Origin of the sequence: Glycomyces arizonensis DSM 44726, assembly GCF_000482705.1 — a bacterium.
GTDB lineage: Bacteria > Actinomycetota > Actinomycetes > Mycobacteriales > Micromonosporaceae > Glycomyces > Glycomyces arizonensis.
Genome location: NZ_AXWO01000001.1, coordinates 1 through 57671, shown reverse-complemented (window position 1 = coordinate 57671; position 57671 = coordinate 1). Strand labels below are relative to the sequence as shown.

Below are 57671 nucleotides of genomic sequence, written 5' to 3'. Positions count from 1 at the left end.
CGGAACCATCCGCACCACGCTCAACACGGCCACCTCCCTCGCCGACCTCGGGCACGAGGTCGCCATCGTGTCGTGCTCGCGGCACAAGGAGACCGCCGACTTCGCGATCGACCCCAGGATCACCCTCGTCGACCTCCTCGACGTCCGGAAACCCGAGGACGGCGGCGAGACCCTCGGCGGCAAGGACCAGGCCCTGCGCGGGCGCCCCTCCTTCCTGAAGAAGGCCGACATCAACGCCCCCCGCGGCAGCTCCGCGCTCATGGACAGGCGCGTCAAGGACTACCTGCGCACCACGGACGCGGACGTCGTGGTCGGCACCAGCGCCGCCGCCAACTCCTACATGGCCGAGTTCGGCACCCGCCGGACGGTCCGCGTCGCCCAGGAGCACCTGTACTTCAACCTCTACCGGAAGGACCGGCGCGACTGGATCCGCTCGAAGTACCGCGGCCTCGACGCCATCGTCACCACCACCGAACGCGACGCCGAGGACTACCGGGAGGCCATGCCCCGCTACCGCGGCGCCATCCAGTGCATCCCCAACTCCGTCCCCGCCTGCCCGGTCGAGCGGCCCGCCCACGTCGAGAAGGTCATCATGGCCGGCGGGCGCCTCCACCAGAGCAAGGGCTTCGACCTCCTCATGCGCGCCTTCGCGCGCGTCGCCGACCACCACCCCGACTGGAAGCTGCGGGTCTACGGGCACGGGCCGTACGAGAAGCGGCTGCGGCAGCTCGCCGAGGACCTCCGCGAGACCGAGCGCATCGAGTTCATGGGCACCGTGACGCCGCTCGGCCCCGAATGGGCCAAGGCCGCGATCGCCGTCGTCGCCTCCAACTTCGAGTCGTTCGGGCTCACCATCGTCGAGGCTATGGGCGCCGGTGCGCCGCTCATCTGCACCAAGGTGCCCAACGGCCCCCTCGAACTCGTCGAGGACGAGGTCAACGGCCTGTTCGTCCCGAAAGGCGACCGCCGGGCCCTCGAAGCGGCCCTCACCAGGCTCATCGAGGACCCCTCGCTGCGCGCCAAGCTCAGCGCCGGCGGCCGCGAGACCGCCCGCCGCTACGAGCCCGACCAGGTGGCCCCCCGCCACATCGAGCTGTTCGAGCGGCTCTTGGCGAACCGCTCCAGATAACGTCCACCGCTTCGAGAAACGACGGGAACCGCCGCAATGCGCATCACCTTCATCGTCAGGGACGCCGGTGTCCTGGGCGGTGCCACCAAGGCCACACTCGACAGCGCCGCGGCCCTGGCCGACCGCGGCCACGACGTCACCGTCGCCGCGTGCGTGCGCTCCAAGCAGGCCCCGACGTTCGCACCCGATCCCCGGATCACCGTCGTGAACCTGTGGGACCTCCGCAAACCGGCCAAGGGCGGCGAGCAGCTGTCCCCGCTCGACCGGTGGCGCGCCAAGCGGCCCTCGGTCCTCGACGAGCGGGAGGCCAACAACCTCGGCGCCTCCTCGGCCCTGCTCGACCGCCGCGTCGCCCGCTACCTGCGCAGAGTGGACACCGACGTCCTGATCGGCACCCACCTCAGCGTCAACCTCTACCTGGCCAGGTACGGCCGCGCCGACGTCGTCAAGATCGCCCAGGAGCACTCCTCGTTCGGCCGCCACAAGGACCCGCTCAAGGAGTGGATCAAGGCCGACTTCCCGCGCCTGGACGCCGTCATCACCGCCACCGAGGCCGACGCCGCGGACTACCGGGAGGCGCTGCCCGGCTTCAAGGGCCTGATCGCGGACGTCCCGAACCCCATACCGCCGGTCGAGGCCGACCGCGCCGGCGCGCCGGTCGTCATGGCCGCCGGGCGCCTGGCCCCCGGCAAGGGCTTCGCGACGCTCATCCGCGGCTTCTCCCGCACCGTCGACCGCTTCCCCGAGTGGCGGCTGCGGATCTACGGCCGAGGCAAAGAGGACAAGGCGCTGGCGCAGCTCATCGAGGACACACGCTCGGAGGGCCGCACCGAGCTCATGGGACCGGTGGTCCCGCTCGATGCCGAGTGGTCGGACGCCTCGATCGCCGTGGTCCCCTCGCACCACGAGTCGTTCTCCCTCATCATGGGCGAGGCGATGTCGGCGGGCGTCCCGGTCGTCGCCAGCGCCGCCCCGCACGGCCCGCTCGAGGTGATCGAGGACGGGCACAACGGGCTCCTGGTGCCACCCAAGGACGTCGGTGCACTCACCGAGGCGCTGGAGCGGCTGATGGGCGACCCGGGGCTGCGCGCCAAGCTCGCCGACGGCGGCCGCGAGACCGCCCGCCGCTTCGCCCCCGAGACCGTCGCCGAGCGCTACGAGACGCTCTTCGAGCGCCTGCTCGCCGCCCGCCGGTAGGCGCGCAGCGCTCCGCGACGACATCGCCGCCGGTCGGCTTACTCACCCCGCACGCGCAGGCGACAATACACAACAGAGGTTATATCTTATAACATATAACCTTATGCTCTGACGGCAGCGCCAATCCCGTCTGCTGGCCACCCATGAGCGAACGGCAATACAAGGCAAAGGTTATATCTTATACTCTATAACTTATATCTATAACCTCTGCCTGATTTCGCCCGTACGGGCAAGCGGCTCAGACCTTCTTCGCGATGCCCGCCATCTGCGTCAACTGGTACGGCTCAAGGTCCTCGACGGCCGGGACCGCCCTGTCCGGCTCCTCGGGGAACCACCTGGCTATGTACTCCAGGCCCGGCGGCACCATCTCGAGCCCCGCGAAGTGCCCCCGCAGCCGCTCGACCGGCCTGATCCAGCCGGTGCCGAGCGTCTCCATACACGCGCGCGACAGCTCCCGCTGCATCGGCTCGCCCGTGTCGGGCCACACGGTGAGGAACAGGTGGCTGCCCGGCGGCAGCGGCGCCATCAGCGCCGCGAGGAGGTCGTCGGGGTGCTCGTGGTCGCTGATCTGCACGATCGTCGCCACGACCACCGCGGCCACCGGGCGGTCGAAGTCCACGAACGCCTTGACGTCGGGATGCTCGAGGATCCCTTCGGGATCGCGCAGGTCGGCGGTGACGATCCTCGTGGTGTCGTCGTCGGCCAGCAGGGCCCGGCCGTGCGAGAGCACCATCGGATCGTTATCCACATAGACCACTCGGGCGTCCCGGTCGACCTCCTGGGCGATCTGGTGCGTGTTCGGCTCGGTGGGCAGGCCGCATCCGATGTCGAGGATCTGGTCGATGCCGGCCTCGCGCACCAGGTACCGCACGCCGCGGTGCAGTGCCCGCCGGTTCTCCCGCGCGCACTCCTTGACCTGCGGGACGTGCCGGAGGAAGAAATCGGCGGCCTCGCGGTCGGCCTTGAAATTGTCGCGGCCGCCGAGGATCGCGTCGTACACCCGCGCCGAGGAGGGCGTCGAGCCGTCGATGCCGGGGGGTGGCCAGTCTGCGGTTGCTTCAGTCAACGTCGAAGTTCCTATCGGGACATGCGGGGTGCCGATGGGTAACCCCCGCCATGCCTGCGAGGCATCGCTTCAGGTTACTCCACGTCTCACACTGGTACGCCTGAGTGTTCGCGCCGGGTGCCGGAGTTCACCCGCCTGTCCGTCGAACGCCTGCGCGCCAACGACTTCAACGCGGAACGGAGCGCACCCACGCCAGGATCCGGTCCGCGACGCCGTGCGGATCCGCGTCATCGGTGCGGACCACCGCGTCGAACAGGCGACGGTACTGCCGCGCGTTCCCCATGGCATCGGCGATCGCCGCATCGTCCCAACCGCGATCGCGCAACCGCCGGTCCCTGACCTCGTCCGCGCAGTCCAGCAAGAGGTGAGCCGCGGCCCCTTCGACGTCCGAAGGAATGTCGGGGCTCAAGAGCGCGACGGGGTGCCCGGCGCCCGGCGGCGTCAGACGGCGGCGGCCATGTGGGCCTCCAGGAGCAGGGTCAGGCCGGGGACGCTGGCGAGGTCGGGATCGGCGGTGAAGCGGGCCGGGTCGCGGCGCAGGTGCGCCCACATGGCCGTCCTGGGGCCGTCGAACCGGTCGATCGCCTCCTCGAAGTCCACCTCCTCGATGGCGTAGGGCGCCTCGAGCGCCTCCCCGGCGAGGAGGAACTTGCGGAAGCTGTCCCAGCCGATGGCGGGGATCGCGCCGATCTTGGTGATCGAGCCGTCGCCGCGGAAGTCGCGGTGGACGATGAAGCCGTGGGCGGCGCCCGCCCGCTGGAACTCGAAGGCCATGACCGAGTGCGGGGCGCCCCCGGATTCGAGGACGGGGGAGCAGGTCCAGGCGGTGACCGGCTCGACCGGCGCCTCCAAAGGCGACTCCCAGCGCGGGCAGGGGACCCCGGCCTGTTCGAGGCGTTCGATCTCGGCGCCGACGTAGCGCCGGACAGGCCCGCTCACCACCACTTCGACGGCGTGGAGCAGCGCCGAGGCGGCGGCGTCGCCCTCGCGTCCGATGAGGACTGAGAACATGGCGGTGCCGATCGCGTCCTGACCGCGCGGCACGCACAGCAGCCCGGAGACGGCCACGGCGCCCTGCGTCTCGGCTTCGAACGGGTCGGCCAGGTTCAGCAGCTGAGGAGCGGCACTGAGCGCCCGCTCGGCGACGGGCCGCACCGCCTGGAACGCCGCTTCGGCGTCCGCCTCGGTGAGGCGGTCGGACGCCATGGCGTGCTCGATGCACAGGTGCGCGCGCAGATTCGGTTCCATCGCACCATTATCGGCGGGCGCCGCACCGATCGCTCGGTGCGGCGCCCTGTCTTGACCGAGTTCAGTCTTCGATGTCGCCGTAGATCAGGCCGCGGCCGTTGGTGGTGAGGTAGACGCGCCCGTAGACCTCGGGGTCGCCGGTGATGGCGCCGCCGGTCCACGCCCACTGGTGCTCGTCGTCGTTGACGCGGCTCCAGTGGTTCCCGCCGTCCTCGGAGCGCCAGATGCCGCGCTCGCCGTCCGACTTCGCGGAGGTGTAGACCACCGGGTAGTGGGACCGCTTGCGCGGCTTGCCGAAGCCGACCGAGTCGGCCTCCTCGAACTCGCGGATGCGCTTCCAGGAGCGGCCCTCGTTCTTCGAGCGCCACATGCCGTAGTCGCCTCCGGCGGCGCCGCCGACGAGCCAGATGTGGCCGCCGCGGCCGGGCACCGGGCGGATGTCGACGCTGCCCTCGGCAGGCAGACCGGTCGACCCGGTGTCGGCGAAGCTCGCGCCGCCGTCGCCGCTGACGTAGAAGGCTCCGGCGGCGAAGGCGTAGACCCGGTTCGGCCGGGCGCGGTCGGCGCGGATCTTGGCGCCCGCGGGCAGTCCCGCCACCGGCGTCCACGTCTGCCCGAGGTCGGTCGAGCGCACCGGCGTGACGTCGGTGTCGCTGGGGGACCACAGGATCGCCGCGGCGTCGGCGGTGACGGCGACGGTCCCGCCGTGGCCGCCGCCGGGGACGCCGTCGAGCCGCGCGGTGGTCTGCCAGGTCCGCCCCCGGTCGGTCGAGAAGCCGACGTGGCCGTCCACGTCCCCTTCGACGTCGCCGGAGCCGACGACGAAGTCGGGGTCGAGGGCGGCGAAGTCGACGCTGCGGCCCGACGTCCAGTTCGGGTGGCGGATCATCATCACGGCCTTGTCGAGATCATTGTGGACGAACCCGCCGAGGTCGCCCACGGCCGAGACGAGGGTCCCGCCGAGCGCGGCGAGGTCCTGGATCGACGTCTCCTCCAGGCCCTCGGCGCGGACGCCGACGGTGAACTTCTCGACCGGGAGCGCGATCTGGTGCCCGGCCTCGTTGTCCCAGCCCACCAGGGCGCCTTGGGAGTCCCACTGCGTCAGGTTCTCGGTGCCCCAGATCGTCGCGCCGGTGCCCCACATGATCCGGTCGGAGTCGTGCGGGTCGATCGCGAGCGCGTCGATCATCCAGCCGTGCTTGACCGCGTAGGCCGGGCCGTCGTCGGCGTTGCCGAAGGACAGCCACGGGCTGGTGCCGGGGTCCATGTCGAACCGGTCGGCGCGCTGGGGCGGCCACGACCAGTCCGCGTCCCACGCGTAGTCCCAACTGGTCTGCCAGGTCTGTCCGGAGTCGATGGAGCGGAAGACGACCTCGTCGGGCCACCAGTTGTTCTCCGTGGCGGCCATCAGAGTGCCGGGGTTCTGGCGGTCGACGGTGATCCCGCCGAAGCCGGGGATGGCGCCGATCGGGTTGTACGGCGGGGTGACGTCGGCCCACTCGCCGGTCTGGGTCGCCAGGCGCATGATCTTGCCGCCGTTGCCCTCGGCGGGGCCGCCGTTGTAGGGGCCGGGGTCCCAGGAGGTGACGATGTAGAGGTGGCCGTGCTCGTGGTCCACGGCCGACTGCTTCGGGATGGTCGGCGTGGTGCCCGCGGTCCCGAGCGCCTCGGCGGCGCCCGGGACGGGCGCCCAGGTGGCGCCGCGGTCGGTGGAGACGTAGAGCGGATCGGCCGGGTCGGCGACGCCGACGTAGATTGCGCCGCCGAGCTGGTCGAAGTCGATCCAGACGACGCCCTGGTTGTCGCCGGAGTACGGGTCGCCCGGCGTGACGGTGAAGTTCCCCGCGTTCGGGAAAGCCTCCACTTCGGCCCAGGTGCGGCCGTGGTCGGTCGAGCGCCACAGCCCGTTGCCGCTCGGCGTGCCGAGGTAGAGGACGGCGTTGTCGGCCGGGTCCACCACCAGCCGTTCGCCCATGCCGCGGCCGGGCATGTTGCCGCCCTGTTTGAACGGGAGCTCGGCGATGCCCCACGTCTCGCCGTAGTCCTCGGAGTAGAGGACGGCGCCGTTGTTGGGGTCCCAGTCGTTGGTGTAGGTGCCGACGGCGGCGTAGACGCGATTCGGTTCGACCGGGTCGGTGGCGACGGAGACGACGCCGGTGTAGCCCCAGTCGTCCCAGCCGACCCAGTCGAGCAGGGGCTTCCAGGTCTGCGAGTCCTCCTGCCAGCGGTAGAGGCCGCCGATGTCGGTGCGGGCGTAGATCAGGTCCGCCTCGGTCTCGTTGAACACGATTCCGGGCACGAAGCCGCCGCCGTTGATGGCGGCGTTGCGCCAGGTGTAAGTGTCGCCGCAGTGCCTGTCGTGCTTGGCGAAGGCCGCGTCGGGGACGGCGGTGGCCGCTACGGCGGCCGCGCCGATCGATGCTGCGAAGGTGCGTCGTCGCACGGGGGTCTCCTTGAGGGAAGTCGCAGGGGTTAGTTGGGACACCCAACATAACAAGTTCGCCGCCGCATTGCAACGGGCGTTCGGGTCGCTTCCGCCGATTCCGTGTTCGGTAGGCTGGGAAGCAGGTTGGGCCGTTCCGGTTCGTTCGTCATAAGGAGACCCGCAATGGGCTCACCCCTCGCACGCGTCCGCCGCCCCTGGCTCTGGATCGCATCGGTCGCCGTGCTCGCCGCGGCACTCGTCGTCTGGCTCCTCGCCGTCCCCGGCGAGTCGGAGGAGGACGCCGCCTATCTCGACCCCTCCCTGCCCGTCGCCGACCGCGTCGCCGACCTGCTGGGCCGCATGACCATTGAAGAGAAGGTCGGCCAGATGACCCAGGCGGAGGTCCCCGCCGTCCAGGACTCGCCCGGCGACGTCGGCGACTTCGGCCTCGGTTCGCTCCTGTCGGGCGGCAGCGAGGCCTTCTACGACACCCCCGAGGCATGGGCCGCCATGATCGACGGCTACCAGCGCGAGGCCCTCGACACGCGCCTGGGCATCCCGATCATCTACGGCATCGACGCCGTCCACGGCAACGCCGCCGTCCCCGGCGCCACGATCTTCCCCCACAACATCGGCCTCGGCGCCGCCGGAGACGAGGAACTGGCCGGGCGGACCGCCGCGATCACCGCCGCCGAGACCCGCGCCGCGGGCATCCCGTGGACGTTCGCCCCGTGCCTGTGCGTCGCCCGCGACAGCCGCTGGGGCCGCACCTACGAGTCCTTCAGCGAGGACCCCGAACTCGTGACCGCGATGGCCGACGACGTCGTCCACGGCTACCAAGGCGAGGACCTCTCGGCGAACACCAGCGTCCTGGCCACCGCCAAGCACTACGTCGGCGACGGCGGCACCGCCTACGGCAGCTCCACGACGGACTCCTACACCCTCGACCAGGGCGTCACCGAGCTCAGCGAGGACGAGCTGCGCCGCCTCCACCTCGCCCCCTTCCGGGCCGCCGTCGAGGCCGGCGTCGGCTCGGTCATGGCCTCGTTCTCCTCCACTGACCTCGGCGAGGGCCCGCTCAAGGTCCACGCCGACGGGTACCTGCTCACCACCGTCCTCAAAGGCGAACTCGGCTTCGAGGGCTTCGTCGTCTCCGACTGGGCCGGTGTCTCGCAGATCAGCGACGACTACGCCGAGGCCGTCCGCGAGGCGATCAACGCCGGGATCGACATGGTCATGGTGCCCGACCAGTACGAGGCGTTCACCGCCACGCTCCTGGCCGAAGTGGACGCCGGACGCGTCTCGGAGAACCGGATCGACGACGCCGTGGCCCGCATCCTCACCCAGAAGTTCGCCCTCGGCCTGTTCGAGCACCCCTTCGCCGACACGAGCCTCGCCGCCGAGGTCGGCTCCGAGGAGCACCGGGCCGTCGCCCGCGAGGCCGCCGCGGCCTCGCAGGTGCTGCTGCGCAACGAGGGCGACCTGCTGCCGCTCTCAGGCGACGAGTCGGTCTACGTCGCCGGATCGGGCGCCGACTCGCTCGGCCGCCAGCTCGGCGGCTGGTCGGGCACCTGGCAGGGCTCGGTCAACGCCGTCGACGAAGGGACGACGATCCTCGACGGCATCGGCGAGGTGGCACCCGACGCCACCGTCCAATACAGCCAGAGGGCGAGCGAGCCGCTCGACGGCTACGACGTCGGCATCGTCGTGGTGGCCGAGAACCCCTACGCCGAAGGCGTCGGCGACGTCGGCCCCGGCAACGACCACGACATGAAATTGTCCGATCAGGACGCCGAAGCGGTCGAGACCGTCTGCGGCGCCATGGACTGCGTCGTCATCACCGTCTCCGGCCGCCCCATGGAGCTCGAAGGCCACCTCGACGGCGTGGACGCGCTCGTGGCCGCCTGGCTGCCCGGCAGCGAAGGCGAGGGCGTCGCCGACCCGCTGTTCGGCCTGGCGCCCTACACCGGAACCCTGCCGGTGAGCTGGCCCAGGACCGTCGACGACGAGCCGGTCAACGTCGGCGACGCCGACTACGACCCGCTGTTCGCCTACGGCTTCGGCCTGGAAACGGCCCCTTAGCGCAGTTCGCGAGCGGTCATCGCGACCAGCGCCTCGGCGGCCGGGCACGCGTTCCTCGGCATGCCGAGACTCGTGCCGCAGGCCAAGGCCGCGCGGCCCCCGAGCACCGAGTTCCTCCGCGAGCGGCTCACCGAACGACCGGCCGCGTCATGCGCGCGGCCGGTGGGGCTCCGGCAGCGGTCAGAGCGGCCGCCTCACACGCGCCCTCCAGCTCAAGGGCGGCGGCCCGCCAGGACGCAGAACTCGTTCCCCTCCGGGTCGGCGAGCACGACCCAGTCCACCTCGCCTTGACCGACGTCGATGCGCCTGGCGCCCAAGTCGAGCAGGCGGCGGACCTCCTCGCCCTGATCCCTGTCGGTCGGATTGAGGTCCATGTGGAACCGGTTCTTGACCGTCTTGCCCTCGGGCACGCGCGCGAACGTCAGCACCGGCGGCACCGGCCCGGCCTGGCCCTTCCCCTCGTGCACCCCCCGGGAGCCGATGGTGACGACACCCTCGTCCTCGTCCTCCTCCTGCACCTCGTAGTCGAGGACCGAGCACCAGAACCGGGCGAGACCGGCCGGATCGGCGCAGTCGATCGCGAGCTCGGTGAACTTGCTGGCCATATCAGAGTCTCCCGTCAAATAACGTGCGCTGAGCAGTGTGCGTCAAATAATGTGCTCAGCCGAGCAGTGCGCCCGCCGAGGGACCGCACGCCCTGCAACGTACCGAAGCCCCGCCCGGCCGCGCCGCCGATTTACGCACCCGCCGCGGACGGCCCTACGCGAAGGCACTGCAAGGCACCGTGTCGGGCAGCGCCACATCGTGCTCGGTCCCGGCCTGGAACGCCGCGTCGGCCGACTCGCCGGGGTCGAGCGCGCCGTTCCAGTGCTCGCTCTCGTACCGGTCGCCGTCGCCGTGGTCCATGCCCCAATGCTCGTAGAGGTCGACGCCGTCGATCGCGATCGTGACCTCCCAGCGCTCGAACGACACGGTGCCGGTGTTGGCGACCTGGACCCACACCTGCACAGCGCCCCGCCAGTCGCTGACGAGCTCCAGCGACGCCGTGCAGGCCGGCCCCTCCGGCTCCGGCTCGGCCTCGGTCGCATCGTCCCGGCCGGACTCGTCGTCCTCGACGACCGGTTCGCTTGAGGGAGCAGGACTCTCCGGCTCGGCCGCCGCGCTCCCGGCCTCCGGCGACGGCTCGACGCTCGCGCTGCTCGCCTCCGCCGAGTCCACGGCGGCCTCGCTCGACGGCTCGGCGCCGAAGTCGACCGTCACCGGGTCCTCCCACGGCCACGTCGCCGCCACCTCCTCCTCGCTCCCCAGCAGCATCGGGCTGAACTGCCAGACGGCCGCCAGTGCCGCGAGCACCGAGACCAGCGCCAGGATCTGGAGCAGGCGGCCGTGCAGCCGCCCGGTCCGCGACGGCGACCCGTCCGTCTGATCGTCCATGCCACCGCTTCCCAAGCCGACGAATTGCTGCCGGATTCCGCTGTGAACCATGCTCCGGTGAAATCCGGGAAAAGCCTACCCGGGCGCATCGCCGCTGCGTATGGCGCTGATTCGCCCAGGATTAGGGGTGCCGTGCACGGGTACGCCTGAATTGTGAAGGCGACATTGCGGCTCGGGACCGCGGTCGGCGCCTCCGTCTGTCTCCATTGGAGCGTGCTCGGCGCCGTGGCGCTGCTCGTCGCCATCGTGTCCACCGGCATGTCCGCCGCCCACCCCGGGCACTCGCCGCTCGTCTACGCCGCCGCCGGGCCGCTCGTGAGCCGCCTCGCGGCCGCCGCGTTCGCCGTGCTCACCTGGCTCGCGGCCGCCGTCGGCCTCGGTGAGCCGTGGACGCCGGTCCTCGGCTACCTCGCAGGCGTCAACGTCCTCCTCGCCGTCTTCAACCTCATCCCCGCCGCCCCGCTCGACGGCGGCCGCGTCCTGCGCGCCGCCCTGTGGGCCTGGCGCGGCGGCCGCATCGCCGCCGCGGTCTGGTCCGCCCGCGTCGGCCGCGCCGTCGCACTGCGCGGGCTCGGCGTCGAACCCGGCCCCGAGGCGCGGCGCGTGCGGACCTGAGCGAGGTCGGCGCCGTCGGCGCGTCTCCGGCCCTACACTGAGCGGATGACCGAGGCCCCCATCGACGACCCCGGCCAGGACGCGCCCGAGGTCGGCCGCCCGAAGGACCGCGCCGCCGGGATCCCGGCCGTCGCCACCTCGCTGCGGTTCGTCGGCTCCCAGGCCGGCGTGCGGCGCGGACTGCCGCTGCTGCGCGCCCTCAACCAGGTCGGCGGCTTCGACTGCCCCGGCTGCGCCTGGCCCGAGCCCGGCCACCGCCACCCCGCCGAGTTCTGCGAGAACGGCGCGAAGGCCGTCGCCGAGGAGGCCACGAGGCTGACCGTCGGCCCCGAGTTCTTCGCCGCCCACCCGATGGACGACCTGGCGGACAAGTCCGGATACTGGCTCGGCCAGCAGGGCCGCCTGACGCACCCGATGCACCTCGCCGAGGGGGCGAGCCACTACACGCCCGTCACGTGGGACGAGGCGTTCGACCTCATCGCCGACGAGCTCGCCGCCCTGGACGACCCGAATGGGGCCGCGTTCTACACCTCCGGGCGCACCAGCAACGAGGCGGCGTTCCTCTACCAGCTGTTCGCCAGGAAGTTCGGGACGAACAACCTGCCGGACTGCTCCAACATGTGCCACGAGTCCTCGGGCGCGGCGCTGAGCGAGACCATCGGGATCGGCAAGGGCAGTGTGCTCCTCGAAGACCTGTGGGCCGCCGACCTCATCATCGTCGCGGGCCAGAACCCCGGCACCAACCACCCGCGGATGCTCACCGCCCTGGAGAAGGCCAAGCGCGCCGGGGCGAGGATCGTCACCGTCAACCCGCTGCCCGAGACCGGGATGCGGCGGTTCAAGAACCCGCAGACCGCGCGCGGCCTGGCCGGGCGCGGGACCGAGCTGACCGACCTGTTCCTCCAGATCCGCGTCGGCGGGGACCTCGCGCTGTTCAGCGCGCTCAACCGGATGCTGCTGCGCGCCGGCGCGATCGACCGCGACTTCATCGACCGGTACACGCACGGCTTCGACGCCTTCGCCGCGCACCACGAGGGCGGCGACGACGCGGCGGTCATGGCCGAGGCCGAGCGGCACACCGGCCTGACGGCGGCCGAGATCGAACGGCTCCTGGAGATGGTCACCGCCTCCGAGAAGACCGTCGTGTGCTGGGCGATGGGCCTGACCCAGCACCGGCACGCCGTGCCGACCATCCGCGAGATCGTGAACTTCCTGCTGCTGCGCGGCGACATCGGCAAGCCCGGGGCAGGGGTGTGCCCCGTGCGCGGCCACTCGAACGTCCAGGGGGACAGGACGATGGGCATCTGGGAGCGAATGCCCGACCGCTTCCTCGACGCGCTGGGCACCGAGTTCGACTTCGCGCCGCCGCGCGACCACGGATACGACACTGTGGACACGATCAGGGCGATGCGGGACGGCCTCGTGAAGGTCTTCTTCGCCATGGGCGGCAACTTCGTCGCGGCCACGCCCGACACCGAGGCCACGGAGGCGGCGATGCGCCGCTGCCGCCTGACGGTGCACGTCTCGACCAAGCTCAACCGCTCGCATGTGGTCACCGGTGCCCGCGCCCTCATCCTCCCGGCCTTGGGGCGCACCGACACCGACCTCCAGGCGGGAGGCGAGCAGTTCGTCACCGTCGAGGACTCGATGGGCGTCGTCCACGCCTCCAGCGGCAAGGTGCCGCCGCTCGGCGAGGGGATGCGCTCGGAGGTGGCGATCGTGTCCGGGCTGGCGCGCAGGGTCCTCGGCGAGGAGGACGGCGCCCCGTGGGAGGACTTCGCGGCCGACTACGACCGGATCCGCGACCGCATCGAGCGCGTCGTGCCCGGCTTCGAGGACTACAACGCGCGCGCCCGCGAGGCGGGCGGCTTCGCGCTGCCGCACGCCCCGCGCGATGAGCGCGCCTTCCCGACGGCCACAGGGAAGGCCAACTTCACCGTCAACGAGGTGGTCTCGCCGGAGGCGGGGGAGGGGCGGCTGCTGCTCCAGACGCTGCGCAGCCACGACCAGTTCAACACCACCATCTACGGGCTCGACGACCGTTACCGGGGCATCCGCCACGGCAGGCGCGTCGTGCTCATCCACCCCGAGGACGCCGCCGAACTCGGCTTCGCCGACGGCGCTTACTGCGACCTGGTGAGCGAATGGGACGGCACCGAACGGCGCGCCCCGCATTTCAAGGTGGTCCACTACGCGACCGCCCGCGGCTGCGCGGCGGCGTACTACCCGGAGACGAACGTGCTGGTCCCGCTCGACTCGGTGGCCGAGACCAGCAACACCCCGACGTCGAAGTCGGTCATCGTGCGCCTCGAACCCGACAGCGAGCCCGCACAGGCATGAACGCACGAGCCTATAGGTTATAACCAATAAGGGAAGTAGGTTATATCTTATAATCTACAGCGACGGGCGGACGGTGACGGCCGCAGTTTAATTATAGGATATAAGTTATATTCTATAACCGATATGAGGTTATAACCGGGAGTGTAAGGATATAGCCTATAACTTGCGTGAGGGTATAGGTTATAGATCGGAGCGTGCAGTTTATAAGCTATAACCTTAGAATCCTATAGGATATATAATATAGGGTTATGGCGTGCGAGAAGGAGGACGGCCTTTATGGGGCGTGTGACCGTTCGGCAGAAGATCGTGCGGGTGGTCGGTGGGCGGCGGTCGGAGCGGGTCGAGACGCTTGTGGCGGAGGAACCGCTCGAGTTGCGGGTCGGTGGCGAGTCGTTGATGGTGACCATGCGGACGCCCGGGGACGACTTCGATCTGGCCGCCGGGTTCCTCGTCTCCGAAGGCGTCATCACCAAGGCCGCGGATCTGGCGACGATGCGGTTCTGCGCCGGGACCGATGAGCGCGGCGAGCAGACCTACAACCTCCTCGACATCGCCCTGGCTCCCGGTGTCGCCGCGCCCGCCCCGGCGGCCAAGCGCGAGACCACCACGACCTCGGCGTGCGGCATCTGCGGCAAGACCGCGCTCGACGATGTCCGCACCGCCTCGGCGTGGGAGGTCGCGGACGACCCGGTGCGAATTGATGTCGAGTTGCTTGCGGCGCTTCCTGACAGGCTGCGGGCCGCCCAGCGGCTGTTCGACAAGACGGGCGGCCTCCACGCCGCCGGGCTCTTCACGGCGGAGGGCGAGCTCATCGTGTCGCGGGAGGACGTGGGGCGGCACAACGCGGTCGACAAGGTGATCGGCTGGGCGCTGCGCGCCGATCTTCTTCCCCTGCGCGGCACTGTGCTCATGGTGTCGGGCCGGGCCTCGTTCGAGCTGGCGCAGAAGGCGGTGATGGCGGGCGTCCCCGCGCTCGCGGCCGTCTCGGCGCCGTCGTCGCTGGCGGCGGAGCTGGCGGGGGAGGCGGGTCTGACCTTGGTGGGGTTCCTGCGGGGCGACACGATGAACGTCTACGCCCGGGCCGACCGCATCGACTGAGAGCCCGCGCCCGGGAATCGGGAGCCCGGCAAGCTCATGCAAAAGCCACTGCTGAGTGATGTCGGTACATCTGGAGTTTGATCACGGTCGGTAGTGTCCGGTCGGCCTTCCGAAGCGGGGGGCGGTAGCCGGTGGTGAGGATCTTCCAGGACCTGAGGTGCGCGATGCCCTGCTCGACGACCCATCGTCTCTGGTTGACCTGCCGGTTGAACAGGCCTTCTGTGGGAGTGGGGTCGCGGTACTCCGGCTTCCTGTACGGGGTCAACGGAACGACACCGAGGTAGCCCAGATCCCCGATGAGGCTCGGGCCCTCCCCGGTCAGGTGAATCTCGTAGGCCTTCGCCAGCCCGGAGGCCTTGAATGCCTTCGCATCATGGACCGATCCGGGAAGGACCTGCCCGCAGTCGATCACCCGGCCACGTAGATCGGTGATGACCTGCGCTTTCAATCCGGGCCGGTGGCGTTTCCCGGAGAACAATCCTGCGGGAGTGGTGAGGTCGCGGGTGGGGATGAGAAACCCGTCGACCACCAGGTCAGAGCGGACGGCCTGCTCACGCACGTCCAAGGCCAGGCAGTCGAGACAGCAGGAGATGACCGGTTCGAGGAAGTCGATGTAGCGCGAGACCGTCGCCTGCGAGATCCGCGATTGCTCGCCGAGCGCGGCCTGGATCGTGTTGTGCCGCCGATAGATCAGGCAGACCACGATCGCGTCGAACAGTTCCAGGGTCTTCCGTCGACCGGTGTCGGGCTGCCACGAGCCGATCCGGGCCTCGACCTCCCGCTCCAGTAGCAGCAGTTGCTCGGTGTCCAGGTCGGTTCTATGCTCGAAACGCGGCAGCGGTCGCTCTTTGATGCTTTGAGTGCTCACACTCTCAAGGAATCCACGAGTCCGCTGCCGCTCACTATGCGTAACCGGGACAAGGAAGGCGCGAACTCACCCGAACGAGACTTCTGCATCGGCTTGCGGGACTCGGCGATTACGGACCTTGCACCTGGTGCGAACTTCACCTGGTCGGTGTCTTGGGGCGATGATCGAGATTTGCGCAGGGCTGCGAACCAACTGCTGTCCGGCATGATCGCCGGAGCACGAGGGCGGTGATCCTTCTGGGAGTATACGACGATGGAAGAGTTTCAACGAGCCGACCGGATCGAGCTTTCGAAACGGCAGGGAATCGCTTCGAGGGTGTCCGGAGTCCTGAAAGATGCCGGCCTGCCTGTGCCCACCGACGTTGAACTCGAGAGAGGCCCGGGAGCCGTGATAGAGGTGGACCCTGGAGAGGATGCCGCAGGCGGGGTGTATATAACCTGGCATGTGGGTCCGGAGCTCGATGACCGTAATAATCGCCGCCTGCTCGCAGGCGAGCTGCTCCACGATGAGATCGGATTCGCGGGGCATGTATCGGAGTCGATGATGAATGCGATCGTCGAGATACTCTCCTTCAAGCGATTCGATGTCGAGGTGAGTGACGAAGAAATACGTCCATACTCGATAAAGGTTCATGGAGGCCCACAGGCTGATGATGGAATATGATGGTATAGCTGTGGATGTTCGTGGAATGGAACGCGATGATCTACTGAATGCCCTACGTGGGTCGTCCGATGTCGAAGATCTAGCCAGGGGAGCGGTTGAGGGCGGTGTTGATTTCAAGATTTGGCCGAGGACTGTGGCCAAATCAGAGATCTTGATCATCTACTCGCGGCGGTTGCGGCTGCTTTCCAGGAACGGGCAGCCGTCGATCGGGTTCGCCGAAGCGGTCGAGAGCATCAGGGATTGCCCAGAGGATCGGCTCCGGATAGGATACGTCGATGACCGGCCCCAGGGCGGATACTGGTTCCAGCTCTTCCTGAGCGCCGAGAATCCTGTGGTCGTCGCGTGTCTCGGAGTGCGGAAGATCGTTCCAGACGCCTAGCGCTTTGAGTCCTTCCGAGTGCGCGCGGGAGCCTTCGAGGAAGGTGGAGGAGCCGATAGGCGAGAAGGACGTGGTGTGGGAGCTTTCTGAGAGCCTCATGTTCGCGCTCTCGGAAACCTGGAGCGCTATTCAGAACTCGGCCGGTGGTCTCGTTTGAGTGAATATCCGCAGCTCAGTCGGGTGACGGACAGTAACGGCGGTCGTCCGGTGCGATGGCTGAAGCATGGCAACGCAACAACTTCCGCGAGGACGACCGCCTCGCTTCCAGCATTGCACCGGTCTCGACGACGAGCAACTATCAGATCTGGTCGCGGCGGTCGGCGCCGTGATCGGCCCCTGGCAGCAACCCAGAGGGCGCCGCAGAGCCCTGGGCCTGTATATGGCGGTCGTGGTCGTCCTGTTCTACCTGCGGCGCAACAACTCCCAAGCGGTTGAAGCCGAGCTGTTCGGCTGCTCTCAGCCCACCGTCTCTCGCTACCTCACCATCCTGGAGCCGGTGATCGGCCGCTGCCTGGAATCGCTCGAGGCCGAAGCCGCCGCCGACCGGGCGCACTCGACCCTGATCGTGGACGGTTTCCTCGTCCCCACCGGCGAACGCGCCCACACGAAAGGCCTGTTCTCGGGGAAGCGGCACGCGTGCGGGGTGAACGTCCAGGCCGTCGCCGACCTGCGCGGCCACCTGGTCGACTTCGGCGAGCCGATGCTCGGCTCGATGCATGACGCCCGTGCCTTCACCGAGTCGGGGATCGCCAAACGCTATGCGGCCCATGCCGAGCCGGGTGGTCCCGGCTTGATCGGCGACAAGGGCTATGTCGGGTGCGGCATCATCACCCCGGTCAAGAAGCCCGACTACCGGCCGCTCACTGCCGCCGAGGGTTGGTTCAACCGGCAGATCAACCGCCGCCGGTCGGCCGGCGAGCGGGCCATCGCCCACGCGGTGAACTGGAAGATCCTCGATACCGGCTATCGCAGGCCGCTGCGCCTGCTCGGCCTGGAGATCTACCGACGACAAGGCTTCAACCCTTTTGAATAATGCTCCGGGAGTCGGGAAGTCGGGGGCCGAGAGGGTATCGCCCGTGGCGGGCGGGGCGTTGGGTGGTGCTTCGGGCCGGGCGCGCGGGCGGGCGCGTGGGTCGGGCGAGCGGGAGCGTCGTGGAGTGCGGAGGTCCGTGCGGTGCCCGCGAAGCGCGGAATGATCGCGCGAAGGGGTGGGTGCGCCGCGCGGGGGTGTCGTGGGCGGTGTCGTTCGGCCGGGCGCGCGGCCCGAGTGGGCGGTGTTCGCACTGCGGCGGCCGGTCTCATACGGGCGAGCGGGAGCTCCGCGGAGCGGGCCGGTCTGCGCGGTGCTTGTGCAGTGCGGGGCGGTCGCGCGAAGTCGGATGGCGCGCTGAGCGGGGAGGTGCTGGATGATGTTGTCCGGGCTTGGTGCGGGGCTGCGTTGCGCGGTGCCTCGCGCTGTGTGGGGCGGTCGTGTGAGGGTGGGTGCGCCGTGAGGCAGGCGGATTCGCGAGGCGTTCGCGCGGCCGGGGCAGCTGTGTGGGTGCGGGCGGGCCGTCGATTGGGCTCGGGCAGTTGGCCAGTGGGCCTGTTGCTAATAGATGTGAATCGATATATCCTGGTTGGACCCTCATGACAGTTCCTTCTAAACCCCGGATCGCGCGGCGCGATCGGTAAGGCGTCTGGTGGTTGGGAGCGCTACTACGACCGTTGTCGCCGACCAGAACAGGAATACCCCATGACACCAACGATCCGACTCCGGTCGCGGCGCGCCCTCGTCGCCGTGGCCACGGCCGTGTTCGTCGTCGCGGGCGCGCTGGTCGCCCTCGCGATGCCGAACCAGGCGGAGGCCCAGCAGGGCCCCCTGCCCACCGGCCGGCTGACCCAGGTGACGAACTTCGGCGGCAACCCCGGCAACCTCGAGATGTACGTCTACGTCCCGAACAACGTCGACCCGAATCCCGCGCTCCTGGTGGGCATCCACTGGTGCACCGGCTCGGCCCAGGCCTTCTACAGCGGCACCGAGTACGCCAGGCTCGCCGAGCAGTACGGCTACATCGTCGTCTACCCCTCGGTCACCCGCAGCAGCAAGTGCTTCGACGTCTCCTCGCCGCAGGCGCTCACCCGCAATGGCGGCAGCGACCCCGTGAGCATCAAGTCCATGATCGACTGGGTGGAGTCCAACTACGCCATCGACTCCGACCGCGTCTTCGCCACCGGCGTCTCCTCCGGCGCGATGATGACCAACGTCCTCCTCGGCGACTACCCCGACGTCTTCGCCGCGGGCTCGGCCTTCGCCGGTGTCCCCTTCGCCTGCTTCGCCACCACCAACGGCTCGGAGTGGAACTCCCAGTGCTCCAGCGGCCAGCTCATCCACACCCCGCAGGAGTGGGGCGACCTGGTCCGAGGCGCCTACCCCGGCTACAGCGGCGAGCGTCCGCGCATGCAGACCTGGCACGGCACCCTCGACGACACCCTGGACTACCAGAACTTCGAGGAGCAGATCAAGCAGTGGACGAACGTCCAAGGCGTGAGCCAGACGCCCGTCTACACCGACCACCCGCAGTCGAGCTGGACGCGCACCCGCTACGGCGACAGCGGCCCCCACGCCCCCGTCGAGGCCATCAGCGTGGCCGGGGCGGGCCACAACGTGATCACCAGCGCCATGGCGCCCTACGTCATGGAGTTCTTCGGCCTCAACGAGGACACCGACCCCACCGACCCGCCGGACGACGACACCACCCCGCCCGATGACGACGACACCACGCCGCCGCCCACCGACGACGAGGGCTGCACGGCCGTGATCGACGTGGTCAACGACTGGGGCTCGGGCTGGCAGGGCAACGTCCTCATCACCGCGGGCGACAGCGCGGTCAGCGGCTGGACGCTCAACTGGACGTGGCCCAGCGGCCAGAGCATCACGAGTTCGTGGAACGCCGACGTCAGTTCCAGCGGCTCGTCGGTGACGGCAGGCGACGTCGGCTGGAACGCCGACATCGCGGCCGGGCAGACGATGAACGCCTGGGGCTTCGTCGGCTCCGGCTCCAGCGCCTCCCCCCAAGTGACCTGCACCCCCGCATAGGGATCCAAAAGGCGACGGGCCGGGGACGCGCGGCGTCTCCGGCCCGTCGCCGTGCCCGGCGGTGAGTCGGCTGATCGGGCGGCGAACCGAGGCCGCCCGATTCCCGTCGCCGGACCCGGCGGGGGATCGGTCGGTGCGGCCGAGGATCGGGTGCGGCCGCGGGGGAATCGCCGGACCCGTGGAGTGTCGTCGACCGTTCGGGAGTCGAAAGCGACTACGCTACGTGTCCAACCGAAAACCGAACGGGGGCATGGTCATGAACGCTGAGAGCCGATCCGGAAGTCGCGAGCCCGGCGCCGAGGCGCGGACACTGCGGGAGGCGCCCGCGAACGGCCGCGACGGCGCGGCCGAGGTTGAGGCAGCGCAGGCTGAAATGGCCCGAGCTGCGGCTCAGGCCCAGGTGGCCCAGGCCGCGAAGGCCCCGGTCGAGCGGCGCGAGATCCTCCGGGACTACGGCCCGACGCGGGTGCTCATCACCGTCGACGTCACACCGCGCAAACCCCGCACCAGGAAGGCGCCCAAGGACGCCGGGAGGCGCAGGCGCCGCGAGCCCCGCTCCGGCGTCCCCCCGTGGGAGGTCGACCCGTCCCAGCCCCGCATCGTCCGACTCAGCGGCGGACCGGTGACGCTCAGCCCCACCGGCGCCGAACTCCCCCCGAAGCCCAAGCGCCCCCACCGGGCGGGCGGCGGCCTGTGGGTGGGCAAGCCGCTCCTGCGAAGGCGCGGCTGGACCGAGACGGCGATCCGCGACTTCCTGCCCAAGCCCGAACGCCTCCAGCGCAACCCGCACCCGCGCGGCCGCAACCGCCCGATGCCCCTGTGGCGGCCCGAGACGGTCGCGAAGGCCGAGGCCTCGCCGCAGTGGCGCGACTGGCTCCAGGACTCCCTGGAACGCCGCCGCACCACGCTCGGCGACCTGTCCGCGACCGCCCCGCAGGGCGACCGCGCCGCTGATGAGCGCGCCGTTGACGACGCCGCCGAGGACGCGGTCGGCGCCGCCGTCGACGCGGCCGTGGAGGCCCGGCGCAAGCGGGTGGCGAACCGCCACCGCTGACCGCGCCGGTCCTCCCCGCGGCGCGGTGACGGTAGGCTCCAAGCCATGTCCGCCTCCCTGGGGATCGACTTCGGCACCTCCCACACCGCGGCCGCCCTGCGCCGCCCCGACGGCCGCGTCGAGAGCGTCCTCTTCGACGGCTCCCCGCTGCTGCCCTCAGCGGTGTACGCGGGCGACGACGGGCAGGTCCTGGTCGGCCGCGACGCCCGCGACGCGGCCCGGACCGACCCCTCCCGGTTCGAGCCCCACCCCAAACGCCGCGTCGACGACGGCACGGTCCTGCTCGGGGAGAGCGAGATCGCCGTCGGCGACCTGTTCACCGCCGTGCTCGCCCGTGTCCGATCCGAGTCCGAGCGGGTCCTCGGCGCCGCCCCGGCCGACGTGGTCCTGACCCACCCGGCCGCCTGGGGCCCCACCCGCCGCCTGGTCCTCCAGGACGCGGCCCGAGCGGCCGGCTTCGCGAACCCGGCCCTGCTGCCCGAACCGGTCGCGGCCGCCGCCTACTACGTCGCCGAGCTCGGCCACCAGGTCCCGGTCGGCTCGGCGGTCGTCGTCCACGACTTCGGCGGCGGCACCTTCGACGCGAGCGTCGTGCGCCGCACCGAGACCGGCTTCGAGGTCCTCGCCGTCGACGGCATCGACGACCTCGGCGGCGTGGACATCGACAACGCCGTCATCGGCCACCTGCGCCACCTCGGCGACGACGACCAGTGGCAGCGGCTCCTGACCCCCCGCACCGCCGCCGAGCGCCGCCAGTGGCGCGGCTTCCACGACGACGTGCGCGAGGCGAAGGAGCGCCTGTCGCGCCAGTCCACCGCCGAGCTGTTCATCCCGGTCCTCGACCGCGAGGTCCACCTCACGCGGGACGAGCTCGAAACACTGACGAGACCCCTGCTGGCCCGCGCCCCCAAGGTCGTCGAGGCGGTGATCCGCACCTCCGGCCTCCCTGACGAGGCGATCGCGGGCATCTTCCTCGTCGGCGGCGCCAGCCGGATGCCGCTGGTGGCCACGCTCATCCATCGGGAACTGGGCCGTCCGGCGACGGTCATCGACCGCCTGGAGCAGGTCGTGGCCCACGGCGCGCTCCTCGCCGCGCAGGCCCCCGGACCGGTACCGGTCCAAGCCCCCGCGCCCATACCGGCCCAGACGCCCGCACCGGTCCCCGGGCAGGCGCCACCCGTGGCCGCGCCGATGCCCGCCTATGCGCCGCAGCCGTATCAGCCCTCCCCGCGCACGCCGCCCCCGCCCCCGCCGCAGTCACCGACTCGGCCCGCGCCCGAGCGCGCCGGCATGCCCGCACCGCTGTGGGTGGCCGCCGCCCTCATGGGCATCCAGGCCCTCATATGGCTGTGGGTCCTCGCCATCGGACCGGTCCGCTTCTGGGGCGTCTCCGCCCTCCCGCTGCTGGCCGCCATACCCCTGCTGCGGGTGCGCCGACCGTGGGCCCTGGTGGCCTGCGCGGTCCTCCAGGTCCTCGGCGCCCTGTTCATCACCGTCCGGCTGTACCACAGCGTCAGCATGAGTTAGGAAGGCGGCCTTCGCAATGCCTCTGGACAGCACCCCACTGGTGACGGCGATGACGCTCCTCGGCCCCGCGCTGGCCATCGCGGTCCTCGTCCTCCTGCTCACGCCCCGCAGCATCCGCTGGTTCCGCCGCCGCTGAGACCCGCGGCCTCCACATCGGCCGTTCGGACCGCATCTATGGACCGTTCGGCCGATGCGCCCGCGCGTGCGGTTTTCCGTCTTCAGTAGGAGACATGCCCACCGACCGAACGGAATACCGAACGTGGACGGATCGACCGCGCCGCCGCTGAGTGAGTTCGACGATTTCGTCAGGGCCCGATCGGCGGCACTGACGGCCTCGGCGTTCCTGCTCACCGGCGACCGCGGGCTCGCCGAGGACCTCGTCCAGGACGCCCTGGCGCGCACTTGGCGCGCGTGGAAGCGCCTGCACCGCAGCCAGAACGCCGAGGCCTACACCCGCCGCACCATGTACCACCTGCACGTGAGCCGCTGGCGCCGACGCAGAGTCGCCGAGACCGCCACCGAGACTCCGCCCGAGCCCGGCGGCGCGGACCCGGACGTCGCCCTGCGCCTGGCCGTCCACGCCGCGCTGCTCTCGCTCCCGGCCAAGCAGCGGGCCGCGGTGGTGCTGCGCTACTTCGAGGACATGACGGAGTCCGACGCCGCCGCCACGCTCGGATGCCCGGTTTCGACCCTGCGCACCCGGACGCAGCGCGCCCTGCGGGGACTGCGCCGCGGCTTCCCCGAACTCCGCTTCCCCGAAGCCGAACCGCCCCGCTCCGGCGCGGGGGCCATGACCGCGCGAGGAGAGTCCCATGTCTGAGACGTTTCGCGACCTGCTGCGACGGCGCGCGGCCGACGCGGGCGGCGCTCCCGGCGGCCTGACCGAGGGCGCCCTGTCCAAGGCCGAGGCCATCGGCAGGCGGCGCCTCGCCGCGGCGGCGGCCGGGGCGGTGTGCGGCATGGCGATCGCCGGGGTGGCCGTCGCCGCGCTCATCGCGCCGGACGGGAGCGCCCCCGCCCCGCCCGCCGTGGAGCGGACCACGATCGACGCGCCCACCCCCGATGAGCCCACGCCCGCCGAGCCGACCGGCGCGATGCCCGAGGCCCCCGACTGCGGCGGCATGCGCCCGAGCGAATGGGACGAGCGGGGCTTCACCTGGCCCGACCTGGAACCGTCGGAGACGCCGGTGCCCGAGGCGATCCCCCAGCGCCTCTACTTCCTCGTCGGCGAGATGCACAGCCCCTACACGGCCCTCCTCGAAGGCGACGTGGTCACCTCGCTCAACGGCGGCGAGGGCGACGCGCTGCTCGAACCGGCCCCCAACGGCGAACGCGCGCTGATCAGCGGGACCGGCGCGAGCGGGAGCTGGTGCGAATGGTCATATGCGGACCTCACCGAGCCCGACGCCGAGCCGCTGGCGGCCTTCACCGCCGACCCCGAATGCCCCCCGAGCTGGTCGCCGGACTCGAACCGGGTCGTCATCGCCGAACCGGCCTCGACCGAGGACGCCGAGTCGTACGTCTTCGACCTGACCACCGGCGAGCGCCTCCCGCTGCCCGAAGGCGTCGGCTGCTCGCCGGTGTGGACGCCGGACGGGCAGTACCTGGTGGGCGAGGGATCGGCGGTGCGCCCCGACGGCTCGGGCCGCATCGACCTGCCCGGTCTGGCCAGGTGGACCCGCGACCCGGACGTCCGCGGCCTGGAGTCGGTCTCGGCGGACCTGTCGCGAGCCTGCCTGTTCATCCAGGAGAAGGACAACGCGGACATCCGGTCGTTCGACCGCTGCGGGAAGTACATCGACACCGCGACCGGCGACGAGCTGGAGCTGCCGGTGGACGAGGCGATCGGCCAGGTCGTGTTCCTGCCGGACGGCTCGATGCTCGTCACGGGCATGACCGGCGCGAGCGCGACCCTGTATCTCGTGGACGAGGCCGGGGACGTGGCGGACCAGCGGCCGCTGCCGTGGACCGAGGACACGGTCGAGTGGCTCAAGCTGCTCGGCTACGGCCCCTGACAGGACGCCGGTCGGCGCCGGTCATCGCACAACACAGCACTGTGCGGCGACCGGCGCCGACCGCACGTCAACCGCCGTAGAGCGCGGACAGGTCCGCGTACGCCTGGTCGAAGTGCGCCATCGCCTCTTCGACGACCGCGTCGGGATCCTTCCCGAGCTCCGCCTGCTGCATCAGGCGTTCGCCCTCCACGAGGTTCTTGCCCATGGAGACCAGATGGTCGTTGTCGACCTCGACGAACTCGTTCTTCTCTTGGAGGTAACCGCCGACCCGGTCGAGTTCGAGCTGGACGTCGTACTCGTTGAGCACCGCGGCCGATTTCAGGAGTACGTCGGCGGACTGGCCCCTGAGCTCCAGGGCCTCCTTCGGGTCCTCGACGAGCGTGGACTTGGCGAGCAGGCCGAAGCCCTGGGTGAACAGGTCGAGGAACTGCTCGTCGATCGGCGGGTAGATCTTGTCGTCCAACAGGTCGAGAGCCAGGTCGCATACGGGGCAGATGTCGGGCGGCCATTCGGGGTCTTCCGCGATGATCAGAACCGGGAATTCGACGCATTTCACCCAGGGCGGTTCGTGGATCGGCCAGCAGACGGTGACCCAACGGGGGTCGGCCTGGGCGGCCGCGGCGGGCATGAGCACGAACACGCTGGCGGCCACCGCCAGCATGATCATGAGTTTTCTGATGAGGCGCATCAGTCGTTCTCCTTCGGAAGGGTGGTCTCACACAGGGTGACATGGCACTGTGGATGGTGTCAGGCTTTGCCGCCCATCCGACAATTCGCGGTCCGCCCCACTCGCAACTCAAGGCCTGCCGATTCGCTAGAGTGGTCACCCACTGTTTCAATGACGAGGCGGAGTGTCATGTATGCGGTGTTCGACCTGGAGACGACGGGTCTGTACAATAGGGACCGAATAGTCGAGGTCGCGATAGCGCACGTCGACGCCGACGGCCACGTGACCGACCGGTGGACGACCCTCGTCAACCCCCAGCGGGACGTCGGCCCGCAGCCGCTGCACGGCATCCGCTCGGCCGACGTCAGGCGCGCCCCCACCTTCGCCCAGATCGCCGGCGAGGTCCTCGCCCGCCTCGCCGGGCGCATCCCCGTGGCCCACAACCTCTCCTTCGACGGCCGCATGCTCGCCCAGGAGTGCCTGCGCATGGGCCTGGAGATCCCCAGGCTCTCCGAGTACGGCGTCTGCACCATGTCGTGGGCCTCCCACTTCCTGCCCGGAGTGCAGCGCACGCTCGCGCACTGCTGCGAGGCCGCCGGGATCGGCAACGACCGCCCCCACGAGGCCCTCTCCGACGTCATGGCGACGGCCGAACTGCTGACCTTCTACCTCGGCAGCACCAGCGTGGTCCCGCCCTGGGACGACCTGCGCGCACTCGTCGCACAGCTCGAATGGCCCGCGGTCCCGATCGGCGCCGCCGAGCCGGTGCGGCGCGGGGCGGGCGCCTCGGACGGCGCCGACTTCCTCGCGCGGCTGGTGGAGCACTTGCCCGCCGTACCGGATCCGCCCCAGGCGGACATGTACCTGGCCCTGCTCGACCGGGCGCTGCTCGACCGGCACGTCTCCGCCACCGAGTCCGACGAACTGGTGGGCCTCGCGCTCGACATGGGCATCTCCCGCCAGGCGGCCATCGAGCTCCACCGCGGCTACCTTGGGGCGCTGGCCGCGGCCGCCCTGGAGGACGGCGTCGTCACCGAGGCCGAGCGGGACGACCTCGGGCGCGTCGCGGCACTGCTCTCGCTGACCGCCGAGGACGTGGACCGAGCGCTCCAGCCCGCCGAGGCGCCGGTCGCCGCGCCGAGCAGGTTCGCGCTGCGCCGAGGCGACACGGTGGTCCTGACCGGCTCGTTCGCCGAATCCAAGCAGTACTGGGCCGAGCGCCTGGCCGAGGCCGGGCTGCACGTGTCGGGCACGGTCACCAAGAAGACCGGCCTCGTCATCGCCGCCGACCCCGACTCCATGTCCGGCAAGGCGACCAAGGCCCGCCGCTACGGCATCCCGGTCGTCGGCGTCGAGGCCGTCGACCTCGTGCTCGCACGCCTGCAATAATCCTAAAAGGTGGGACGCGTCTCGCGTCTGCATGGATTCCGGCCGGTGTGCGTCGTTTTCCGCAGTGGAGCGACATGTCCCAGATCAAGGATTTTGATGATCGTACTTTCGGGTCGGGGTTCGGCCCGCTAAGTCGATTACCGTTGCGCGCGAACGCGGATAATCTGCAAGTGGTTATTCATCGATTCCGATTGACGGGACACCCGGCCCAGGCCGTCCGGCTCGGCGATGCGCGATCGACTCACCGCGGAAGCCCTTTCAACGCCCTTCCCGGCCACACCCCGGCCCCATTCGCCCGGTTCGTCGCGCTCGCCCCATGACCGGCCACTGTGCTGTGTGACCAAGGAGACTTTCATGCGATTCAAGAAGCTATTGGGCTGGACGATTCCGGCACTGGTAGCGGCGATCGTCATCGCCACCCCGGGCGCGGCCTATGCCAAGACGAGGACCATCTTCCTCAGCGATTCCGATGTGCCCGTCTACGCCGACAGCTTCGGGAGCCAGTCCTGCGAGTACGTCGACGGCGGCCCCTCCGAGGACCGCGACGCCTGGGTCTTCCACCTGCCCGCCTCGGTGGGCAACAACACCGAGTTCAAGTGGCTCATCGCCTCTTACATTGATCCTGAGTGGATCTTTCAGCTTCCGGACCTCGTCGACGCGACGATCGTTGCCGACGGCGACATAGCGGTCGTCTCCACCGAGCCCGGCTTGGTGCTCATCGGCGCCTTCGCGAGCGTGAAGAACGCGAAGAAGCACTCGGAATTCGAGCTCCTGCACACCTGCCCCGCGCAGGAGGCCGAGGAGCCCACCGCCCCGCCGGAGGAGGAGACGACTCCGGCCGAGGAGGAGACCACCCCGGCCGAGGAGACCACGACTCCGGCAGAGGAGACGACCACCCCCGCTGAGGAAGAGACCACCGACCCGGGGGAGGAGACGACCCCCGCCGAGGAAGAGACCACCACCCCGGCTGAGGAGGAGACGACGCCGGCCGACGAGGAGACCACGCCCGCCGAGGAAGAGACCACGGACCCGGGCGAGGAGACCACCGGCCCCGCCGGAGAGGAGACCACGGACCCGGGCGAGGAGACCACCGATCCTGCCGGGGAAACCACCGACCCCGGCGACGGTGAGGACACCACCGATCCGGCGGGCGAGGAGACCACCGACCCGTCCGACGGATCGTCCTCGCCGCAGACCGACGAGAGCTCCTCGCCCGCAGCGGCCGCCACCGAACCCGACGAGGCGGAGACCACCCCCGCCGGGCACGCCGACTCGCTGCCGGTCACCGGCATGTCGATCACCTACTTCGCACTCGCCGCAGTCGTGCTCATCATCGGCGGCCTCGGCGCCCTGCTCCTGGCAAGGCGCCGCCGCGCCGCGTGATGCGGCACTGGCAGGGGGGAGGGCCCCGGCGCGGCGACGCGTCGGGGCCTTGCCCGTCACCCCGCCCTGCCCCGCTCCGCCACCGCACAGCGGCCGTCAAACCCCCGCCCCCCGCCCCGCCATCAGGCCCCGCCACCGCACAGCCCCGCCACCCCACCCCACCGCCCCCACTGAGCACGTTGGAATCACCGAAGGGTTGGTAACCTCGTGAGACGGCGCCCGCCCGCAGCGCCCGCGTCCCCCGAGCTGGAGAGTCGACCCATGGCCACCACCGCGCAAGTCAACGAGCCGCCCGCCGTCGGCGACCGGGTCGAGGTCCGCGACTCGCGCTGGATCGTCGCCGACGTCGACGCCTCCGGCACCGACACGATCGTGGAACTGGGCAGCCTCGCCGACGACGCCTTCGGCGAGACCCTCCGCCTCGTCTGGGAACTCGAACCCGGCCGCCGCCTCCTGCCCGCCTCCGGCCTCCCCGAGGTCCGCGGCGACGGCTTCGACAGGCCCGGCCAGCTCGCCGCCTTCCTCGACGCCATGCGCTGGTCCGCCCTCACCAGCGCCGACACCCGCTCCCTCCAGGCCCCCTTCCGCTCCGGCGCCGACATCAAGCTCTACCAGCTCGAACCCGTCTGGCGCTCCCTGTCCGCCCCGCGCGTCAACCAGCTCCTCGCCGACGACGTCGGCCTCGGCAAGACCGTCGAGGCCGGGCTCGTCGCCAGCGAGCTCATGCTCCGCCACCGCGCGGGGCGCGTCATGATCGTCTGCCCCGCCGGGCTCACCACCAAATGGCGCGACGAGATGTTCGACCTCTTCGGCCTCCGTTTCACCATCGTCAACGCCCAGACCTACACCGACCTGCGCCGCGAGCGGGGCAACGGCGCCAACCCCTTCGAGGTCCACCGCCACACCATCGTCTCCCTCCCGTGGCTCCGCGGCCCCAAGGCCGAGCGCCTCCTCTTCGGCGAGCTCCTGCGCGGCACGGACTTCAACGGCACGGGCGAGGAGGCCCGCCCCTTCTTCGACCTGCTCATCCTCGACGAGGCCCACCACATCGCCCCCGCCGCCCCGAAGCAGCGCTACGCCGTGGACTCCCAGCAGACCAAGACCATGCGCGCCCTCGCCCGCCACTTCACGCACCGCCTGTTCCTCTCGGCCACCCCGCACAACGGCTACCCCGAGTCCTTCACCGCCCTGCTGGAGATCCTCGACCCCGCCCGCTTCGCCCGCGGCGTCCCGCCCTCGCCCGCCGCCCAGAACGACGTGGTCATCCGCCGCCTCAAGTCCTCCATCACCGGCCCCGACGGGCGCCCCGAGTTCCCCTCCCGCATCGTCCGCGACCTGCCCCTGGACTACACCGCCGACGAACTCGCCGTCCACGAGCGCTTCAGCGAGTTCACCGAGGCCCGCCGCGCCCGCCGCGCGAAGGGCAGGCGCGGACGCGCCGCCGCCGACCTCGTCACCCTCCTGCTCAAGAAGCGCCTCCTGTCCAGCCCCCAGGCCTTCGCCAACACCTACGCCGCCTACGCCGGGGCCCTGCCGCCCGCGCCCGCCGCCCCCAGCGACGCCGTCCCCGACTTCTACGACGACTTCCTCGACGAGACCGCCGTCCTCGACGACGAGGAGCTCTACGAGTACGAAGAGGACGGCCTGCGGCGCTCGGCCGGCTACGAGGAGCGCCTCGACCCCGCCGAGCACGCCCTCCTCGCCCGGATCAACGCCTGGGCCGCCGAGCACCGCGCCGCCCCCGACACCAAGGCCGCCGCCCTCCTCGACTTCCTCACCGCCACCTGCAAACCGGACGGCGAGTGGTCGGAAGAGCGGGTGGTGGTCTTCACCGAGTACCGCGACACCCTCCACTGGCTCCACGAACTCCTCGCCTCGCAGGGCTTCGGCGGCGACCGCGTCGCCCTCCTCCACGGCGGCATGGACGTCGACGAGCGCGAGCAGACCCGCCTCGCCTTCCAGGCCCACCCCGGCGAGCACCCGCTCCGCGTCCTCCTCGCCACCGACGCCGCCGGGGAGGGCATCGACCTCCAGAACCACTGCCACCGCCTGGTCAACTACGACATCCCGTTCAACCCCAACAAGCTCGAGCAGCGCGCCGGACGCATCGACCGCTACGGCCAGCGCCACCGCCCCGAGGTCTACAACTTCACCCCCGCCGAGACCGGCGCCTCCTCCGCCTTCAAGGGCGAGATCGAGTTCCTCGCCCGCGTGGCCGTCAAGGTCAGCCAGATGCAGACCGACCTCGGCTCGGTCAACCCCGTCCTCGCCGACGCCCTCCAGAAGCGCCTCGCCGGGGACGCCACCGTGGCCGACGTCGACGCCCTCGCCCAGCGCGCCGCCGCCCGCGGCCGGGGGACCGGCGAGGTGAAGGCCGCATCGAACGTCTCCGAGCAGGTCGAGCGCCTCGGCGAGACCTACGAGAACAGCGTGGCCGAGCTCCACCTCTACCCCGAGCGCATCCGCCGCGTCGTGGACACCGCCCTCGACCTGGCCCACCAGATGCCCCTCAAGCCCCTCGCCGCCAAGCCCGGCGAGTTCGCGGTCCCCGTCATGACCGGCGAATGGGTCCGCGCCACCGACGGCCTCCTCACCCCCTTCGTCCCCGGAGGCGAAGAGCCCCACCAGCGGCCGGTCACCTTCGATCCCGAAGCGGCCCAGGGCCGCGACGACGTCGTCCTGGCCCACCTCTCCCACCCGCTGGTCGACATGTCCGCGCGGCTCCTGCGGGCCGCCGCCGACTCCGACCGCGTCGACCTCCACCGCGTCACCGCCGTCCTCGGCCCCGACGACCTCGAAGACCTCTTCGTCGCCGCCTACGCCAAGTACACCCTCACCGGCGAGGGCTCCACGCAGCTGCACCAGGAGATCATGGCCGTCGGCGGCTGGCTCGACTCGGGCACCGGCCGCTTCCGCCGCCTGGAGAACCTCACCCGCACCGCCGAGATCCTCGACGCCGCCCTCGATCGCGGCAAGGAGGCCGGGCCGGGCGCCCGCCTCCGCCTCGCCGAGCACTGGACCGAGGCCGACCGGGGTCTGCGGGCCGCCCTGGAGTGGCGCACCGCCGCCCGCGGCGAATCACTCGGCCGCCTCCTGGAGCGCCGCGTCACCGAGGAGCGGGACCGCATCCGAGCCGACTACGAGCAGTTCCGCGCCTCTCTCGAAGCGGCCGTCCAGGGCCGCAAGGCGGGCGACGACGAACTGGCCGGGCTCGCCGAGCTCGAACTCCAGCAGGCCCGCCGCGACGAGGCCCACTGGAACGAGCGCCTCGCGCAGCTCGACGCCGAGCGCGACCGCGAACTGGCCGCCGTCGCCGCCCGCTACGCCGACCCGCGAGGCCACCGCACCCCGCTCGCGATCGTCTGCGTCGTACCGGAAAGGGAGAACCGATGAGCCGCCCCGAACAGATCCGGTTCAAGCACCACCGCACCGGCTCGGACCGCACCCGCGGCCACCAGGACTGGATCGAGCTCATCGACACCGACGGACCCTGGCTGTCCCTGCCGGTCCTCACCGCCGCCTGGCCCGACCTCGACGCCGTCCCGGTCGAGCGGCGCAAGGCCCTGCGGTCCGCCCACGGCGAATGGGCCGAGCACCCGGACGACGAGCAGCGCTCGCGGGCCTGGATCGAGACCCTGCTGGCCGACTTCCTCGGCTGGACGGTTGTCGATCATCTTCGGTTCCCCAAAGACGATGAGGAAACGGTCGACGGTGTGGGCCCGGTCCACATCGGCCAGCACGACGCGACCGTCGCGCCGAGCTTCGTCCTCCACAACGGCGACGAGGCGCGCGTGGTCGGCCTCATCGTCCCGCCCGGCAACCACCCCGCCAAGCGCATGCGCGACGAGACGTGGACGGCCAGCCCCATCGACCGGGTCGTGCGGCTCTGCGCGGACAACAAGCTCGAACTCGGCATCGCCACCGACGGCCGATACCTCGCCCTCGTCTACACGCCCGCCGCGGCCTCCGGCGGCAGCGCCGCGAGCGCCTACGGCGTCTTCGACACGATGACCATCACCGACGCCTCCGACCTGGTCGTCCTGCGCGCCCTGTTCAGCCTCCTGAACCGCCGCCGCTTCACCGACTACGAGCCCGAGCGGCAACTGCCGCAGCTCTTCCGCGACTCGGCCGAGAAGGAAGAGGAACTCACCGAGACCCTCGGCGTCCAGGTGCGCCGGGCCGTCGAGCTGCTCGTGGAGGCCATCGGCCGCGCCCACATCGCCAAGAAGGCCCGCGACGGGCTCGGCATCACCACCGAGGCCGCAGACGGCACCCGCAGGCTCGTCGAAGCCGACGAGGTCTACCGAGGCGCGGTCACGGTCATGATGCGCCTGGTGTTCCTGCTCTTCGCCGAAGAGAAGCGGCTCCTGCCGACCGACAACCCGCTCTACGCCGAGTCCTACTCGGTGGCCGAAGCCGCGAAGCGGCTGCAGCGGCTCGCCGACGAGGGCAGCGAGGCGCACCTGGAGCAGCGCCACCGGTCCTGGCTGCGGCTCCTCGCACTGTTCAACGCCGTGCACAGGGGAGTGGACACCGCCGAGCTGTCCATCCCGGCCTACGGCGGCTCGCTGTTCGACCCGAGCGCGTACCCGTGGATGACCGACGCCGAGCAGCCGCTCGCCATCGACGACCGCACCATCCACAACGTGCTCAAGTCCGTGACCACGGTCTGGATGAGCGCCGGACGGCAGCGGACCCCGCGCTCGCTCAACGGCCTCCAACTCGCCGACCCCAAGCGCAGGCCCAAGGGCGAATACCGGACGCTCAACTTCGACCGGCTCGATGTTGAGCAGATCGGCTACGTCTACGAGGGCCTGCTCGCCTGGGAGGGGCGCTGGTCGAGCGAGGCCGACGGGGTCGTGGTGGGGCTCATCGGCACCGAGAGCAAGGAGGCCGAGGTCCCGCTGCGGGAGCTGGAGGCGATGCGCGAGCGCGCCGGTGGGGACGTGGCGGCGCTGGCCGCTGCGGTGCACGAGCGGTTCGAGAAGGACCAGAAGAGCGGTATCGGCACGGCGAACGCGATCGCCAAGCTGCTCGGCCCGATGGACGCCGAACAGCGCGAGAGGGCCGAGCGGGACTTGCTGTCGGTGACGCGGAACGACCCGCAGTTGGTCGAGCGGCTCATGCCGTTCTACGGGATCATCCGGGCCGATCTGCGCGGACAGGCCACTGTGGTGCTGCCCGACATGCTGTATATGACCGAGTCGCAGCTGCGGGGGAACACGGGTGCGCACTACACGCCGAGGAAGCTCGCCGATGAAGTGGTGAAGGGTGCGCTTGAGCCGCTGGTGTACGAGCCGGGGCCGTTGCAGACGGCGGATGAGGACGCTTGGCGGCTCAAGGGGAGTGAGGCGATCCTGGGGTTGAAGGTCGCCGATATTGCGATGGGTTCGGCGGCGTTCCTGGTGGCGGCGTGCAGGTTCTTGGGTGACCGGTTGCTGGAGGCGTGGAAGGCCGAGGGCGATCCGAGGGGAGCGGTCGCCGAGGCCGATCAGTTGGACGGGAGCCGAGAGGACCCGAACCTGATCGAGGCCCGCAGACTGATTATCGAGCACTGTTTGTATGGGGCCGACATCAACCCGGCAGCGGTCGAGATGGCGAAGCTGTCGTTGTGGCTGGTGTCCATGGATAAGGAGCGGCCGTTTACGTTCCTGGATGACCGGTTGGTGTGTGGGGACAGTCTGCTCGGGATCACCAGTGTTGAACAGCTGGAGTACATGCACTTGGACCCCGCCGAAGGTCGGAAGCTGCACGAGGGAACGATCCTCGACTACACGGCTCATGTGCGGGAGCTGGTGGCCGAGGCCGCCGAGACGCGGAAGGCGATCGGCGAAATCGGCGACAAGAGCGCGACCGACCAGGAGATGAAGCGGGAGCTGCTGGAGCGGGCGAGGGAACTGACCGACGAGGCGGGTCGGTACGCAGACTTGCTCGTGGGCGCTGGGCTCGCAGGAAACCCGAATGCTTGGTTGGTGGCCGCGGATCTCGGTAATGACCAGAGCGAGGAAGGCCGAGCGAAGCTCGATAGGCAGGTGGCTCAATGGCTCAGGACTGATCAGCCTGCGGGAGCGTTCGAGCGAGCCCCGATCCACTGGCGGCTGGTCTTCCCAGAGGTCTTCGAGTTGGGAGGCTTCGACGCGATCGTGGGTAACCCCCCGTTCCTTGGGGGCCAAAGGCTTACAGGAAGCCTTGGCACGGCCTACAGGGAATATCTGGTCGGGTTCATTGGGCGTCGAGCACGTGGAAGCGCCGATCTGGTTGCATACTTCTTGCTCCGCGCGCATGATCTGCTCGCTGCCGAAGGGCAGGCGGGGTTGGTTGCTACCAACACTCTTGCCCAAGGTGATACCCGCGAGGTCGGTTTGGACCAGATTGTCTCTGCGGGCGTGACGATCCGATCGGCTGTTAAGAGCGAACGCTGGCCTTCGAAGAGTGCTGCTCTGGAATACTGCGCAGTGTGGACCTCGAGAGCGCTAGTGTCTGAACAGGCATATCGTTGCCTTGATGGACAGTCGGTCCGTGGAGTGATTCCGTCATTGGATCCCATGTCTCGAGTTCAAGGCAACGCTGAACGCTTGTTTGCGAATCAAGGTATGGCTTTCCAAGGCTCAAATATCCTGGGTCTTGGGTTCACCATGGAACCGGAAAGGGCCACTGACCTGATCGCGAAAAACTCGAGAAACAAGGATGTGTTGTTCCCGTATTTGAATGGGCAGGATCTTAATCAACGATCCGATGCATCAGCAAGCCGATGGGTCATCAATTTCCATGATTGGGATCTAGAGCGGGCGCGAACTTATCCAGAGTGTTTCGATCAAGTAGTGCGGCTGGTAAAGCCTGAGCGAGAAACCAACGCAAACAGGCAACGGCGTGAAATATGGTGGAGATTCACGCGTCCGGCCACTGATCTATATGAGGCGATCTCGGAGTTGGATCGGGTGATTGTGATTACCTTGGTGAGCAAGGTGGTCATGCCTGTCATGGTTCCAACTGGGCAGGTGTTCTCCCACATGCTTGGGGTCTTTGCATCGGATGATGCCGCTTTGTTGTCTTACCTGTCAAGTGCTCCTCATTATTGGTGGGCGATCCAGCGGGCATCGACGATGAAGGGCGACCTTCGGTACACTCCAACCGATGTGTTCGAGACGCTCCCGCGGCCCGAGATCTCTGAGGAACTCCGCAGGCTCGGTGATCGGCTGGACTCAGAGCGGCGGGAGTTGATGCTGGCCCGGGAGGCTGGGCTCACCGATACCTACAACATGGTCCATGATCAAGCCAACTCTGATGCAGACATTGCGAACCTGCGGGAGATCCACCGGCTGATCGACGATGAGGTGTGCCGGTGCTACGGCTGGGACGATTTGATCCCCGAGCTCTCTCACGACCACTACGACACGCGCCAGGGCACCCGCTACACGATCGCACCCGGTCCGCGCCAAGAGATCCTGGATCGGCTGCTCGAAGAGAACCAGCGCCGCTACGCCATCGAGGTCGAGCAAGGGCTTCACGCCAAGAAGAAGACTGCCAAGAAGGCAACCCGCAAGGCTGCCAAGCCAAAGCCAGCGACGCCGGGCCAGGACTCGCTGTTCTAAACCGATAGATACTCGCCTTCCCCGGCATCACCCATCAAGTGTCAGATGGCCGACAGAAAATGGGTTACGTAGGCGTGTTACGTCCGTTGGCTGGCCGAAACACCGATCAGAGAGTTGAATTTGGTGTAGTTGTGCTGTCACCATTCGTGTCATGAGTACAGAGGCTTTCCTCACCAACATCCAAGTCGCTCGACTCCTCGTTCAGTACCGCAAGCGGGCCAAGTACACCCACAAGCGAGCCGCTGATGAGCTCGGCATGAGCACCTCGAAGATCCGGGACCTGGAACATGCCCGCGCCCGTCGTGTGAACTGGGTTGACATGCTCGGCTTTGCCCGCATCTACGGGCTCAATCCGGAAGAGCAAGCCAACCTCGTGCGGTTGGCAGAGTCATCGGAGAGCCCAGACTTCTTCCACTCCTTCAAGATTCCTTCGGCGTTCTTCACCTTCCTTCAGATGGAGCTGACCGCCTCCAAGATCATGATCTGCGAGTCCGAGCTCATCACCGGTCTGTTTCAGACTGAGGCGTACATGGACGCCATCACCGACGACAACGCACCCGATCGGAAGGGTCCGGCCGGAGCAGCCGGATTCCGACTCGACCGACAGACCAGTTTCATGGAGCGGGACTGGCTGCCCGAGGTCATCTACCTGACCTCCGAGGCAGCGCTGCGGCGTGATATGGGCGGGCATGAGGTGATGGTGGAGCAGGTGGAACACCTCAAGAAGCTCGACCGAGACTTCTCGCTGTTCAACTTCCTGGTGGTGCCCAACAGCACGGGAGCGTTCCACTGCGCTGGCAGCTCCTTCCGGATCTTCGAGTTCGAGGGCGGTGAGTTCCCCAAGACGGTCTACCTAGAATCGTTTGAAGGGGCTCGTTACTGCGAGGTGGCCGAGACGGTCGCCTCGTTCCAGAACGCCTTCGACGAGTCCGTCAAGAAGGCCATACCGATGAAGGATTTCCAACTGTTATGAGCACGACGAAGTGGCGCAAGTCCAGCCGTTCCGGCAACGGTCAGGCAGGCAGTGACTGCGTTGAAACCCGTGCCGCCGGGGCCGGGTTCGAGGTTCGCGACTCCAAGCTGTCCGAGGATTCCCCGATCTTCGGGCTCACCCAGGGTGACTTCGTCGCCCTGCTGGAGAACGCGAAGCGCCGCTAACCGGCGTCGAACCTTCCCGGCCCGACACCTACCGGTGCTGACACACCCGGCCAGGTGCCACCAGGCCAGGCATTCAACCAGGTACTCAACCGAGCATGCCGCCGAGCATGTAACCAGGCGTGCAACCCGGCATTCGGCCAGACAACCGGCCGAGTGGTTAGCCGGGCAATCGGTCGGTCAGCCGGTCCGGCAGCGGATCCGTCAGCCAGTCCGGCAGTCGGACCGGCAGTCAGCCCGGCGGCCGATGGCAGGAGCCGAACGCGCCAACCACAAGCGCCGATCACAAGCGCCAACCACAACGGAGGAACCAACCCAAGCCGTCGAGGCCCGCGCTCGCGGGCCTCGGCCGTTCCATCCGAGCTTCGCCCGAGTTCCATCCAAGCCCTATCCGAGCTTCGCCTGAGTTCCATCCGGCCCATCTTGGCCCTTCTCGGCCCCCTCGGCTCCAGCCCAGCTCGTCCGGACTCCATCCCGACCTCGCCGCTTCGCCGCCTTGCCACCTCGCTACCTTGCCGCCTCGCCACCGTGTCACCCGGCCGCGCGAGCGCCGGTCAGATCCCGAGCTGCCCGCCCAGCCTGTGCAGCAGCGGAGAGTTCCCGCCGGTACGCGTATGCAGCAAGTCCTCCACCAGCTTGCGAGCCCACGGCCGGTGCAGAAGGTACTGCGGCGTCGTCTGGTCGAGTTCGGCCACAGCCTCCACCGCCAGGTCGAACCGACCCCGACCGAAGGCGGCGACGCCGACGTCCTGCCAGTACCGTCCGCGTTCGTTCGCGTCCGGGATGGCCTCCACATCGATCGCCGCGGCGCGGTGCAGCGCCGCGCCGTAGTCACCCAGCGCGCGGTCGCACGAGAGATTGAAGACGTCGAGACCGGCTTGTGTCAGTTGCGGTGTGTCGCCGTGCGGGTCGAGCGTCTCCCCGGCCGCCGCGAGTAGTTCCGTGGCCGTGCCGCGGTCGTCGTTCCCCGCGGCGGTATAGGCCGCCGACGCGAGAATCCTGGTGTACGTCCCCGCCTCGTTCGGCTTCCTCAGCGAGGTCTCGGTGCGGAGGCGTTCGGCGGCGTCGACCATCACCTGTTCGGCGATCGGGCTGCCCGTCCGCCGCAGCACGATCGCCTGGAGCCGGGCGGCCTCGGTCGCCGCCACCGGGTCACCGGCGAGTTCGGCGTAGCGAGCGGCCCGATCGGCCGCCACCGAGGCGGTCGCCTCGCGCGAGCAGCGTATCTGCTGATGCGAGGCCACCGACAGCGCGCGAGAGAACAGGGATGCCGCGTGCTCCCGGCTCGTCCCCGTCAGCGAGTCCCATGTGGCTCTCGCGACGCCGAGCAGGGCGGGCAGGCGCCGGTCGAGCTCGGCGAGCTGGGCCGAGTCCAGCGCGTGCTCGGCGGCGATCACGCGCCGCGTCAGCAGCGTGAGGCTCACCGGCTCCGCATCGGCGGATCCGAACAGGGACTGCTCGATACTGCGGTCAGCGGACACACCACCGGCCGCAGCGGCCGAGAAAGCGGTCAGGCCTGCGGTCAAGAACGTGCGGCGTCGCATGCGCTCATCATCCCGCATGGAGGCTCGTTGTGTAACCTGCGCCACGGGATAATCCCTGAATTTGGAATCGGCGAGCCCCACCAGATATGAGGGCACGTTCAACGCCGCCGACACTCGTGCGAGGTCGCCGACCGTCCAGTTGCGTTTGCCCTGCTCCCAGCGCGAGACCGTCGCGGCCGAGAAACCGCATCGGGCCCCCGCGCCGACCTGATCGAGCCCGAGCGAACATCGCGCCGCTTTCAGGACACGACCGATCTCGGCGTCGCCGATCTGCGACTGCCGGTGCCAGTGTGGAGGTTTGGACATGGGGGCTCGCCTCCGCCGTCCAGTGTGCACACCATTTGCAACCCGTGCAATCGGGTTGCCGACACCGAACAGTCCATTGAAGATCAACATGGTGCGGGGTGAACTCGATGCAGGCGGGCAGCGGAGGCCCGCCACGATCCCGAAGGAACCTCCAATGCCACAGCAACCGCCACCTGGATGGGCCGCCGCCGCGGCCGAAGGACTCGTCACGGTCGCCCCCGACGCCCACGTCCACCCCACCGCGCAGCTCGTCCCCGCCGACCGCACCGGCCGCGGGCGCCGCATCGTCGTCGGCCGCGGCTGCCGCGTCGGCGCCTTCGCCGTCCTCCACGGCGGCACCGAACTCGGCGCCGGAGCCGAGATCGGCCACGGCTGCGTCGTCGGCGAACCCGAGACCGGCTACGCCCTGCGCGCCCACCACCCCGGAACGGGCGCCGTCACCCGCATCGCCGCCGGTGCCGTCCTGCGTGCCGGGGCGATCGCCTACGCCGGAGTCGAAGTCGGCCCGCGCACCACGATCGGCCACCACACCCTGCTGCGCACCGGCGTCGCCGTCGGCGAGGACAGCCAGATCGGCCACCACCTCACCGTCGAGCGCGGCGTCCGCATCGGCTCGGGCGTGCGCTGCTCGCCCGGCTCGCACCTGACCGCCGAGATGCGCATCGGCGACGGCGCGTTCATCGGCGCGGGCGTGCGCACGATCAACGACAAGCGCCTGATCTGGCGCGACCCGGCCCGCGAAGTGCCGCTCGCCCCGCCCCGCGTCGAGACCGGAGCGAAGGTCGGCACCGGCGCGGTGCTCCTCGCCGGAACCGTCATCGGCGCCGGTGCCCTCGTCGGGGCCGGATCGGTGGTCACGCGCGACATCGCGCCCGGGACCGTCGCCTACGGCAGCCCCGCCCGCGTCCAGGACGGAGGCCGGCCGTGAACACCCCGCTCGACTGGCTGGAGGCGCTGCGCCCCGGCCCGCACCTCAGCGGCCGTTCCTGGGCCGCCCTGGAGGCGCTCGACGCCGACCTCGCCGCGCTCGCCCGCACCGACCCCGGCACGGCCGACCCGGCCGCCCGCTCGGCCTGGCTGCTGCGGGTCCGAGGCGAACTCGCCCGCCACCGCCCGCCCGAAGGCGCCGCGAGCGGCCCGTGGCAGGCGGCGGCCCAGTTCCTCGCCGGATACCGCGACCTCGACCTGAGGGAGGCCACCGGCGCCGGGCACGGGCAGGTGATCCTCGACCACGCCCCGCCCGACCTCGCCGAGTACTGGCGCGAGCGCCTGGCCGCCGGAGGACTGGTCGGCATCGCCGCCACCGAGGCCCACGGCGGCTCCCGCATCCGCGAGATCACCACCGCCGCCGTCCCCGACGCGGACGGCCGCTGGCGGATCAGCGGCGCCAAGCGGTGGGTCTCCCGCCTGACCGAAGCCGAGGCGTTCGTCGTGTTCGCGCGCGACCCGGACGGCGACGTCGCGGCCGTCGTCGTCGACGCCGACTCCCGGGGCCTCACAAGGCGAGTGATCGAACCGGCCGGACTCGGCGGCTGGAGCTGGGGCCTGCTCGACCTCGACCGCGTGGCCCTCGACCCGCGGACACACCTGCTCGGGCGGGCCGGACAGGGCGGGCCGAAGCACGGCACGGCGATCTTCCGATCCCACTTCGCGCGGTTCCGGCCGCTGGTCACCGCGTGCGCGCTCGGCGCCGCCGCCGGAGTCTGCGACCGGGTCCGGTCCACGCTGGCCGAGCGGCGCGCCACCGGCGGCGTGCCGCGCATCCGCGACAACGCCCTGATCGCCCTCGGGCAGTCCTGGGCCGAGATCAACGCCGCGGCCCTGCTGGCCTTCCACGCGGTGCGGGCGGACTCGGCCGCGCGAGCCGGCCGTGCCACCTGCTCCGACTGTGCCACCTGGTCCGACCGTGCCACCTGGTCCGACCGTGCCATCTGGTCCAACCGTGCCGCATGGTCCGATCTGGCCGCGCGGGCGGGCAAGGCCCACGGCGTCGACGCCGCGGTCCGGGCGGTGAACCGGCTGGCGCCCCTGATCGGCGCCGTCGGCTTCCAACGCGCGCACCCGATCGCGAAGGCGCGGGCCGACCTCGCGGCGCTCCAGTACGCCGACGGCATCCACGACGGCCTCTACCGGTCCGCCGGGAGGGAACTGCTCGCCGGGCGCGTCGGCGAGCCGGTCCGCGACGGGGGACCGGCGCGCTGAGTCGGGGCACGAGGCCGGTCACCCGACCGGGTAGCCGGCCTCCAGGTACGCCGTCGCGCCGGTCTCGGCCGCCGCGAGCGCGGACTCGATCCGGCGGGCCACCAGCGGGCGCATCCGCTCGTGCGCCTGCGGGATCGTGCACCACTCCCAAGAGCTGAGCTCGTCGGCGGGCAGCCGGATCGACTCGGCCCGAGCCGGGTCGAGACGGCCGCCGTCGAAGACGTAGACCATGCTCTCGGTCCGGCCGCCCATCGGCGGCACCCAGTCGACGGCGAGGAGCCGACCGGGCGCGACCGCGAGCCCCAGCTCCTCGTCGACCTCGCGGGCGGCCGCGCGCCGAGGCGACTCGTCGGCCTCCACCGCGCCGCCGGGCGCCTCCCACACCTGCTTGTACGTCGGCTCGCACAGCAGCACCCGGCCCGCGCCGTCGGTGAAGAGCACCGCGGCGGCGGCGCGCTTGCGCGGCATCCGGTGCGTGTGCTCGGCCGTGCCGATGCCCTGCTCGGGCCCGTCGCTCATCGGGCGAACCTAGCATTCGGGGGCCGCCGGGCCGGCCATGGCGCGCGCCGCCCGCGAGTCCCGCGCCGTGCCGGCCCGCCGCGTCCGCGACGGGTCCGGGCCGCGGCGGCGGTACTCGGACGCGAAAGGGCATGATACGCCTGCAAGCCGGTACATGGTGGACTCGGAGCCGGAGGCGGCCTCGCCGACGGCGGCGCCGCCGCTCCGCTCATTCCCGGGTCGAGCCGGTGGATCCGCAGCGTATGCGGCATTCGCTGGGCGCGTTCGGGGTTGCGTGCGGCTTCGGCGCGGATCGCCGTCTGTCGACAATCGGTCATGACCTTGAGCATCCATAGTGATCTGTTCTACTGTAGATCGAACTTGCCCATTGAAAGGAGCGCTCATGCGCCACCTCAAGCGAATCCTGCTCGCGCTCGCCCTCGCCGTCAGCGCCACCGCCATGATCCCCGCCCCGGCCCAGGCCGATCCCGGGCCCGGCTGGGTGGAGATCTGCCTCCCGCTCGCAGGCATGGACGAAGACGGTGACTTCGTCATCGTCGAGGACTGTCCCACCAAGATCTACCTCGGGAGGAAGATCGTGATCCCGTGTCCGCCCCTGTGCGGGCCGTACTTCGACATCTGGGACCCGAAGGTCGACCCCGAATGGCAGATCGACTTCTTCAGGGAGTGGAACGTCGGCATCGCCGCACTCACCGAGTCCCATGCCGTCGAAGACCCCCAACTCTCGGAGCGGCTCTTCGGCGAGGCCACCGAGCACCTCTACAACGCGGCCAAGCTGGGATACGGGGTCGACGCCGAGCTGAACAGCGCCGGATGGATCGACCTGGAGAGCGGCGAGCACGCTAAGAGCGAGCTGCTGACGGACGTCGGCGAGCGACTGGTCGAGAGCCATCGGCTCATGACCAAGGCTCTGGAGGACCACGAGGGCATAGCGACCGCGATGGAATCCTACGACGAGGCCATCTCCCCGCTCCTCGCCTACTGACGGCCGCATGACCGAGGCGCCGCCGCCGTCCGCCGGGCGGACGGCGGCGCCCGCATGCGTGCGCCCCGCCGTGGACGGCACTCGCCGCGAAGCGCGGGGCGCCGCCGGTGAACCGGTCCTCGGCCTCGACGCCGCGGCTCCGAGGAGGGCCTCCTCCCGATGGTCGGGCGGGCCGGGGACGCGCCGGGCCGTGGCCGAACCCGGCTTCGGTCTCGAACCGGTGGGCGGTCGAACCGGGGACGCGCCCGCGCCTCCGGAGCCGTCCGGGGACGGCTCCTCGGCTCCGGTTCGGCGAGCGTGCCCGAGGCGCGGTGCTGGCATCGAGAGCCGGTTCTTCGGCGGCACCCCGAGGGCGCCAGGAGATGCCCCTCGGTGGAGCGTTCGAGGCGCCCGCTCATGCGCCCGAGGCATGGAGTCGAGGACCGGTCTTGCGGCGGCGCCCTGCCGCGGGCCCCGGCGCGCCGGGACCTGAAATGCCTTCAGGCGCGGTGTCGATCATCGACACCGTTGGGAGCAGGCTCCTGCGGCCACTCCTTTGTGCATTTCCTCCGCGTCTCTTCTCCGGGCATCGCTCTCGCGCAATCGCTCTGTGCATAGTGGCCGTCTGTGCCGAATTAATTCCCAGCTCAACTGCTTTGAATCCACCATGTCGTCCCTTATGTTCAAGAGGCCGGCGCGCGGTGGGGCGCACCGGCGGGCGGGAGCGAGGCGCTCGGCGCCGCACTGCGGAGCCCGCTCCCGCCGCACACACGACTGGAACGGAGACGCGCGTGGCGCGACAGCAGAACCTGCCCGAACCGACGAACGACGTACTCGGCGAGATCGACATAGCCGGACGCCCGGCCACCGTCTCGTGGCCGCGCCTGGGGGACGCGGTCGGCATCGACTTCAACGGCCGGTGCGTCCGGTTCGGCGTCGTGGTCGGCCTCGACCGCGACCCGCGCCTGCGCGTCGAGCCCGTCCACGCCGACCTGCTCGACGTGGAGGCGCGCCTGACCGTGCTCGAACAGGTCAGCGCGCTCTGGTACCGGTCGGACGCCCGCCTTGCGGCGGCCCGGCAGTGGGAGCTCCTGCCGTGAACGAGGAGCATGAGACACCCGGCCACCGGCTCGGGACCTTCCGGTTCGCGAAGTCGCTGGAGTTCATCGTCATCGGAGACGACGCCACCGATCCGACGACCGTCCGCGTCATGCTGGACGACGGCTTCCAAGAGCCGTACCGCATCCTGACCGTCGAGGGCCTGGACCGCTTCTGCCCGCCGCCGGAGTCCACCTGGCTCGAAGGCTGGATCGCCAAGGGCGACCCGTGGGCCCGCATCATCTACGGCAGCACCATCGGCGTGGTGCGCCAGGCCCGGAACGGCGGCAGCACCTGAAAGACCCGGGCGCGGCGGTGGGCCGACCGTTGTCACAGGCCTCCACAGCACCGCCGCGCCCGCCCCTCCCTCTCGCACCAACCGGACGTACCGTGACAAAGCCGCTGCTCACCGTGCCTGACGCCGCTCTTGTCACACACTTGGTGCACAATGAACCCCCGCCCGCTGCCGCCGAGATCGGAGGGTCATGGCCGAGCCGTCCCAGTCCGCGAGGTCCCCGCAGTCCCCGCTCATCGCGACCCCAGCCGAGCTGCTCCACGCGCCGCAGGACTTCGCCGAGGCCGCCTCCTTCGGGGTGCGCGACGGCCTCATCGACTACATCGCCCGCGACCTGCTCGGCCCGTGGGGCGCCGAGGACGAGGTCATCGAGCACTACTCGCCGCGCGACCGCTACCTCGTCGGCCAGCTCGGCCCCAAGACGCTGCGCGGCGACGACCTGGACGACGGCGACGACGGCCAGAGCGTCGCGGCCGGGGCCGAGGACCCCGAGCTGCCCGACAAGACGCCGCCGGTCGACGCCGGGCGCATCTGGGCCTCCAGCATGGGCCTGGCCTTCACCGTCGCGCCCGAGACCGACGCGATCCACGTCATCGCCGAATGGGGCCACTACCGGAAGGCCACGCTGCCCGACGACGACGGCAAGAGCCGCCGCAAGTGGCAGCGCGCGCCCGTCGCGCACCCCAAGGAGATCCGGCTCGACGAGGGCCGCCAGGTCGTCCCGTTGACCGGGGCCTCCGCGGACGAGGCGTGCGTCCTGCTCAACGTCGAGACCCGCCGCCGCGGCGGCCGCACCGTGGTCAACGTGAGCCTCGTCAACGGCCAGCACGAGCCGCGCCACAACGCCGACGAGGCGTGGCTGTTCCAGCCGCGGCTCACCGTCCGGGCGCTGGACGGCGCCTCCCCGATCTTCCTGCCGTTCGACGACCCGCTCACCGACGAGCTGCCGGACGCGGGCGCCGAGGACGGCGAGGAGATGCGGCTGCGGCTGCTCTACCGCAACAAGCTCGAATTCGCGACGGGCCGGAACGTGGCCGCGAAGGCCGAGGTCGCCGAAGGAGAGCGGCGCGCGCACCTGCTGCGCACCGAGTGGATCCCGGTGACCGACGTGCCCGGGACCTCCGCGCCCACCGCGTCGCCGCACCTGGCGGGCCTGGAGCTGTCGATGGCCGCGCTCGCCGAGGCCGACACCGCCGCGCTGCGCGCCGGGCTCGCGCCGCTGGCCGAGGGCTACGCCGCCTGGCTCGACGAGCAGGCCGGGCGCATCGACGGGCTCCCCGCGCAGCTGCGGGACTACGCCGCCGACTCGCTGAAGCAGGCGCGCACGATCGCCGACCGCATCGCCGAGGGCGTCCGGCTGCTCACCGACGAGGCCGCGCCGCACCACGCCGACGCGTTGCGGGCGTTCCGGTTCGCGCAGGCCGCGATGGCCGAGCAGCGCGTCCACACGCAGATCGCCGCGCACCGCGCCGCCACCGGCGCGAGCTACCCGGCCGCGAAGGCGTCCATCGAGGCGAAGGGGCCGGGCGCGGCGTCGTGGCGGCCGTTCCAGCTCGCGTTCCTGCTGCTCAACCTCGCGAGCCTGGCCGACCCCGGGCACGCCGAGCGTGCCGCCACCCGCAACGGCCTGGTGGACCTCCTGTTCTTCCCCACCGGCGGCGGCAAGACCGAGGCGTATCTCGGCCTGGCCGCGTTCACGCTCGCCATGCGCCGCTTCCAGGGCGTCACCGGCTCGGGGGAGGACGCCAGGGACGCCGCCGCGGGCGTGGCCGTGTTCATGCGCTACACGCTCAGGCTGCTCACCTCCCAGCAGTTCCAGCGGGCCTCGGCGCTCGTGTGCGCCGCCGAGCTGCTGCGCCGAGGCGACCCTGAGGCGCTCGGGGCCGAGCCGTTCCGCATCGGCCTGTGGGTGGGCCTGAAGGTCACGCCGAACTCGTTCAAGGAGGCCGAGGACGACGTCGCGGACGTGCGCGCGAGCGGCCAGATCACCGGCTCGCGCGTGCTGCAACTCCAGGCGTGCCCGTGGTGCGGCGAGCCGTTCGACGCCAACTGCGTCGAGGTCGACCAGCACCGCCAGCGCGTGCTGGTCCACTGCGGACGCAACAACGGCGCCGCCGACCGGTGCCCGTTCTCGCGGCGCGAGTCGCCCGGCGAGGGCGTGCCGGTGGTGACCGTCGACGAGGAGGTCTACCGGCTCCTGCCCGCCTTCGTCATCGCCACCGTGGACAAGCTGGCGCAACTGCCGTGGAAGGGCGAGACCGGAATGCTCTTCGGGCGCGTCGCCTCCCGCTGTCCCAGGCACGGCTACCGGCATCCCGACCTCGACGACAAGACCGGCTGCACGGCCCGCCACAACGCCGCGAACGGGCAACCGGCCGTGGCGAGCGAGCCGGTGGTGCAGCCGCGGCCGTGGGACCTCGTCATCCAGGACGAGCTGCACCTCATCTCGGGGGCGCTGGGCACCAGCACCGCCCTGTTCGAGTCAGCGGTGGACTACCTGCTCCAGTGGCCGTACGACGATCGCGTCGTCGGGCCCAAGATCGTGGCCTCCACCGCCACCACGAAGCGCTCGGCCGCGCAGGTGCGGGGCGTCTTCAACCGGCGGGTGGCGCTGTTCCCGCCGCCGGTGCTCGACGTCGAGGACACGTTCTTCTCCAAGCAGGACCCGGTCACCGAGGCGACGCCGGGCAGGCGCTACCTCGGGCTGTGCGCGCACGGCGTGCGGCTCAAGCAGGCCGAGATCCGCCTGTGGGACACGCTGCTCGTCGCCGGTCAGGCGCTGTTCGACCGGCACGGGGCGAGCGCCGATCCGTACATGACGCCGGTGGGGTACTTCAACGCGATCCGCGAACTCGCTGGCATGAGGAGATATCTCGACGACGATGTTTCGCTGCGCGCCTCCCGGTCCCGCGACGGCTTCCCCAAACGCCTCGCCAAGGGCGAGACCCTCAAGATCACCGAGCTGACCTCCCGCATCCCGTCCAAGGAGATCGCCGGGACGCTCGCGGACCTGGAGACCGGCTTCGACCCCGAATGCGACACCACGGCGCGCAAGCGCGGCTGGCGCGCCGAACTGGGCGAGGCCAGGCGCGAGCGCCGCCCGGCCGACCTGCGCGCCGAGCAGCTCGCCGAGCGCGAGCGGAACCGGCCGCGCACCGGCGCCGTCCTGGCCACCTCCATGCTCCAAGTGGGCGTTGACGTCTCGCGGTTCGGGCTCATGGTCGTCACCGGTCAGCCGAAGAACACCGCCGAGTACATCCAGGCGTCCTCGCGCGTCGGGCGCGACGCGGCCCGGCCCGGGCTCGTCGTGGCCCTCTACAACTGGACGCGCCCCAGGGACCTCGACCACTTCGAGGGCTTCTACCACTACCACGACAGCTTCTATCGGCAAGTCGAGGCGCTGTCGGTCACGCCGTTCACCAGGCAGTCGCTCTGGCGCGGCGCCACCGGCGCCCTCGTGGCCGCGATCCGCCAAGGCGACCTCGCCTGGTCGCCGAACGCGGCCGCGGCCAGGTTCGATCGCGACGACTGGCACGTGCGCGACGTCGTCGACACCCTCGCCGAACGCGCCGGGGACGTGGCCGGGGCCGAAGGCGCCTACCTCGCCGAACGCGCCGAGGCGCTGTTCAACGAGTGGGAGACCGAGCAGGCCCGCGGCGCCCTGCACTACAAGCCCGGCATGAGCCAGACCAACCGCAACGGGCTGCTGGAGGCGGCCGACGGCTCCGAATGGCGGACCAGGACCGTCGCGAACTCGATGCGCGAGACCGAAGGCGAGGCGAAACTGCTGTTCCCGCCCGCCGCCGAACTGCTCGCGCTACCGCCCAAACCGCCGGCCTGGACCGCCGCGCAGACCCCCGACGAGGACGGTGACTGACCATGGCCCCCAAGCAGCCCATCAGGGAGGTCGGCACCGCCCGGCCCAGCCACCTCATGTTCACCGGCGGCATCGGCGCCATCATCGACCTGCCGAACATCGCCGCGCTCGTCGGCGGGCTCGACGACTGGGAGCCCCAGTACCGCGACGACGACCGCGAGGTCATCGAGCCGCGCCTGCTGGAGGCCACCCGCCGCAGGCTCCGCAAGGTCGCGCAGCTGCGGCTCGTGCCGCTGTCCGAGGAGGACGACCGCTCCCCGAACGGGGTGCCGGTGCGGCCGTTCCCCGCGTGGATGCGCTGCACCAGGTGCAACCGGCTCACCTCGCTGGAGAGCAAGTTCTTCACCTACGTCAACACCAAGCGCGGCAGGCCCGACCTCGCGCGCTTCGAGCACCGCAACTGCGGCGGGCGCACCGACGCCAAGGCCGTCCCCGCGCGGTTCCTGCTCGCGTGCCGCAGAGGGCACCTCGACGAGTTCCCCTACGACTGGTTCGTCCACAAGGGCGGCACCTGCCCCGGCGCGCAGGACGCCCGGCTGCAGATGCTCGACCGGGCCGGGAACCGCGCGGTCAACGTCCTCATCAAGTGCGACTCGTGCAAGGCCGAGCGGAACCTGCGCGAGGCCATGGGCGAGCGCGGCAAGGAGCACCTGCCGGTGTGCCGGGGCCGCCACCCGCACCTGGGCGACTACAGCGCCTGCGGCGAGGAGCTCCGGCCGATCATCGTCGGCGCCTCGAACCTGTGGTTCCCGCAGACGGTCTCGGTGCTGTCCGTGCCGCCCGACCACGACGACGCGCTCGCCGGGCTCGTGGCCGAGCACCGGGAATCCCTCGAAGCGGTGGCCACCTTGAGCGCCGAGCAGCTCGAACCGATCATGCGCTCGCTGCCCCAACTCAAGCCGTTCGCCGCGTACGAGGCCGCCGAGTTGCGCGCGGCGCTGGACGCCCACGTGCCCGGCGGCACCGCGGGGGCCGAGAGCGACCTCTACGCGCCCGAATGGAAGGCGTTCACCGCCGAGCGGCCCGACGACGGGCGGCACTTCACCGCCGTCCGCGACCCCGGCGGCGTGCCCGCGCGGCTCAAGCCGTACTTCACCGACGTCGTCCGCGCCGAGCGGCTCCGCGAAGTGCGGGCCTTCCACGGCTTCACGCGCCTCGACGCGCCCGACCCCGAGCAGCCCGAGCTCGTGCCGACCGCGCCGCTCAGCCGCGGCGAGCCCACGTGGGTCCCGGCCAGCGAGGTCTTCGGCGAGGGGATCTTCCTGCGCGTCGACGCCGAGGCGCTGAAGGAGTGGGAGCGGCGGCATGAATCGTCCGAGGCCGCCGAGCGGCTGCGACGGGCGTGGGGCCGGTTCCGCGAGAAGCGGCACTCGGGGCGCCTCGAAGGCGGCTTCGACCCGATGGCCGGGTGGCCCGGCATGGGCTACGTCGTGCTGCACACCCTCTCGCACCTGCTCATCCGCACCATCGCCCTCGAATGCGGCTACAACGCGGCCAGCCTCGCCGAACGCATCTACAGCAACGGCGACGACCGCGCCGGGATCCTCGTCTACACCGCCGTTCCCGACGCCGAGGGCACCCTCGGCGGGCTCGTCAGCCTCGCCGAGCCGGCCAGGCTCACCCGCATCGTCAGGCGGGCCTTGATGGACGCCGAGCACTGCTCGGGCGACCCGGTGTGCGCCGACCACCTGCCCGCCGAACCCGCCGATTCGCTGCACGGGGCCGCCTGCCACTCGTGCCTGTTCGTCTCCGAGACCACGTGCGAGCGCGGGAACCGCTTCCTCGACCGCCGCTATGTCGTCGGCCTCGGCGACGGCCTGAGCTTCCTGCCGCCGTGGACGTGAACCCCAGGGCCGCGATCCGCGCCGGGGCGGGCGAGCTGGTCGACCTGATCGGACCGGCCGCCTTGGAGGACTGCGCGCGCGACATCGCCGCCGGGGCGCTGCCGTCGATCATCGCCGAGCGCATCGGCAGGCCCGAGGCCGCCGAGGCGATCGCCGGGATAGCCGAGGCCTCCCGCGCGTGGGGGCCCGAGCGCGCCGAGGCGTACCTGCTGGGGCTGTGCGACGGGGCCGCGCGCAGGCGGCAGGCCGTCCACGCGGTGTGGACCGGGCCGCGCGAGCACGCTTTGCCGGTGCGGCACACCGCCAGGGCGCTCGTCGGGCTCGTCGAGGGGGCCGAGCGGGAGCTGTGGCTGTCGACGTACGCCGCCAAGCCGTACCGGCCGCTGCTGGAGGCGCTCGGCGGGGCGCTGGGGCGCGGGGTCGCCGTGTCGATCGCCGTCGAGACGCTCTCGGGGGCCGGGTCGGCCATCGCCGGGTACGAGCCCGCGCACGCCTTCGCCGGTCTGGAGGGCGCCCGGCTCTACAGCTGGCCCAAGGCGCTGCGCCCGGCCGACGCGAAGCTCCACGCCAAGCTCGCGCTCGCCGACGGCGAAGTCCTGCTGGTGACCAGCGCGAACTTCACCGCCTCGGGGCTGGAGCACAATGTGGAGGCCGGGCTCCTCGTCACCGGCGGACTCGCCCCGGCGCAGACCGCCGCACACCTGCGCGAGCTGGTCGAAAGCGGCGTACTCGAACGCATCTGATCAGGGCGGACACCTGTCCCTCAATGGAGGGACACGGCGTGCGGTCAGGGTCCGGACACGGTACGCTATGCGACCCCGCCCATTCCCCAGCCTGCCTACCGTGCCCGGGAGCGCCCCCAATGGCCGAACGCCAGAACGCGATGCTGACGATCCAGAGCAACGCCGCCCGCCACCTCGACAAGCTCGACCACAAGGTCCGGGACCGGTTCGCGGACTTCCAGTCCAAGTTCTGCGCCAACATGAACCAGCCGGGGCTGCGGCTGAAGCAGCTCAAGACCGGGCGCGGCCTGTGGTCGGCGCGCATCGGCGACGACTACCGGGCCGTCATGTGCAAGGTCGGGCACGCGCACTTCGCGCTCATCGCCGTCGAGGCGCGGGGCTCGGCCTACGACCGGCTCGACGACCGGTACGAGCCGGTGGTGAACAAGGTGACCGGCGCGCTGGAGGTCATGGACCACGACGACGTGCGCGACGCGGTCACCGCCGCATCGCCGGTGCACGCGGTGAGCGCGAAGCCGAAGGCCGCATCGGGCGGGCTGTTCGAACCGTACACCGACGCCGAGCTGCTCGCGCTCGGCGTCGCCGAGCCGCTCATGCCCTCGATCCGGCGGATCGGCACCGAAGGGCAGCTGGCGGCGTTCTGCGCCGTCGCGCCGCACCACACCGCCGAGGTGCTGCGGGCGCTCGACGCCGGGTTCACGATCGAGGAGGTCGAGGAGCTCATCACCGCGCCGGTCAAGGCGTCCGGGCCGGTCGACACGAGCGACCTGGAGACCGCCGTGGGCCGCGAGGCGAGCATGGTCACCAGCTCCGACAGGGCCGTGGCGGCGATGCTGGAGAGTGGCTTCGAGGCGTGGCGGGTGTGGCCGCACCCGACGCAGAAGCGCGTCATCGATCGCGTCTACAAGGGACCGGCGCGGGTGAGCGGCGGGCCGGGGACCGGCAAGACCGTCGTGGCCCTGCACCGCACCGCGAGGCTCGCGCGGCGGCTCGACTCGGATGAGCGGATCCTGCTCACCACCTACACCAAGAACCTCGCCGCCGACCTCAAGGCGAAACTCGCCCTGCTGCTCGACGAGGAGGAGCTGCGCAGGGTCGACGTCGAGCACCTCGACAGCGTCGTCTACCGGCTCGCCTCCGAGAGCGGGCGGCTGGGGAGGCCGCTCGACGAGCGCGAGCTGTGGCAGTGGTGGGAGGAGCTGTGCCGCGAGGTGGGCGAGAGCGAGCTCGACGCCGAGTTCCTGCGCGGGGAGTGGACCGAGGTCGTCTGCGCGCAGCTCATCACCAGCCGCAGCGAGTACTTCCAGGCGCGGCGCGTGCGGCGCCCGAGGCGGCTCAACCGCTTGCAGCGGGCGCGGGTGTGGGACCTGGTCGAGCGGTTCAACCAGCGGCTCGCCGAGGGGGACGCGTGGTGCTGGCCGCAGCTGCGGGCGTCGGTGGCGCTGGCCGAGGAGCACCGCGTCAAGGGGCCGTACCGGTACCGGCACATCGTGGTGGACGAGGCGCAGGACCTGACGGCGGCGCACTGGAAGCTGCTGCGGGCGCTGGCGCCCGAGGACACCGACGACCTGTTCATCGCCGGGGACACGTTCCAGCGGATCTACGGGCAGCCGGTGACGCTCGGCAAGCTCGGGGTGGACATTCGGGGCCGGTCGAAGCGGTTGACGCTGAACTACCGGACGACCAGGGAGATCCTGAAGACCGCGCTGGCGATCGCGGCCGACGCGAACGCCGACGACTTGGACGGGGACCGGGACAGCCTGGCGGGGTACCGGTCGGTGATGAGCGGGGCGAGGCCGCAGTTCCGGCCGCAGACGGACCTGGCGGCGGAGCTGGCCGAGATCGCCGGGCAGGTGCAGGCGTGGACCGCGGAGCACGCGCCCGGGAGCATCGCGGTGACGGTGCCGACCAAGGCGATGGTGGAGAAGGTGGTAGCGGCGCTGCACGGGAAGGGCATATCGGCCAGGGAGCTGGCACGCGAGCGGACGCCGGGCGAGGACGCGGTCCACGTGGGCACGATGCACCGCTTGAAGGGTCTGGAGTACCGCTTCATGCTGATCAGCGGGATAGGGGCGGACCAGTTCCCGTTCAGCTACGTGAAGAAGCTGGAGGAGTCCGACCCGCAGCGCTACGAGCTGGAGCTGGAGAAGGCCAGGAACCTGCTCTTCGTGGCCGCGACGAGGGCGAGGGATGAAGTCGTCTTCACCTGGAGCGGAGCGCCGACGAGGCTGCTGCACTTCGGCGGATGAGCCGCACGGGGCCGAACGGTGGCAGTGTCCTCATAGAATGGAGTGCCATTCCTCGACGCGGAGCGACCCATGTCCCGTGCACCGGCCCCGAAATCGGTCTCCTTCACGATCCGCCACGTGACCCGTCTCAGGGCCGGCCCCTCCCTCCGCACCACCGGCCATGCCATGGACGCCCTCGGTTCCGACTCCGAGTACCGGATCGACCGGCCGACGGGCGGTGGACTGGAGGCGACGGACACCGTCGTATGCGGGCACTGCGGCCGGGAGCTGCGAATCACGGTCCGCACCCCGGCGGGGATGCGGCGCACGCGATGGGAGTCGTTCCTCGGCTTCATGGTCTCCGTGGCCGTGGCAGCGGTGATCGGTGCGCTGGTGTTCCTCTCCGGGCCCTTTGTCATAGTCGTCATAACCCTGTTGGCGTTCCCCGGAGGGGTGGCCGTCATCGCCGTCCTCCTGTTCGCGGCGACGATCTTCACCGCGAAAGGGGTGTCCCTGGTGGACGACGACGGGCCGGAGCAGCTGGGGGTCGAGACGAGGGAGCTGCCGCCGGAACAGCAGTACCACGACTTGCGGTGAGGGGGCCTTCGGCTCAGCTTCCTTCGGAGAGGGCCGCCAGGGTCATCGCCCCATCATCTGGGGACTCGACCGACCAGTACGTCCACCCGTCCCTCGCCTCGCCCGCCGCCACTCTTGCCGCGTCGTCCGGGGTGTTGTACTCGGTGCCGTCGAATTCCAGGCGTCCGTCGCTCAGCACCACCGCCTGGACTTCGTCGGCCTCGTTCACCACCGACTCTCCCGGCTCCAAGAGGCCCAGCCCGATCAGCTCGGCCACCGAGCGGCTCTCGGCCGCCACGCCGCGCTCCGGCTCCGGATACGCCGCCGCATAATCCTCCTTCGCCAAGTGCTCGAACGCGTCCCTGATCACCTGCGCCATCAGCCTTCGCCTATGCGCCAGGAAATCCGAGTACCCCATCGCGGTCCACCCCGCCGGTAGTGCATGCCAATACGCCTGCCGCTCCAGGTCCGCCGCCGAGAGCCGGTTCGCCTCCACCTGCTGCGGCCAGTACTCGGTGGGCGGCGCGTCCGAGACCGCGATGTTGTCGGCCCACTCCACCAGCGTCATGTTCGCGATCTGGTTGATCCTCCGCTGGTCCCTGATCTTCAGCTCCTCCTTGAGGAAGTGCTTGGGGAACAGGTGGTGCCGCTCGATTCCTCTTCTCACGGTCACCGACGGGTCCAACCTGGACCGCACCTTCACCTTCGAGAACAGCGCCTCCGCGTCCAGGATGTTCAGCGCCGCGATGTAGGCACTCAAGACCGGCGACTTCCCCGCCGAGGACTCCAGGTCGTTCGGCAGCGTCACCGACCACCAGTCGCTCGTCAGCTTGTCCTCGACGAGCCGCGACAGCAGCGATGCGAACCCGTCAGCATCGCCGCGCTCCAGACCGGCGATGTGCGCCAGCTCCCGCTCCACCTGCGTCTCGAACGAGCCCGAATAGCGGCTCGTCGTGTGCGCCATGAAGAACCAGCGCCCGATCAGGTGCCGCAGCCGGTCGATCGGCACCCCGAACTCCAGCCTCCCGATCAGCCACATCACATACGAGAACACCACCGCGTTCTCCGAGGTGATCATCTTCCGACCCCGGAACCCGGCCAGCTCCAGGCATTGCAGGAACTCGTGCCAGTGCAGCAGGTTCAGCACCGCCCCCTGGGCCTTCGCCAGCTGCGTGAACTGCTCCTTGATCCGCTTCGTCCGTGCCGGTCCCGCCTCGACGTCCCGCCCGCTCAGCAGGCTGTAGACGCTCTCCAGCCTGGCCCGCCGGAACGCCAGCGCCACCGCCGCCCGCAGCAGCAGCACCGGCTTGGGGTGCAGGTGCCAGTTGAACGGCGACTCCCGGCCGTCGGCGCGCGGCGTCCTGGTCGCCTCGCAGAACTCCTCCAGCTCGCGCCGCCCGCTCGCCCAGTACACGCTCATGAGCGTCAGCAGGAAGTCCGACTGGTTGAGCTCGGTCCCCGCCGAGTTGATCCGCACGAAGATCTCCGAGACCTCCCGCACGTCGGCCTCGGACGACAGCACGATCACCTTGAAGTCGGTGTTGTCCAGGCCCCGCAGGCGGTCGATGGCCGAGGCGATCCGGTCCTCGGCGTTGGGCGAGACCGACCGGTGGAGGGCGAGCCGCTCGATGAAGGCCCGCGTCCAGCTGTGCGCCCGGAAGTCGGGGGAGAAGACCTCGGTGATGTCGGCGATGTACTCCGGGTTGTTCCTCGTGGACGCGTTGGCCACCTCGAAGGTCTCGTCCGAGGGCCGGAACGAGATCGTGATGCGCGAGCGCGAGTAGTCCTTGCCGAGCACCTCTTGACCGGTGAACACGGTGAACAGCGCCGTGGTGCGCTGCTGGCCGTCGATGACCAGGTGCGCGGCGCTCTCGGTCTCCGCCGAGCCGATGCCGCGCCGCGAGGAGTCCGTGCCGGTCTCCCAGAACAGCAGGTAGCCCACCGGATAGCCCCGGTACATCGAGTCGAACAGGTTGCGCACCTGGGAGGCGGACCAGACGAAGGGCCGCTGGAGGTCGGGGAGGGCGATCCGGCCCTGCCCGATCTCGTCCACCAGGGTGCGGACGGAATAGGTGGTGTCCTTGTACAGGCGCATGAAGGGCTCCAACGTCGAGGGCGTCACATCGAGGCGCGCTCATGGTACCGCCGGTTGCGGCGGTCGCGAGGCGGCCTCATCGGCGTGTCGGCCGCCGGTTCGTTATGGCAAGGCGTCCCATCGATGGCCGAACGCAACCGTTCCGCGATGCCCGGCGTCCAAACTCGGAGACAAAGGACGTCCCCAGCCCCGGCGTCCCCGACATCTGCGAGGCATGCCATGAAACTCCTCAGTATTCCCGCCGCACTCCTCGTCGCCTTGATCGCGCTGTCCGGCTGCGCTTCGAGCGGCGATGACGGGGGCGCGGGCGTCGCACAGGCCGACTCCGAGGCCGCGCCCGCCGCGCCCGAAGAGGGCGCCGAGGGCGGCGCCCAGTTCGACGTCGCCGAGCAGCGCGAGCTGGTCTACACCGCGACGCTCGACACCCTCGACGACGACCCGATCGCCGTGGCCGAGCGGGTGTGGGCCACCGCCGAGTCCTACGGCGGCGTCGTCACCGCCGACCAGCGCGACGGCTCGGGCGAATGGGCCAGCGCCACGCTGACCGTGCGGATCCCCTCCGCGGACTTCGCCGAGGCGATGGAGGCGCTCGCCGCCCTCGCCGAGGAGGAGACCGGCCGCACTGTCGACACCGAGGACGTCACCGGCCAGGCCAGGGACCTGGAGGACACCATCGCCACCAAGAGCGCCAGCGTCGAACGCGTCCGGGCGCTGCTCGACGAGGCGTCCTCGATCGACGCGATCCTAGAGCTGGAGACCGAGCTGTCGGACCGCGAGGCCGAGCTCGCCTCGCTCGAATCGCAGCTCGCCGCGCTCCAGGAGCGCATCGCGATGTCCACGATCACCTACACCGTCACCTCGCCGCCCGAGGAGGACACCGAGGAGGCCGGGTACACCGGGCCGGACAGCTTCGTCGACGGCCTGGGCGCCGGGTGGTCCGGGGTCGTGGGGTTCCTCCGCGTCGTCTCGGTGGTCCTGGGCATCCTGCTGCCGTTCACGCCGCTCGCGGTCGTCGTGCTCGCCGCGATCTTCGTGCCGCTGTGGTACGCGCGCCGCCGCCGCGCCCGCGCCGAGGCGTAGCGCCGGAGGTTTCCGAAAGTTCGCGGCCTTCCCGCGGAAGGTCAGCATAGATCATAATATTTCCACGCATGAATATCCGAAATCGTTTTCGGACGCGTTTCGGCCAGGCTTGGCCGAGGCGCGTCCGAAATGAAAGGAGACGTTCCGTGGAAGTCACGCGAACCCGCGCCCGACGCAGGCGCATCGGGACCATCGCCGCAGTCTGCGGCGCCCTGGCCGCCTCGACGGTGGCCGTGGCGGCGGCGAACCCGGCGCTCGCCGCCACCTGCGACACGATCGAATACCACGTCACCGACGAATGGGGCACCGGCTACAACGCCGCCGTCTCCATCACGGCCGGAAGCGAGGGCATCGACGGCTGGACCGTCGAGTTCGACCTCCCCGGCGGCTCCCAGGTCCAGAACGCCTGGAACGTCGACTGGAGCCAGTCCGGCTCCACCTTCACCGGCTCCGACGCCGGATGGAACGCCCGGATAGCCGCCGGGCAGACCCGCGAGCTGTTCGGCATGACCGTCTCCGGCGCCGTGGGGGACCCCACCGGGTTCACCGTCAACGGCCGGGAATGCGGCGGCGACACCACGCCGCCCACCGACGACCCGGACGAGCCCACCACCGACGAGCCCACCACCGACGACCCGACCGGCGATCCGCAGCAGCAGAAGCAGACCCGCGTCCCCCAGTTCCTCATCGACGCCGGAGCCGAGACCGGCAACTTCGTCGAGTCCGCGAACTTCACCGTCCGCTGGGGCGACGCCATCGACGCCGTGGCCTGGGGGCGGCAGCGCGGCTACGACAACTATCCCCAGTGGGTGGCGAACCACATGGAGGAGATCTGGGACTTCTACGTCAACGACGTCGGCTGGGTGAACCCCGCCGAGCACAGCGTCGGGTCCCGGTACCGCATCAACCTGTACCTGTGCGGGACCTGGTCCGGTGACTTCCTGCCGCCCGCCAACTGGGCCGGGCCCGACGACATCGGCGTGGGCCACATGTGCCTGCCGTACGACAAGACCTGGGACAACTGGGTCGAGTCCCACGAGTTCAACCACATCCTCCAGTCCTACGCCAGCGACATCAACGCCGAGAACGGCCACGGCGGCGGCTGGGGCCACGGCAACCCGATCGCCGGGCCCATATGGGAGGCGCACGCCAACTACATGGCCCGCATGCTGCGCCCCGAGGTCGTCGTCGGCTCCGGCTACTACGTCGACCGCCAGCACTACCGCTGGCTCTCCCAGGAGACCTACTACGGCGACTGGATGCTGTTCAACACCATCCGCGACACCTACGGCCAGGAGGTCATCAACCGGTTCTGGTACGAGGCCGAGCAGGGCGAGCACCCCATCGACACGATCAAGCGGGTGCTCGGGCTCGACCACGAGGAGTTCGCGCACCTGATCGGTGACTACGCGGCCAGACAGGTCGTCTACGACTTCTCCGACGGCGAGGCGATCCGCTCGGACCTGTGGCACGGCGGGTCCTACTCGCCGCTGCACACCGATGATCTCCAGAGCCTCGGCGGCGGCCGGTACCGGGTCGCCGACGCCGACGCCCCGCACCAGTACGGGCACAACATCTTCCAGCTCGACCCGAGCGGCGGCCAGGTCAGCGTCCAGTTGCAGGGGCAGTCGAGCCTGTCCGGCGCGGACTGGCGCTTCCAGCTCGTGGCGGTCTCGCCGGACTTCTCGGCGCGGTACAGCGGGATGTTCGGGCCGGGCGAGACGGCGAGCCTCAGCCTCCAGGGCGGCGAGACGCACATGATGCTCGTCGTGGCGGCCACGCCGTCGGTGCACCGCGACTATCCGATGTGGGAGGTCGGGGTCGGAGACCCGTTCCCCTACGAGCTCACCATCTCCGGAGCCACACCCGCGTAAGTCGGGACGCATGAGGCGGGG

The 57671-nt window shown here is 70.4% G+C and carries 43 protein-coding genes (1 of these 43 running past the window's edge); 32 read left to right on the top strand and 11 right to left on the bottom strand.

All coding sequences use genetic code 11. The annotated features are described in order from the left end of the window. A protein-coding gene (locus tag H613_RS23510) for a glycosyltransferase (RefSeq protein ID WP_051392752.1) crosses the window boundary here: on the top strand, positions 1-1129 show its 3' portion. Its footprint begins 5 nt before the window's first position; only the last 1129 of its 1134 coding nucleotides appear in the window; its start codon lies off the left edge, out of view; it ends in the stop codon at positions 1127-1129. A 36-nt stretch (positions 1130-1165) separates the two neighbouring features. Continuing rightward, positions 1166-2326, top strand: coding sequence for a glycosyltransferase (locus H613_RS23505; protein ID WP_051392751.1), 1161 nt, complete (start codon positions 1166-1168; stop codon positions 2324-2326). 238 nt (positions 2327-2564) lie between these two features. Here H613_RS23505 and H613_RS0100215 read toward each other — a convergent pair whose 3' ends face one another. From H613_RS0100215 to H613_RS23495, 4 genes are all read right to left on the bottom strand, one after another. After that, complete coding sequence (locus tag H613_RS0100215) at positions 2565-3392, bottom strand: SAM-dependent methyltransferase (RefSeq protein WP_026922192.1); 828 nt, start codon at positions 3390-3392, stop codon at positions 2565-2567. Between the two features lie 166 nt (positions 3393-3558). Next, positions 3559-3801, bottom strand: a complete 243-nt coding sequence (locus H613_RS23500; RefSeq protein ID WP_156925743.1) for a hypothetical protein — start codon at positions 3799-3801, stop codon at positions 3559-3561. A gap of 32 nt (positions 3802-3833) precedes the next feature. After that, positions 3834-4640, bottom strand: a complete 807-nt coding sequence (locus H613_RS0100205) for a hypothetical protein (RefSeq protein WP_026922191.1) — start codon at positions 4638-4640, stop codon at positions 3834-3836. A 61-nt stretch (positions 4641-4701) separates the two neighbouring features. Further along, positions 4702-7083, bottom strand: coding sequence for a hypothetical protein (locus tag H613_RS23495; RefSeq protein ID WP_035735609.1), 2382 nt, complete (start codon positions 7081-7083; stop codon positions 4702-4704). Positions 7084-7248: 165 nt separating this feature from the next. Between H613_RS23495 and H613_RS23490 the strand changes: the two genes are divergently transcribed. Beyond that, positions 7249-9147, top strand: coding sequence for a glycoside hydrolase family 3 protein (locus H613_RS23490; protein WP_084546168.1), 1899 nt, complete (start codon positions 7249-7251; stop codon positions 9145-9147). Positions 9148-9359: 212 nt separating this feature from the next. Here H613_RS23490 and H613_RS0100185 read toward each other — a convergent pair whose 3' ends face one another. Continuing rightward, a complete protein-coding gene (locus H613_RS0100185) occupies positions 9360-9752 on the bottom strand; it encodes a VOC family protein (protein ID WP_026922190.1) in 393 nt (130 codons plus the stop codon). A 154-nt stretch (positions 9753-9906) separates the two neighbouring features. Then, positions 9907-10581, bottom strand: a complete 675-nt coding sequence (locus tag H613_RS0100180; protein WP_026922189.1) for a cellulose binding domain-containing protein — start codon at positions 10579-10581, stop codon at positions 9907-9909. 153 nt (positions 10582-10734) lie between these two features. Between H613_RS0100180 and H613_RS0100175 the strand changes: the two genes are divergently transcribed. The 3 genes from H613_RS0100175 (at position 10735) to fdhD (ending at position 14634) form a co-directional block, all read left to right on the top strand. Further along, a complete protein-coding gene (locus H613_RS0100175) occupies positions 10735-11196 on the top strand; it encodes a site-2 protease family protein (protein WP_211234643.1) in 462 nt (153 codons plus the stop codon). A gap of 45 nt (positions 11197-11241) precedes the next feature. After that, positions 11242-13536, top strand: coding sequence for an FdhF/YdeP family oxidoreductase (locus tag H613_RS0100170; RefSeq protein ID WP_026922187.1), 2295 nt, complete (start codon positions 11242-11244; stop codon positions 13534-13536). A 276-nt stretch (positions 13537-13812) separates the two neighbouring features. After that, positions 13813-14634, top strand: coding sequence for a formate dehydrogenase accessory sulfurtransferase FdhD (fdhD, locus tag H613_RS0100165; protein ID WP_026922186.1), 822 nt, complete (start codon positions 13813-13815; stop codon positions 14632-14634). 34 nt (positions 14635-14668) lie between these two features. Here the strand turns inward: fdhD and H613_RS23485 are convergent, their stop codons facing one another. Further along, a complete protein-coding gene (locus H613_RS23485; RefSeq protein ID WP_051392749.1) occupies positions 14669-15502 on the bottom strand; it encodes a transposase family protein in 834 nt (277 codons plus the stop codon). A 252-nt stretch (positions 15503-15754) separates the two neighbouring features. Between H613_RS23485 and H613_RS30545 the strand changes: the two genes are divergently transcribed. From H613_RS30545 to H613_RS0100115, 8 genes are all read left to right on the top strand, one after another. Further along, on the top strand, positions 15755-16165 hold the full coding sequence (locus tag H613_RS30545; RefSeq protein ID WP_156925742.1) for a hypothetical protein: 411 nt from the start codon (positions 15755-15757) through the stop codon (positions 16163-16165). Then, a complete protein-coding gene (locus H613_RS23480) occupies positions 16134-16544 on the top strand; it encodes a hypothetical protein (RefSeq protein WP_169731930.1) in 411 nt (136 codons plus the stop codon). The genes H613_RS30545 and H613_RS23480 overlap by 32 nt, the downstream gene beginning before the upstream one ends. A gap of 379 nt (positions 16545-16923) precedes the next feature. Continuing rightward, positions 16924-17577: a transposase family protein gene (locus H613_RS23475; RefSeq protein ID WP_051392747.1), complete on the top strand. Its 654-nt coding sequence runs from the start codon at positions 16924-16926 to the stop codon at positions 17575-17577. A gap of 702 nt (positions 17578-18279) precedes the next feature. Next, the gene (locus tag H613_RS0100140) at positions 18280-19623 is read left to right on the top strand and encodes an extracellular catalytic domain type 1 short-chain-length polyhydroxyalkanoate depolymerase (protein ID WP_035735411.1); all 1344 of its coding nucleotides are present in this window, start codon (positions 18280-18282) and stop codon (positions 19621-19623) included. A 256-nt stretch (positions 19624-19879) separates the two neighbouring features. Next, the gene (locus tag H613_RS0100135; protein WP_156925740.1) at positions 19880-20677 is read left to right on the top strand and encodes a hypothetical protein; all 798 of its coding nucleotides are present in this window, start codon (positions 19880-19882) and stop codon (positions 20675-20677) included. Positions 20678-20722: 45 nt separating this feature from the next. Next, positions 20723-22204, top strand: a complete 1482-nt coding sequence (locus tag H613_RS23470) for an Hsp70 family protein (RefSeq protein WP_051392746.1) — start codon at positions 20723-20725, stop codon at positions 22202-22204. A 259-nt stretch (positions 22205-22463) separates the two neighbouring features. Then, the gene (locus tag H613_RS23465; RefSeq protein WP_245598414.1) at positions 22464-23024 is read left to right on the top strand and encodes a SigE family RNA polymerase sigma factor; all 561 of its coding nucleotides are present in this window, start codon (positions 22464-22466) and stop codon (positions 23022-23024) included. Beyond that, entirely contained in the window at positions 23017-24219 is a 1203-nt protein-coding gene (locus H613_RS0100115; protein ID WP_026922183.1) for a TolB-like translocation protein, read from the top strand. Before H613_RS23465 ends, H613_RS0100115 begins: the two co-directional genes overlap by 8 nt. A gap of 67 nt (positions 24220-24286) precedes the next feature. Here the strand turns inward: H613_RS0100115 and H613_RS31230 are convergent, their stop codons facing one another. Beyond that, positions 24287-24907 carry a hypothetical protein gene (locus tag H613_RS31230; RefSeq protein WP_026922182.1) on the bottom strand — a complete coding sequence of 207 codons (621 nt, stop codon included), beginning with the start codon at positions 24905-24907 and terminating at the stop codon, positions 24287-24289. Between the two features lie 168 nt (positions 24908-25075). Between H613_RS31230 and H613_RS23460 the strand changes: the two genes are divergently transcribed. From H613_RS23460 to H613_RS0100080, 6 genes are all read left to right on the top strand, one after another. Then, positions 25076-26275 carry an exonuclease domain-containing protein gene (locus H613_RS23460; RefSeq protein WP_035735408.1) on the top strand — a complete coding sequence of 400 codons (1200 nt, stop codon included), beginning with the start codon at positions 25076-25078 and terminating at the stop codon, positions 26273-26275. A 354-nt stretch (positions 26276-26629) separates the two neighbouring features. Continuing rightward, a complete protein-coding gene (locus tag H613_RS28745; RefSeq protein ID WP_051392745.1) occupies positions 26630-27658 on the top strand; it encodes an LPXTG cell wall anchor domain-containing protein in 1029 nt (342 codons plus the stop codon). A 261-nt stretch (positions 27659-27919) separates the two neighbouring features. Next, a complete protein-coding gene (gene drmD, locus H613_RS0100095) occupies positions 27920-31051 on the top strand; it encodes a DISARM system SNF2-like helicase DrmD (protein WP_026922181.1) in 3132 nt (1043 codons plus the stop codon). Beyond that, complete coding sequence (locus H613_RS23450) at positions 31048-35250, top strand: Eco57I restriction-modification methylase domain-containing protein (protein WP_051392744.1); 4203 nt, start codon at positions 31048-31050, stop codon at positions 35248-35250. The genes drmD and H613_RS23450 overlap by 4 nt, the downstream gene beginning before the upstream one ends. 151 nt (positions 35251-35401) lie before the next feature. Beyond that, complete coding sequence (locus H613_RS0100085) at positions 35402-36223, top strand: Scr1 family TA system antitoxin-like transcriptional regulator (protein ID WP_026922180.1); 822 nt, start codon at positions 35402-35404, stop codon at positions 36221-36223. Further along, positions 36220-36408, top strand: a complete 189-nt coding sequence (locus H613_RS0100080) for a DUF397 domain-containing protein (protein WP_026922179.1) — start codon at positions 36220-36222, stop codon at positions 36406-36408. Before H613_RS0100085 ends, H613_RS0100080 begins: the two co-directional genes overlap by 4 nt. Before the next feature lie 551 nt (positions 36409-36959). Here the strand turns inward: H613_RS0100080 and H613_RS30535 are convergent. Beyond that, the gene (locus tag H613_RS30535; protein ID WP_169731929.1) at positions 36960-38255 is read right to left on the bottom strand and encodes a helix-turn-helix domain-containing protein; all 1296 of its coding nucleotides are present in this window, start codon (positions 38253-38255) and stop codon (positions 36960-36962) included. A gap of 154 nt (positions 38256-38409) precedes the next feature. Between H613_RS30535 and H613_RS28740 the strand changes: the two genes are divergently transcribed. Together H613_RS28740 and H613_RS23440 are read left to right on the top strand one after the other, a co-directional pair. Continuing rightward, positions 38410-39183 (top strand): N-acetyltransferase, encoded by a 774-nt coding sequence (locus H613_RS28740; RefSeq protein ID WP_051392743.1) that lies wholly within the window; start codon positions 38410-38412, stop codon positions 39181-39183. Next, positions 39180-40457 carry an acyl-CoA dehydrogenase family protein gene (locus H613_RS23440; protein WP_051392742.1) on the top strand — a complete coding sequence of 426 codons (1278 nt, stop codon included), beginning with the start codon at positions 39180-39182 and terminating at the stop codon, positions 40455-40457. Before H613_RS28740 ends, H613_RS23440 begins: the two co-directional genes overlap by 4 nt. An 18-nt stretch (positions 40458-40475) precedes the next feature. Here H613_RS23440 and H613_RS0100060 read toward each other — a convergent pair whose 3' ends face one another. After that, positions 40476-40976, bottom strand: coding sequence for an NUDIX domain-containing protein (locus H613_RS0100060; protein ID WP_026922177.1), 501 nt, complete (start codon positions 40974-40976; stop codon positions 40476-40478). Between the two features lie 382 nt (positions 40977-41358). On the opposite strand from H613_RS0100060, the gene H613_RS0100055 reads away from it, so the two are divergent. The 8 genes from H613_RS0100055 (at position 41359) to H613_RS0100020 (ending at position 52622) form a co-directional block, all read left to right on the top strand. After that, positions 41359-41961, top strand: a complete 603-nt coding sequence (locus H613_RS0100055; RefSeq protein ID WP_026922176.1) for a hypothetical protein — start codon at positions 41359-41361, stop codon at positions 41959-41961. A 770-nt stretch (positions 41962-42731) separates the two neighbouring features. Continuing rightward, a complete protein-coding gene (locus tag H613_RS0100050) occupies positions 42732-43040 on the top strand; it encodes a hypothetical protein (protein WP_026922175.1) in 309 nt (102 codons plus the stop codon). Continuing rightward, on the top strand, positions 43037-43336 hold the full coding sequence (locus H613_RS0100045; protein ID WP_026922174.1) for a hypothetical protein: 300 nt from the start codon (positions 43037-43039) through the stop codon (positions 43334-43336). Before H613_RS0100050 ends, H613_RS0100045 begins: the two co-directional genes overlap by 4 nt. A gap of 187 nt (positions 43337-43523) precedes the next feature. After that, positions 43524-47210, top strand: coding sequence for a DISARM system helicase DrmA (gene drmA / locus H613_RS23435; RefSeq protein ID WP_051392741.1), 3687 nt, complete (start codon positions 43524-43526; stop codon positions 47208-47210). Between the two features lie 2 nt (positions 47211-47212). Beyond that, positions 47213-49054, top strand: a complete 1842-nt coding sequence (gene drmB / locus H613_RS0100035) for a DUF1998 domain-containing protein (RefSeq protein ID WP_026922173.1) — start codon at positions 47213-47215, stop codon at positions 49052-49054. Continuing rightward, complete coding sequence (drmC, locus tag H613_RS0100030) at positions 49045-49797, top strand: DISARM system phospholipase D-like protein DrmC (protein WP_211234642.1); 753 nt, start codon at positions 49045-49047, stop codon at positions 49795-49797. Before drmB ends, drmC begins: the two co-directional genes overlap by 10 nt. 119 nt (positions 49798-49916) lie before the next feature. Beyond that, positions 49917-52046 (top strand): UvrD-helicase domain-containing protein, encoded by a 2130-nt coding sequence (locus H613_RS23430; RefSeq protein ID WP_051392740.1) that lies wholly within the window; start codon positions 49917-49919, stop codon positions 52044-52046. 69 nt (positions 52047-52115) lie between these two features. Further along, complete coding sequence (locus H613_RS0100020) at positions 52116-52622, top strand: hypothetical protein (RefSeq protein ID WP_026922171.1); 507 nt, start codon at positions 52116-52118, stop codon at positions 52620-52622. 13 nt (positions 52623-52635) lie between these two features. Here H613_RS0100020 and H613_RS0100015 read toward each other — a convergent pair whose 3' ends face one another. Then, entirely contained in the window at positions 52636-54696 is a 2061-nt protein-coding gene (locus H613_RS0100015; RefSeq protein WP_026922170.1) for a GmrSD restriction endonuclease domain-containing protein, read from the bottom strand. A 219-nt stretch (positions 54697-54915) separates the two neighbouring features. Between H613_RS0100015 and H613_RS23425 the strand changes: the two genes are divergently transcribed. Both H613_RS23425 and H613_RS28735 read left to right on the top strand, forming a co-directional pair. Next, on the top strand, positions 54916-55776 hold the full coding sequence (locus H613_RS23425; protein WP_051392739.1) for a DUF4349 domain-containing protein: 861 nt from the start codon (positions 54916-54918) through the stop codon (positions 55774-55776). Between the two features lie 146 nt (positions 55777-55922). After that, positions 55923-57650, top strand: a complete 1728-nt coding sequence (locus H613_RS28735) for a DUF6055 domain-containing protein (RefSeq protein WP_026922169.1) — start codon at positions 55923-55925, stop codon at positions 57648-57650. Positions 57651-57671 lie beyond the last annotated feature (21 nt).

Excerpts from the sequence above, each read along its gene's own strand:
- H613_RS0100015 (WP_026922170.1), bottom strand. The coding sequence starts at position 54,696 with ATGCGCCTGTACAAGGACACCACCTATTCCGTCCGCACCCTGGTGGAC.
- H613_RS0100140 (WP_035735411.1), top strand. The coding sequence starts at position 18,280 with ATGACACCAACGATCCGACTCCGGTCGCGGCGCGCCCTCGTCGCCGTG.
- H613_RS28740 (WP_051392743.1), top strand. The coding sequence starts at position 38,410 with ATGCCACAGCAACCGCCACCTGGATGGGCCGCCGCCGCGGCCGAAGGA.
- H613_RS0100135 (WP_156925740.1), top strand. The coding sequence starts at position 19,880 with ATGAACGCTGAGAGCCGATCCGGAAGTCGCGAGCCCGGCGCCGAGGCG.
- H613_RS0100080 (WP_026922179.1), top strand. The coding sequence starts at position 36,220 with ATGAGCACGACGAAGTGGCGCAAGTCCAGCCGTTCCGGCAACGGTCAG.
- H613_RS0100170 (WP_026922187.1), top strand. The coding sequence starts at position 11,242 with ATGACCGAGGCCCCCATCGACGACCCCGGCCAGGACGCGCCCGAGGTC.
- H613_RS0100085 (WP_026922180.1), top strand. The coding sequence starts at position 35,402 with ATGAGTACAGAGGCTTTCCTCACCAACATCCAAGTCGCTCGACTCCTC.
- H613_RS0100115 (WP_026922183.1), top strand. The coding sequence starts at position 23,017 with ATGTCTGAGACGTTTCGCGACCTGCTGCGACGGCGCGCGGCCGACGCG.
- H613_RS23475 (WP_051392747.1), top strand. The coding sequence starts at position 16,924 with ATGGCGGTCGTGGTCGTCCTGTTCTACCTGCGGCGCAACAACTCCCAA.
- H613_RS30535 (WP_169731929.1), bottom strand. The coding sequence starts at position 38,255 with ATGTCCAAACCTCCACACTGGCACCGGCAGTCGCAGATCGGCGACGCC.
- H613_RS28745 (WP_051392745.1), top strand. The coding sequence starts at position 26,630 with ATGCGATTCAAGAAGCTATTGGGCTGGACGATTCCGGCACTGGTAGCG.
- H613_RS23505 (WP_051392751.1), top strand. The coding sequence starts at position 1,166 with ATGCGCATCACCTTCATCGTCAGGGACGCCGGTGTCCTGGGCGGTGCC.
- fdhD (WP_026922186.1), top strand. The coding sequence starts at position 13,813 with ATGGGGCGTGTGACCGTTCGGCAGAAGATCGTGCGGGTGGTCGGTGGG.
- H613_RS0100185 (WP_026922190.1), bottom strand. The coding sequence starts at position 9,752 with ATGGCCAGCAAGTTCACCGAGCTCGCGATCGACTGCGCCGATCCGGCC.
- H613_RS23470 (WP_051392746.1), top strand. The coding sequence starts at position 20,723 with ATGTCCGCCTCCCTGGGGATCGACTTCGGCACCTCCCACACCGCGGCC.
- H613_RS0100205 (WP_026922191.1), bottom strand. The coding sequence starts at position 4,640 with ATGGAACCGAATCTGCGCGCGCACCTGTGCATCGAGCACGCCATGGCG.
- H613_RS23430 (WP_051392740.1), top strand. The coding sequence starts at position 49,917 with ATGGCCGAACGCCAGAACGCGATGCTGACGATCCAGAGCAACGCCGCC.
- H613_RS0100055 (WP_026922176.1), top strand. The coding sequence starts at position 41,359 with ATGCGCCACCTCAAGCGAATCCTGCTCGCGCTCGCCCTCGCCGTCAGC.
- H613_RS0100060 (WP_026922177.1), bottom strand. The coding sequence starts at position 40,976 with ATGAGCGACGGGCCCGAGCAGGGCATCGGCACGGCCGAGCACACGCAC.
- H613_RS23490 (WP_084546168.1), top strand. The coding sequence starts at position 7,249 with ATGGGCTCACCCCTCGCACGCGTCCGCCGCCCCTGGCTCTGGATCGCA.
- H613_RS23460 (WP_035735408.1), top strand. The coding sequence starts at position 25,076 with ATGTATGCGGTGTTCGACCTGGAGACGACGGGTCTGTACAATAGGGAC.
- H613_RS30545 (WP_156925742.1), top strand. The coding sequence starts at position 15,755 with ATGGAAGAGTTTCAACGAGCCGACCGGATCGAGCTTTCGAAACGGCAG.
- H613_RS23480 (WP_169731930.1), top strand. The coding sequence starts at position 16,134 with ATGGAGGCCCACAGGCTGATGATGGAATATGATGGTATAGCTGTGGAT.
- drmD (WP_026922181.1), top strand. The coding sequence starts at position 27,920 with ATGGCCACCACCGCGCAAGTCAACGAGCCGCCCGCCGTCGGCGACCGG.
- drmB (WP_026922173.1), top strand. The coding sequence starts at position 47,213 with ATGGCCCCCAAGCAGCCCATCAGGGAGGTCGGCACCGCCCGGCCCAGC.
- H613_RS0100020 (WP_026922171.1), top strand. The coding sequence starts at position 52,116 with ATGTCCCGTGCACCGGCCCCGAAATCGGTCTCCTTCACGATCCGCCAC.
- H613_RS23425 (WP_051392739.1), top strand. The coding sequence starts at position 54,916 with ATGAAACTCCTCAGTATTCCCGCCGCACTCCTCGTCGCCTTGATCGCG.
- H613_RS31230 (WP_026922182.1), bottom strand. The coding sequence starts at position 24,907 with ATGCGCCTCATCAGAAAACTCATGATCATGCTGGCGGTGGCCGCCAGC.
- H613_RS23450 (WP_051392744.1), top strand. The coding sequence starts at position 31,048 with ATGAGCCGCCCCGAACAGATCCGGTTCAAGCACCACCGCACCGGCTCG.
- drmA (WP_051392741.1), top strand. The coding sequence starts at position 43,524 with ATGGCCGAGCCGTCCCAGTCCGCGAGGTCCCCGCAGTCCCCGCTCATC.
- H613_RS0100180 (WP_026922189.1), bottom strand. The coding sequence starts at position 10,581 with ATGGACGATCAGACGGACGGGTCGCCGTCGCGGACCGGGCGGCTGCAC.